General features: G+C 50.2%; 45 protein-coding genes, 1 tRNA gene and 1 pseudogene (1 of these 47 only partly in view). 16 read left to right on the top strand and 31 right to left on the bottom strand.

All coding sequences use genetic code 11. From position 1 onward, the window contains the following. Nucleotides 1-436: 436 nt before the first annotated feature. From A3844_RS27830 to A3844_RS27800, 7 genes are all read right to left on the bottom strand, one after another. Nucleotides 437-2,956, bottom strand: coding sequence for a glycoside hydrolase family 3 N-terminal domain-containing protein (locus A3844_RS27830; RefSeq protein WP_083607057.1), 2,520 nt, complete (start codon nt 2,954-2,956; stop codon nt 437-439). 358 nt (nt 2,957-3,314) lie between these two features. After that, entirely contained in the window at nt 3,315-4,205 is an 891-nt protein-coding gene (locus A3844_RS27825) for a carbohydrate ABC transporter permease (protein WP_074109140.1), read from the bottom strand. Between the two features lie 12 nt (nt 4,206-4,217). After that, nucleotides 4,218-5,147 (bottom strand): ABC transporter permease, encoded by a 930-nt coding sequence (locus A3844_RS27820; RefSeq protein WP_074109139.1) that lies wholly within the window; start codon nt 5,145-5,147, stop codon nt 4,218-4,220. Nucleotides 5,148-5,264: 117 nt separating this feature from the next. Then, nucleotides 5,265-6,800 (bottom strand): ABC transporter substrate-binding protein, encoded by a 1,536-nt coding sequence (locus A3844_RS27815; protein ID WP_074109138.1) that lies wholly within the window; start codon nt 6,798-6,800, stop codon nt 5,265-5,267. Nucleotides 6,801-7,015: 215 nt separating this feature from the next. Continuing rightward, nucleotides 7,016-8,629 (bottom strand): helix-turn-helix domain-containing protein, encoded by a 1,614-nt coding sequence (locus tag A3844_RS27810; RefSeq protein WP_244169873.1) that lies wholly within the window; start codon nt 8,627-8,629, stop codon nt 7,016-7,018. Then, nucleotides 8,595-10,376, bottom strand: coding sequence for a sensor histidine kinase (locus A3844_RS27805; protein ID WP_074109137.1), 1,782 nt, complete (start codon nt 10,374-10,376; stop codon nt 8,595-8,597). The genes A3844_RS27810 and A3844_RS27805 overlap by 35 nt, the downstream gene beginning before the upstream one ends. Nucleotides 10,377-10,946: 570 nt before the next feature. After that, on the bottom strand, nt 10,947-13,604 hold the full coding sequence (locus tag A3844_RS27800; RefSeq protein ID WP_074109136.1) for an adenosylcobalamin-dependent ribonucleoside-diphosphate reductase: 2,658 nt from the start codon (nt 13,602-13,604) through the stop codon (nt 10,947-10,949). Between the two features lie 535 nt (nt 13,605-14,139). Between A3844_RS27800 and A3844_RS27795 the strand changes: the two genes are divergently transcribed. From A3844_RS27795 to A3844_RS33625, 4 genes are read left to right on the top strand one after another with little or no spacing between them, the layout of a single operon-like run. Further along, entirely contained in the window at nt 14,140-15,885 is a 1,746-nt protein-coding gene (locus A3844_RS27795) for a DEAD/DEAH box helicase (RefSeq protein WP_074085120.1), read from the top strand. Next, entirely contained in the window at nt 15,882-16,961 is a 1,080-nt protein-coding gene (locus A3844_RS27790; protein WP_074085119.1) for a YqhG family protein, read from the top strand. The genes A3844_RS27795 and A3844_RS27790 overlap by 4 nt, the downstream gene beginning before the upstream one ends. A 1-nt stretch (nt 16,962) precedes the next feature. Then, nucleotides 16,963-17,136 (top strand): hypothetical protein, encoded by a 174-nt coding sequence (locus A3844_RS32515; protein ID WP_167374754.1) that lies wholly within the window; start codon nt 16,963-16,965, stop codon nt 17,134-17,136. 60 nt (nt 17,137-17,196) lie between these two features. Continuing rightward, entirely contained in the window at nt 17,197-18,276 is a 1,080-nt protein-coding gene (locus tag A3844_RS33625; protein ID WP_074109135.1) for a hypothetical protein, read from the top strand. Nucleotides 18,277-18,443: 167 nt separating this feature from the next. On the opposite strand, the gene A3844_RS27780 is transcribed toward A3844_RS33625, so the two are convergent. Continuing rightward, nucleotides 18,444-18,632: a YqzE family protein gene (locus A3844_RS27780; RefSeq protein ID WP_074102925.1), complete on the bottom strand. Its 189-nt coding sequence runs from the start codon at nt 18,630-18,632 to the stop codon at nt 18,444-18,446. A 205-nt stretch (nt 18,633-18,837) separates the two neighbouring features. Here A3844_RS27780 and A3844_RS27775 point away from each other — a divergent pair, with 205 nt between their 5' ends. Next, nucleotides 18,838-19,596, top strand: coding sequence for an N-acetylmuramoyl-L-alanine amidase (locus A3844_RS27775; RefSeq protein WP_074085116.1), 759 nt, complete (start codon nt 18,838-18,840; stop codon nt 19,594-19,596). Here the strand turns inward: A3844_RS27775 and A3844_RS27770 are convergent. The 3 genes from A3844_RS27770 to A3844_RS27760 all read right to left on the bottom strand — a co-directional run bounded on the left by A3844_RS27770 (nt 19,583) and on the right by A3844_RS27760 (nt 22,265). Next, nucleotides 19,583-20,509, bottom strand: coding sequence for a divergent polysaccharide deacetylase family protein (locus tag A3844_RS27770; RefSeq protein WP_244169872.1), 927 nt, complete (start codon nt 20,507-20,509; stop codon nt 19,583-19,585). The genes A3844_RS27775 and A3844_RS27770 overlap by 14 nt on opposite strands. 86 nt (nt 20,510-20,595) lie before the next feature. Next, on the bottom strand, nt 20,596-21,699 hold the full coding sequence (locus tag A3844_RS27765; protein ID WP_074109134.1) for a glycerol dehydrogenase: 1,104 nt from the start codon (nt 21,697-21,699) through the stop codon (nt 20,596-20,598). A gap of 110 nt (nt 21,700-21,809) precedes the next feature. Continuing rightward, nucleotides 21,810-22,265: a MerR family transcriptional regulator gene (locus A3844_RS27760; protein ID WP_244169871.1), complete on the bottom strand. Its 456-nt coding sequence runs from the start codon at nt 22,263-22,265 to the stop codon at nt 21,810-21,812. Between the two features lie 198 nt (nt 22,266-22,463). Between A3844_RS27760 and A3844_RS27755 the strand changes: the two genes are divergently transcribed. Continuing rightward, nucleotides 22,464-23,321: an SDR family NAD(P)-dependent oxidoreductase gene (locus A3844_RS27755; protein WP_074085113.1), complete on the top strand. Its 858-nt coding sequence runs from the start codon at nt 22,464-22,466 to the stop codon at nt 23,319-23,321. Here A3844_RS27755 and A3844_RS27750 read toward each other — a convergent pair. After that, entirely contained in the window at nt 23,288-24,238 is a 951-nt protein-coding gene (locus A3844_RS27750) for a hypothetical protein (protein WP_074085112.1), read from the bottom strand. The genes A3844_RS27755 and A3844_RS27750 overlap by 34 nt on opposite strands. Nucleotides 24,239-24,403: 165 nt before the next feature. Between A3844_RS27750 and A3844_RS27745 the strand changes: the two are divergent. Both A3844_RS27745 and A3844_RS27740 read left to right on the top strand, forming a co-directional pair. Further along, nucleotides 24,404-24,637: pseudogene (locus A3844_RS27745) on the top strand (HIT family protein); the annotation flags it as partial. Nucleotides 24,638-24,795: 158 nt separating this feature from the next. Then, nucleotides 24,796-25,641 (top strand): YihY/virulence factor BrkB family protein, encoded by an 846-nt coding sequence (locus A3844_RS27740; RefSeq protein WP_074085110.1) that lies wholly within the window; start codon nt 24,796-24,798, stop codon nt 25,639-25,641. A gap of 8 nt (nt 25,642-25,649) precedes the next feature. Here the strand turns inward: A3844_RS27740 and A3844_RS27735 are convergent, their stop codons facing one another. From A3844_RS27735 to A3844_RS27705, 7 genes are all read right to left on the bottom strand, one after another. Then, nucleotides 25,650-27,062 carry an FAD-dependent oxidoreductase gene (locus A3844_RS27735; RefSeq protein WP_083607055.1) on the bottom strand — a complete coding sequence of 471 codons (1,413 nt, stop codon included), beginning with the start codon at nt 27,060-27,062 and terminating at the stop codon, nt 25,650-25,652. A gap of 15 nt (nt 27,063-27,077) precedes the next feature. Beyond that, the gene (locus tag A3844_RS27730) at nt 27,078-28,619 is read right to left on the bottom strand and encodes an extracellular solute-binding protein (protein ID WP_074109133.1); all 1,542 of its coding nucleotides are present in this window, start codon (nt 28,617-28,619) and stop codon (nt 27,078-27,080) included. Between the two features lie 37 nt (nt 28,620-28,656). Continuing rightward, nucleotides 28,657-29,532, bottom strand: a complete 876-nt coding sequence (locus A3844_RS27725) for a carbohydrate ABC transporter permease (protein ID WP_074102930.1) — start codon at nt 29,530-29,532, stop codon at nt 28,657-28,659. 22 nt (nt 29,533-29,554) lie between these two features. Beyond that, the gene (locus A3844_RS27720; protein ID WP_083607059.1) at nt 29,555-30,415 is read right to left on the bottom strand and encodes an ABC transporter permease; all 861 of its coding nucleotides are present in this window, start codon (nt 30,413-30,415) and stop codon (nt 29,555-29,557) included. A 215-nt stretch (nt 30,416-30,630) separates the two neighbouring features. Continuing rightward, nucleotides 30,631-32,484: a cache domain-containing sensor histidine kinase gene (locus tag A3844_RS27715; RefSeq protein ID WP_074109132.1), complete on the bottom strand. Its 1,854-nt coding sequence runs from the start codon at nt 32,482-32,484 to the stop codon at nt 30,631-30,633. A gap of 55 nt (nt 32,485-32,539) precedes the next feature. Beyond that, entirely contained in the window at nt 32,540-34,186 is a 1,647-nt protein-coding gene (locus A3844_RS27710) for a response regulator transcription factor (protein WP_074109131.1), read from the bottom strand. A 168-nt stretch (nt 34,187-34,354) separates the two neighbouring features. Next, the gene (locus A3844_RS27705; protein ID WP_083607053.1) at nt 34,355-35,257 is read right to left on the bottom strand and encodes a GNAT family N-acetyltransferase; all 903 of its coding nucleotides are present in this window, start codon (nt 35,255-35,257) and stop codon (nt 34,355-34,357) included. Nucleotides 35,258-35,339: 82 nt separating this feature from the next. Here A3844_RS27705 and A3844_RS27700 point away from each other — a divergent pair, with 82 nt between their 5' ends. Continuing rightward, entirely contained in the window at nt 35,340-36,035 is a 696-nt protein-coding gene (locus A3844_RS27700; protein WP_074085103.1) for a DUF7002 family protein, read from the top strand. Between the two features lie 72 nt (nt 36,036-36,107). On the opposite strand, the gene A3844_RS27695 is transcribed toward A3844_RS27700, so the two are convergent. Then, a tRNA-Leu gene (locus A3844_RS27695) sits at nt 36,108-36,191 on the bottom strand. Between the two features lie 178 nt (nt 36,192-36,369). Here A3844_RS27695 and A3844_RS27690 point away from each other — a divergent pair. Beyond that, complete coding sequence (locus tag A3844_RS27690; RefSeq protein ID WP_074085102.1) at nt 36,370-36,825, top strand: YhjD family protein; 456 nt, start codon at nt 36,370-36,372, stop codon at nt 36,823-36,825. A 59-nt stretch (nt 36,826-36,884) separates the two neighbouring features. Here the strand turns inward: A3844_RS27690 and A3844_RS27685 are convergent, their stop codons facing one another. From A3844_RS27685 to A3844_RS27675, 3 genes are all read right to left on the bottom strand, one after another. Further along, nucleotides 36,885-37,103: a hypothetical protein gene (locus A3844_RS27685; RefSeq protein WP_074085101.1), complete on the bottom strand. Its 219-nt coding sequence runs from the start codon at nt 37,101-37,103 to the stop codon at nt 36,885-36,887. A 116-nt stretch (nt 37,104-37,219) separates the two neighbouring features. Continuing rightward, on the bottom strand, nt 37,220-37,537 hold the full coding sequence (locus tag A3844_RS27680; protein WP_039309077.1) for a hypothetical protein: 318 nt from the start codon (nt 37,535-37,537) through the stop codon (nt 37,220-37,222). 104 nt (nt 37,538-37,641) lie between these two features. Beyond that, on the bottom strand, nt 37,642-38,214 hold the full coding sequence (locus tag A3844_RS27675; protein WP_074085100.1) for a xanthine phosphoribosyltransferase: 573 nt from the start codon (nt 38,212-38,214) through the stop codon (nt 37,642-37,644). 180 nt (nt 38,215-38,394) lie between these two features. On the opposite strand from A3844_RS27675, the gene A3844_RS27670 reads away from it, so the two are divergent. Together A3844_RS27670 and A3844_RS33815 are read left to right on the top strand one after the other, a co-directional pair. Continuing rightward, the gene (locus A3844_RS27670) at nt 38,395-39,516 is read left to right on the top strand and encodes a YkvI family membrane protein (RefSeq protein ID WP_074085099.1); all 1,122 of its coding nucleotides are present in this window, start codon (nt 38,395-38,397) and stop codon (nt 39,514-39,516) included. A 37-nt stretch (nt 39,517-39,553) separates the two neighbouring features. Beyond that, complete coding sequence (locus tag A3844_RS33815) at nt 39,554-39,679, top strand: hypothetical protein (RefSeq protein WP_256702312.1); 126 nt, start codon at nt 39,554-39,556, stop codon at nt 39,677-39,679. A gap of 79 nt (nt 39,680-39,758) precedes the next feature. On the opposite strand, the gene A3844_RS27665 is transcribed toward A3844_RS33815, so the two are convergent. Genes A3844_RS27665 through A3844_RS27655 form a run of 3 tightly spaced genes read right to left on the bottom strand, consistent with a single transcriptional unit; the run spans nt 39,759 to nt 45,611 of the window. Next, the gene (locus A3844_RS27665; RefSeq protein WP_074109130.1) at nt 39,759-43,088 is read right to left on the bottom strand and encodes an AAA family ATPase; all 3,330 of its coding nucleotides are present in this window, start codon (nt 43,086-43,088) and stop codon (nt 39,759-39,761) included. Further along, nucleotides 43,085-44,470, bottom strand: coding sequence for a metallophosphoesterase family protein (locus A3844_RS27660; RefSeq protein WP_074109129.1), 1,386 nt, complete (start codon nt 44,468-44,470; stop codon nt 43,085-43,087). Before A3844_RS27660 ends, A3844_RS27665 begins: the two co-directional genes overlap by 4 nt. 4 nt (nt 44,471-44,474) lie before the next feature. Then, complete coding sequence (locus tag A3844_RS27655; protein ID WP_074085096.1) at nt 44,475-45,611, bottom strand: glycosyltransferase family 4 protein; 1,137 nt, start codon at nt 45,609-45,611, stop codon at nt 44,475-44,477. Between the two features lie 186 nt (nt 45,612-45,797). On the opposite strand from A3844_RS27655, the gene A3844_RS27650 reads away from it, so the two are divergent. Continuing rightward, a complete protein-coding gene (locus A3844_RS27650) occupies nt 45,798-47,192 on the top strand; it encodes an RsmB/NOP family class I SAM-dependent RNA methyltransferase (protein WP_074109128.1) in 1,395 nt (464 codons plus the stop codon). A 138-nt stretch (nt 47,193-47,330) separates the two neighbouring features. Here the strand turns inward: A3844_RS27650 and A3844_RS27645 are convergent, their stop codons facing one another. From A3844_RS27645 to A3844_RS33615, 3 genes are all read right to left on the bottom strand, one after another. After that, a complete protein-coding gene (locus A3844_RS27645; RefSeq protein ID WP_244169875.1) occupies nt 47,331-48,089 on the bottom strand; it encodes a carbohydrate-binding protein in 759 nt (252 codons plus the stop codon). Between the two features lie 303 nt (nt 48,090-48,392). Further along, nucleotides 48,393-48,920 (bottom strand): hypothetical protein, encoded by a 528-nt coding sequence (locus A3844_RS33620; RefSeq protein WP_074109125.1) that lies wholly within the window; start codon nt 48,918-48,920, stop codon nt 48,393-48,395. A 37-nt stretch (nt 48,921-48,957) separates the two neighbouring features. Then, complete coding sequence (locus tag A3844_RS33615; protein WP_074109124.1) at nt 48,958-49,356, bottom strand: hypothetical protein; 399 nt, start codon at nt 49,354-49,356, stop codon at nt 48,958-48,960. Between the two features lie 294 nt (nt 49,357-49,650). Here A3844_RS33615 and A3844_RS33610 point away from each other — a divergent pair, with 294 nt between their 5' ends. Genes A3844_RS33610 through A3844_RS33600 form a run of 3 tightly spaced genes read left to right on the top strand, consistent with a single transcriptional unit; the run spans nt 49,651 to nt 50,458 of the window. After that, complete coding sequence (locus A3844_RS33610) at nt 49,651-49,839, top strand: hypothetical protein (RefSeq protein ID WP_074109123.1); 189 nt, start codon at nt 49,651-49,653, stop codon at nt 49,837-49,839. 6 nt (nt 49,840-49,845) lie between these two features. After that, nucleotides 49,846-50,211, top strand: coding sequence for an RsmF rRNA methyltransferase first C-terminal domain-containing protein (locus A3844_RS33605; protein WP_074109122.1), 366 nt, complete (start codon nt 49,846-49,848; stop codon nt 50,209-50,211). 19 nt (nt 50,212-50,230) lie between these two features. Next, entirely contained in the window at nt 50,231-50,458 is a 228-nt protein-coding gene (locus A3844_RS33600; RefSeq protein ID WP_074109121.1) for a methyltransferase RsmF C-terminal domain-like protein, read from the top strand. A gap of 362 nt (nt 50,459-50,820) precedes the next feature. Here A3844_RS33600 and A3844_RS27610 read toward each other — a convergent pair whose 3' ends face one another. Next, nucleotides 50,821-51,684: a class II fructose-bisphosphate aldolase gene (locus tag A3844_RS27610; protein ID WP_074109120.1), complete on the bottom strand. Its 864-nt coding sequence runs from the start codon at nt 51,682-51,684 to the stop codon at nt 50,821-50,823. An 18-nt stretch (nt 51,685-51,702) separates the two neighbouring features. Further along, nucleotides 51,703-52,624: the 3' portion of an ABC transporter ATP-binding protein gene (locus tag A3844_RS27605; RefSeq protein WP_074086134.1), read on the bottom strand. 830 nt of this gene lie beyond the right edge of the window; the window shows 922 of its 1,752 coding nt (coding positions 831-1,752); its start codon lies beyond the right edge, outside the window; its stop codon occupies nt 51,703-51,705.

The raw sequence follows: 52,624 nt of genomic DNA, 5'->3' as shown, positions 1-52,624 counted from the left end.
CCGGAGGGTTCTTCACTGTTGTTCCAAGTTCTATACAGTTTCCTTGGCCTTCGTCTATAGTCGCGAGACTCGGCTCCCTCTTTTCCCCTTCGCAGGGCCTTTTTGACGACGCGGCAGGATTCACTTCATGTTGCGGCCTGGATTGTTGCTCGCCCGATCTCCGACCGGTACTTTTGTCGATGCGCTTTTACACACAGATTTCGCCATGTGCAAGCATCCTAGCTACAAAGGCGGCTTGGTCCCTCCTTGGGTTGGACTTTCACCAACTAGATAATGCGTGCCTCTGGGCACGCCAACACTAAAAAAAGAGAGGCCGCAACCTCTCTTAACCTAAATTTACCGCAGTCTGTATTCACCCTTTTCGTACTTAGCCTCTGGGAATATGTCTTCACTCCTAAGTCTCTCAGGCGAATCTATCCCACGGTATTGTGGTGGTTTATAGCACAAGTTCGAAAGATGTCTCTTTCACATCACGGGAACTCGATCCGATATATACCTTGAAATCCCCCGGTTCAGCTCCATACTTCAGCTCCGGATTCCAGTACACCAAATCCGCTGCAGTAATACTGAAACAGATTTCCTTCGCTTCACTTGCTGCTAACTGCACTTTATTGAATCCTTTTAGCTCTTTTACAGGACGGACCACACTGCCATAAAGATCCTGAATGTACATCTGAACGGTTTCTTCTCCCGGTACCTGTCCTGTATTGCTGACCGTGACGCTAGCGACTATCGTTTCTGAATCCGTCATCTGCGTTTGTGATAACCGTATGTCCGAAATCTCAAAAGATGTATAGCTTAGGCCGTAACCGAACGGGTATAGCGGGTCATTGGAGCCATCGATGTATCTGGAAAAGAACTTTTCCCCTTTATTGTTTTCCGTTACGGGTCTCCCTGTTTTATAGTGGCTATAGTATACCGGTACTTGTCCGATATGGGCGGGAAAACTCATTGTCAGTTTGCCGGTTGGATTATAGTGGCCTAAGAGCACATCGGCTATGGCATGCCCGGCTTGTGATCCCAGAAACCAGGTCTCTACAATGGCATCCACATGACGCTCGAACCAATCTAATACCAGGGGTCTTCCATTGGTCAGGACCAGTACAGTCGGCTTGCCTACACGAACAATGGCTTCCGCTAGCTCCTGCTGCACCTGCGGCAGCGTTATATCCATGCGGGACGCCGCCTCACCAGACATTTCGCTGCTCTCTCCAAGTGCCAGAATGACGATATCCGCTTGTTCCGCCGCTGCAACAGCCCGTTCGATTCCCCCATCCACTGCTTCTTCAACCTTACATCCCGCTTCCATCAGCAGATGTGTCTTCGGAAATCCTTTCGCCTCCAGACCCTCTCTCAGCGTAACCGTCTCCTTCGAATACCGGGACCACTGCCAGGGGCCGAGCATATCCTTGCTATCACCGAATGGACCAATGACCGCCAGCTTTTGTTTCTTGTCTGCAAGCGGGAGAGCGCCGTTATTCTTCAACAGGACAATAGACTTCTGAGCTAACTTTCGGCTTGCCTCCAAATGCATCGGATGGAAGTGGTATTCCTTCTCTTTCTCCGGACGAACATAGCGAAACGGATCATCCATAATGCCGATCTTGTACTTAAAGGTCAATATGCGCCGTACAGCTTCATTTAATTGTTCCTCCACAACGAAGCCCCGTTCTATTAATTCATGCAGATGGTCATATGAACGGGTCACCATTTCTATATCCATGGTTGCCTCAAGCGCCTTTTGAGCTGCTTCCTTGCTGTCTTTTGCATTTCCATGAGCGACAATTTCATCTATCGCACCATAATCCGAGATCAATATCCCGTCAAAGCCCAGCTCTTTTCGAAGCAATTCGTTAAGAATGTACCGGTTGCCTGCCACCGGCACGCCTTGGTACGTATTAAAGGAATTCATAACCGATCCTGCGCCGGCTTCAATCCCCGCCTGGAATGGCGGTAAGAATACATTGCGGAGCGTACCTTCCGAAATATCCACTGTATTGTAATCCCGGCCTGCTTCTGCAGCCCCGTATGCCACGAAATGCTTCAAACAAGCAATGATCGTCTCCGGATCAAACAGGCTCTCCCCCTGGAATCCTTCGACTTGAGCTTTGGCGATTAGGCTGCCCAGATAGGGATCTTCGCCAGCACCTTCCACGACACGGCCCCATCTCGGGTCTCTGGTTATATCAACCATGGGTCCGTGATTATACGTTATACCGGTAGCACTGGCTTCTTTCGAGGCAATCGCGTTAGCTTCTCTGATTGCTGCCATATCCCAGCTGCAGGACCAGGCAAGCGGAACCGGAAAAATCGTCTGAAAGCCGTGGATCACGTCAAAGTTAAATAATAATGGGATACCGTGGGGGGATCGTTCGACCGCGATTTTCTGCAATTCGAACACGCGGTTACTGTTTACGGCAGAGAGTATTGAGCCTACCCGGCCTTCCATTATCAGTTTTTCTGGCGTTTCAGACTCGATATCTGATCCTAGGGAGAGGTTCGTAGACATACACTGGCTCATCTGACCGATTTTATCGGTAATGGACATCTTGTTAAGCAGGATTTCTACTGCTTCACGGATCTCTTGATCGTTCCGTGGCTTCACATCACTTTTTCGGTAAGGAGAGAGCGTTGAAATCAGCAAATCTTCAAGGGATGGACCGGTCCCTTTCATACCCTTCACGAAGAAGGCCTCCTGGTATGGAAGTTTGATTCTGCCCTGGAATTCCTGATCTTCAAAGGCCAAATCAAATTCGAAGGATTCGCCGGGGACAAACTGGGAGATCCCTCTGGCTTGCAATAGATTCCCTTCAACTGTCACCGTGTGGATCTCCACTGGAAACGGAAAAGGCTCTAAGATAACGGATAATGTAATATCTTCTTTTTTATCAATGATGAACTGCATCTTTATCGTAGTATCCGGGGTTTGATGCAGAAAATGCCAAGTACCAATCATACGAATCAACTCACTTTCAAGGATGATTTTGAAGGGGAACAGGCTTTATTTCTTTTCTGCAGGAACTCTTCAGCTTGGAATTGCAACACATGTTCCGGATTACGGTTGCGGAAGCATATTACTATGCGCTGAGGCAAGGCTCCTCCAGATATGTTTTTCTCTCCGTTCTTATTGTAATAGGCCTGAATGTCTACCCCTACAGGGGAAAGCTTCGATACTCTTTAATATCTTTAGATAACGCTGTCTTCTCAGCAAATCATTAATGAGGTAGCGAAGCATTTCTCGGGATCAGAGGTTCGATGCGAGAAATTGCCAAGTACCGATCATACGATTCAACTCAATTTTCATGTTAAATGAATCAACCCTTGACCGCACCGAAGGCCAAACCTTTTACGAAATACTTCTGAAAGAAAGGATACGCAATCATGATTGGAGCGATGCTGATCACGGCAATCGCCATACGGAACGCTTCGCTCGGCAACTCTTGCATTGACCCGCTTGCCAATGAACTCACTTTACTATTGTTGGCCAGAAACTGAATGTTGCTCATCAGTTGGTTCATCACGGTTTGCAAGCTGTATAGTTTGGGATTTGTAAGGTAGATCAGGCCATTGAACCAGTCATTCCAATACATAAGTCCCTGCAACAGGCCGACCACCGCCAAAATGGGCAAGGAGAGCGGCAATACGATTTTGCGGTAAATTGTAAACTCTGTGGCACCGTCTATACTCGCCGATTCCAGAACCGAGGACGGTACGGTCGTCATGAAAAAGCCTCTCATCATCATCACGCTAAATCCATTCATTAATAGCCCAGGTACAATAAGCGCTGCCAGTGTATTTTTAATATGAAACAGCTGGGTATAGATGATATAAGTCGGTGCCAGTCCGCCGTTAAACAACAAGGTAAAGAACAGAAGAAAAGCAACGATATTGCCACCAGGTAAATCCCGGCGGGAAAGAGGATAAGCCAGCATTGACGTAATGAGCAAACTGGCTGCAGTTCCGAATACGGTGACAAAAATAGTGATTCCATAGGCATTAAAGATTAATGAGGATTGCTGCCATATATATTCATAAGCCGCAAAGCTTATCTCCTTCGGAAAGAAGGAGTATCCGTTCTGAATAATGGATTGCTCATCGGTTATAGATGAAATGAAAAGAAGTAAGAATGGACCTACGCAGGCAAGAGATAACAACAGCAAAACGATATGAGAACCCCATTGCCACAAACGATTTTCACGATACATAATGATTCCCTCCTAGAATAAAGCATTATCCTTGCTCAATTTTCGAACCGCATAATTCGAAAGGATGACAAGAATGAAGCCAACAACAGATTGATACAACCCTGCCGCTGCTGACATCCCGATATCTCCAAGCTGCATGAGTGCCCGGAACACGTACGTATCAATGACGTTAGTCGTACTGAATAGAGCCCCCGAGTTCATTGGCACTTGATAAAACAATCCGAAGTCTGAGTAGAAGATGCGTCCTATACTAAGCAGTGTCATCATGATAATGATGGGAGTTATTAACGGGACCGTGATCTTTCGTATTTGCTGCCACTTACTCGCCCCATCTAGCATAGCCGCTTCATAGTAATCCTTATCAATACCAATGATGGCGGCCAAATAAACTACACAGGAGAAGCCAATGCCTTTCCATAAGTTCACAATGACCAGGATAAATGGCCAAAACTTGGGCTCATTGTACCAAGAGACGGGGTCTATCCCCAGTGCCGGCAGTATCGTCTTATTCATTAGGCCCACATTGACGCTTAATAACGAATACACCAGGTAACTTACTAAAACCATAGAAATCAAATAAGGAAGCAGTAAAACACTTTGATAGAACTTGACTGCCAGTTTATTCTTGATTTCATTCAAGAGAATAGCAGTTCCAACACCAGCAATCAGACCCAGCACAATAAATGCTGTATTGTACAGAATCGTGTTACGAGTAATGAGATAAGCATCAGATGATGAAAATAAAAACTTAAAGTTCTGCATACCGTTCCAGTCGCTTCCCCAGATACCCTTCGCAAAATTAATATCTTTAAACGCAATGGTGATACCATACATGGGCAGATAGTTATTTATGAGCAGATATGCAACCCCCGGTAACATCATTAAATAAAGGGGACTGTATTTCCATATTTTCTTCCTCGCATTACCCAGTCTGCTATTCATCGATCAAAACGCACTCCCTTCGATCTCAACCTTGTAAACTAACCGTTTAAAAGCACTGGCAGGAAGTAGAAACGGTCATGCAGCCGCATGACCGTTTCTACCATTACAAATACCTCGTTATTGCTTTGCTTTTGCCCATTCATCGAGTTGTTTTTGCTTTTCCGTGATGACCTTGTCGATCCCGGCTGTTTTCAAGTTTTCTATAAACTTTGGCAGAATTTTATCCGGGTCAACGCTTCCCGTTTCAAGAGGGAGGGCATATTGGGTGATCACATTTCCGATGGCAGCAACCTCTGTCTTAACCGGCGTAGGGTCGAATGTGAAACCCAATGCTTTCGATTTGGTCGCCGACGCATTAAACTGTTTCACTTTCTCCCACAAGTCGGGGTCGGTCCCATTCCAGAGGTAGGAAAGAAATTGATTGCCGAACAGCCATCCCATATTCATGTAATATCCCGAAGTCTGAGCATCCACACCTTCGGGAAAATCAATGATATTCCCGGACTTGACTACATAATGTTTCCCCTCAATTCCCCAAATCAGCAAGTTCACTATATCTTTATCGGAGTACATCAGGTTAAGAAACTCCATTGCTTTGTCCGGAGCCTTTGAGTTTACAGTGATCCCCCACATCGTATTCGTTATTTGCGACGTCGTGGATACTGCGGGTTGCGAGAATGCTACGGTTTTCATAGGTACACCGCCAGCGGGAGTTTCAGCAAGTACTGCTGCAGGGTGCGCACTAAGTAAATATGCGAAGGCTTGATTTGATTTAATCAGATCGGACGGGTTCGTTTGATTGGTCGAGGCATCCTGAAGAATCAAACCTTCTTTATACCACTTTCTGAGCATTTGAAGCTGCTCGGCATATTCTTTTGTCTCATAAAGATTGACCACTTTTAAATCATTATCATAGTTAGGCAGAACGCCGAGTTGATTACTGAGATCGTCAAATGTTTTGTAGTTATTTAGTATTGATGCGCCTACAGTCGACGGGATTAAAGGAGCAATATTGGGTTCGCCGGCTTTAACTGTTTTAAATACATCTTCCAAATCTTCAAGTGTTTGAAATTTGCCGGTATCAATTTGGTACTTTTCCACAATATCCTTACGCATTGAAACACCATTAACAGTGGCCATTTCATGCAGAGTTGGTACGCCATAAATAGAGCCCTTCACTTTTGATGCTTCTAGATAAGCCGGATCCAATGCTGCGGTAATCCCTTGCCCATGTTTTTTCAGAAGTTCGTCAATAGGAATTAATTGACCTTGTGCGATCGCTGAGTTGTAATTATAAATAGTGGGCATCAGATCAAGTTTTTCACCGCTGGAAAACATCAAATTCGTCTGCTGCATCCAATTCGAAAAACTAATGGGCAGTAATTTCACCCTAACATTAATTTTCTCCTGAGCAATCTTGTTAACGGCATCCTCAATAAGAGACATATCTTTTGGTAGTGTACCAAAAATCGGAAACGCGACCGTTAATTCAGTCGGTTTTTCCGCAGGTGCTGCAGACTGACTCGAATCCGCCGTCGCTCCTTTACTATTATCATTTCCACTATTACTGCTGTTATTGTTACCACCGCAAGCGGACAATAGCAGCATGGAACTGGCGAGCATCACACTCAACAACTTCAGTCTTTTCTTCATAATTCTCCCCCATTAATCATAGATTCCCTACTTATGAAACCGTTAACAAAAAGGAGTTAAGTAGTGGATAGTTATATTTTACTTTGGGCCACGTTTCGAATCCGCTCCTCGAACGACTTTCCATTATTCATTTGACGACTAACATTCCACATATAAACAAACCAGTCAAGCTGAACTTGACTGGTTTCATTATTAGATAATTCATAAATTTTGATTCAACTATGCAGTGTTTTTTGATGTACCTGACGATATTCATTAGGATTCAAATTAGTATGCTTCTTGAAGGTTCGTGAGAAATGGGAAAAATTCGAATATCCAATTTGGGATGCTACTGCACTGATCGGCATATCAGTCTTCACAAGAAGTTCTTGCGCAATTCTTAGCCTTTCTTGTAATAAATAATCTGATATGGCCATTCCCGTTTCTTTTTTAAATATACGGGTCAAATAATCCGGATTAAGATACACATGATTGGCAATTTCTTCTCGCGAGAGATCCTTTGAAATATGAAGATTGATAAATTGGATCACTCTTTGTACCACGCTTTGGGACTGCTCAAGGGAAAGGATATACTCCTTCGCTTTAATGACAGTATACTTCACCCATACTTGCAAATGGGTCACGGAACGGGTTGCGTTTTCACTTACCTCCTGGGAGTTGAGATCGCTGAAAAGTTGGTGTGCCTGTATTCCTTTTGTCTGGAGGATATAATGCATCATTTGTTGGAAATTCTGATAGAATCGTTTCAAAAAATCCGCATTTAAAACGTCCTTATCCACCCCGTTTAAATATTGCATCGCTTCTGTTAATACTTTATCAAAGGCTCCCTCCTCTAACATAACAGACCATAACCTTATGTCAGCCGGCTTATAGTCGAAGGAGTGTACTTTAGGCTTTGATAGCAAAAGAACCTTATTACTGTATGCAACATTATTTCTTTCCATTTCTTTGAGCTTGCTCACCGTTTCTAACATTCCATGCCCATGAACTTTCTCCCCAATGTAACAGGAAATATCACAATAGAAATAGTGACTACATGCCTCAATATAACGTTGGCTTGATTCTTCCAACTCGGATATATCCTCTTGCTTTTCATCAATTGGAATGATAACCAGTATTCTTCTGTTGCCTAATGAAATAATCGTTCGATCTTTGCGGGATTCAAGGAGGATCTCCTCCGCTAAATTTTTGAGGGCATACTCCAGTATTTTTTCATCCCGGAGACTTAACGGTTTGTACCATCTCTGAATACTCAAGAGAACAGGTATAAAAACCATATCCTCAAAATAAGAAATATTCCTGTCTGCCGCGGCTTGACTAATGGCTTTCGGATTTGAAGGAACCGTTTGGTTCAATATATCCTGCCAGAAACGTTCAATTAACATCGGTTGATTTTGAAACCAGAATTGCCCGAATTGGCTGTATTGAACCATTTCTGATTCCTTATTAATCTTATCTATCGCCCTTTCAAGTACTTTTTCCAGCTCCGCAAAAGGTACCGGCTTCAGAATGTAATCAAGACCTCCTAACTGAAGGGCCTGCTTAGCGTATTTAAAATCCGCATGACAAGTTAAAAATATCGTTTCCGTTGATGGATAACATTCTCTAACCCATTCTGCCAACTCCAGACCAGTTGCCTGCGGCATTTCAATATCGCAAAGCATGATGTCAATATGTTCTTGAACGAATATTTCTTTGGCTTGTCTTACGGTATACGCTTTGAATACAGCAGTAATCCCCAGCTTGTTCCAATCGACGCCTGAGTAAATTCCTTCTACCGCATGGATTTCATCATCAACGATCAATATTTGATACATTCGCCGATCCATCTCCCGGATATGCCTCCTCCTGATAAGGAAGCTTGATTTCGATTACAGCCCCGTTCGGGTAGCCATTATAACATGATATGGAGGCATTCTCACCGTATAAAAACGATAACCTCTTCTTAACATTCCAAATCCCGATATGTTCACCTTGCTCATCTACAATCCGATTCCCCAAATTAATATCAGCCAAAACTTGATCCGAAAACCCCCTGCCTGTATCTCTAATAATAATTTCTACATAAGGGGTTAAACTTGTTTCCTTTAAATCGAGTGTTACAGAAAGATCCAAGGGTTCTTCCAATGTAATACCGTACTTGATCGAATTTTCCAGAAAAGTTTGAATCAACAATGGCGGAATCTGAATCTCTTCCAAAAAGTCCGGGTACTCAATTCTGCATTTCAACTGATCAGGAAATCGCATTTCTTGAATCCGAATGTAGTTACGCACATGCTGTAGCTCCTCCTTTAAGGAGACAAAGGACAGATTACTGCGAAACATAAAGCGAAAATATCCTACTAAACATAGAGTCATTTCTTGAATCAACTCATAATTCTTCACCTGAGCCAGGTTAAACAATATATTTAATGTATTCATAAAAAAATGAGGATTTATCTGTAGTTGGAGATGCTGTAGTTCAGCCTTTTGTTTACTCAATTGCTCTTCGTAGACGTTTATTTTTAATTCTTCTATTTGCGACATCATTCTATCAAAGGTTTGATTTACCAGAAGAAATTCATCTGAAGTATTATTATTCCCTATTCGAACATTAACAAAACCTTTGTTGATTCTATTCATGGCTTTGATCAGTCGTTTAAGCGGGACTAACAATATCCGATGCAGAAACATTAGACTGAGTGGCAATAAAGCAATGGCTGCGAAGGATAACCATCTTATCAATTGAGTCATCATCGGCAGATTCTGCAAAATCTGCTCGTTCATAATGGTAGCCGCCAGAGCAAAATCACCTCTTTGGGATGCTTCACCAACAACCAATATATTATTATTCCTTCCGGTAAAATAATACTGCTGGAATCCTTGTGAAAGATCCACCTGCTCATCTTGAAGCAAAGTGGTGTTAACCATAGGCTCCCCTTGAGCGGTAACGAGTAACGCACTGCCTTTTGTACCAAGATCAATCAAGCTCATCGGACCCAGGAGCGTCTTCGCTTTTACCCAAGCTCCAATGTAAAGATTACCCGATTTTATTGTACGAAGAATGTAGAATGTGTTTCCGATTTCTTTAACATACCATTTAGGATTTGTCGGCTTGGAAGAGTCTGCAAGCTGATTTAAATGCTGAATAAGAGAGTTATCTACTTCTACTTTTTCTGAATAGGTAATGGAAGACTGGCTAACACTTAGCAGGTCTTGACGATCCTTTTGAAAAATGAAAAAGGCGTCAATTGATTTATAAAAAAGAATATTATTCAATAAATTAAGCGATAAATTATGTTTCGCAAGCTGGTAATCATCTTCAGAGTTAGGACTATCCATAGACTGAATATCAAAATTCAATGTCGCCAAGCCTAATACATTTTTTTCCGCAGCCTCCAGCTGAGTATCGATCTGTCCCATATATAAAGAGATCAAGTTTTTATTGGAGATAGCTACTTGGTTATGTACGACATTAATGCTGTAATAGTTGTTATAAATGAGCAAGGTAAGAAGAGGAACGGTAACTAGGACTAACCCCGCGACCAGTTTTAAACGAATAGAGTTCCAGGAAATATGAGGGAATCGAATACCCATCAAACACCCTCCTTTTTATCTATGCCCCGCCAAGTCATGACAGGCAGATGTTCATATAGCTTTCTTAAAAAAGGATATCTCTTATAGTGTCAAACTTTTAAAGGTTTACGTCTACCGCTTTAACGACCTTTCTTTATACATTTTCCGATATTATTTTCTTATATCCTCCATTCCATTCTCTGTCCAACCCGTATATATTAGATTCATCTTTTGTTTCAAAAGAACTGGAGCATGTTTAGTAGCATAAATATTAAATTCGGACATGACCTTTTAAGAGCAATGGATCATGTCGCTGCTTCTACTGGCTCTGCGTGCCATTACACTCAATAGTATATATGCCGAAAAGCCCCGCTTCGCGTTAAGGGAAGGACAACGATTGAATTTATAGTCTCCGCACTAAAATAAGTGATCGCCCTGCACCTGCCGCTTTAAATTGTAATCAGTGTATACAAAAAACGGCAGCAATTAGGCTATGCTGCCGTGTAAAAGTTAATATAACAATGATCTTGATATGGAAAAATTAAATATATTATGAAAATTAATCTATGAAAATCTACCTAACAGCTATCCTTACCCGCACCGGCTATATCCGCAATTGCTGCAGGTCTTGCAGCCTTCGATGTTAATCAGCGAGGCGCTGCCGCAGGATGGGCAGAGGTCGCGGGAGGCGGTGGCGTGGCTATGTGTACCGTGACCGCCGTGACCGTCATCTGTGGAGGCTGCCGCTGGCACGCTTGAGTTCAATTCTGCATTCCAAGTTTCATTGAAATCAAGCTCCAGAGTAGCCGCGATTGGAGCAGGCACATCGTCTTCATGGGCGTTGTTCTGCACATGGGTTTCCAGGGCTTTGGCTACTGCGTCGGCGATGGACTCGACACGGTTCGCGCCGAAGCCGATGGCGCCGGAGCCGCCGATGCCTTTGAGATGCTTGATCAGCAGCTCAACCTTCTCGCCATGGTCGCCGTAGCGTAGGAACAGCGAGCAGACACGGCCCAGCGCTTCGGCCATGGCGAAGACGTCGGAGCCGGCCTTGCCGACATTCAGGAAGATTTCGGCCGGAATGCCATCCAGGTCGTTAATGGTGATATACGCCATACCAAATGGCGTGTTGATCTTATAGGTAGCGCCGCGCAGGACCTGCGGGCGTTTTTTGTATTGTTTGTCTCCGCTGCCTGTGGTGCTGGCTTGCGGTGCTGGAGCTGCCGCTACAACTGCGCTGGCTGTTACAGCCGGTGCAGCAGGTTCAGCGGCTGGAGCTGCGGCTTCCGCTGCCGGAGTTTCCTTCTTGTCTTCCTTCTTCGACGTTTCCAGAATCTGTACGTCACGGCTACCGTCACGGTAGATCGTTACGCCTTTACAGCCCAGATCAAAGGCCATTTCGTACAACTCTGCGGTTTCCTCAACGGTGAAATCGGACGGGCAGTTCGCCGTCTTGGAGATCGAGCTGTCCACCCAGCGCTGGATCGCCGCCTGTGCGCGGATATGATCCTTCGCGGACAGATCCATCGAAGTTACGAAGTAGTCAGGAAGCTCTTCCCCCGGATGGGCTTCCAGCCATTCCTGGGCAATCGGCACGAACTGCTCGTCGTAGCCGAGACGGCTCTGACGGAAATATTTGAAGGCGAAATACGGCTCAATGCCGGTCGATGTGCCTACCATGGTACCCGTGCTGCCTGTAGGTGCCTGGGTGATCACAGTAACATTGCGCATGCCGTGCTTGCGGATGGATTCGCCGACTTCAGGGTAGGTTTCGGTGATGTTTTTCATGAATCCGCTGAGCAGATATTTCTCTGTGTCAAAGGCCTGGAACGAACCCTTCTCGCCGGCAATTCCGGACGAGGCCAGGTAAGCTTCGCGTGCCATGAAACCGTAGAGCTTGTCCAGGAACTCCAGGGATTCCGGGCTGCCATAACGGATGTTCAGCTTGATCATCAGCTCGGCCAGACCCATGGTGCCCAGACCTACACGGCGTTCCAGCTTCTGGTTCGCTTCATTTTCCGGGAAGTGGTAAGGAGTCTTGTCGATAACATTGTCCAGAAAACGTACAGAATAGCGGGTGGTTGTCGCCAGATCGGCCCAATCTACATCATGATTCTCCGCGTCATAGAACTTGGAGAGGTTGATGGCGGACAGATTACATACGCCCCAGCCCGGAAGACCCTGCTCGCCGCATGGATTGGTGCAAATAATCGGGTTGAAATACCAGCTGTTGGACATCTGGTTGTAGTACTCCATGAATACAACACCCGGCTCCGCCGATTTCCATGCCGATTCAATAATGGTATGCCATACCTCACGCGCCTTGACTGTGCGGTAAGGAATCACGGCCCGGCCGTCGGCCTTCCATTTATCCAGATCGCCGTCCCAAATGGTATCGTAATCCGGATCTGTCGTATCCGGGAATACCAGCTCCCAGTCCAGATCTTCCTTCACTGCCTTCATAAAAGCGTTGCTCACGCATACCGACAGGTTGGCGTTCGTCACCTGACCCATCGTCTGCTTCACGGTAATGAAATCAACCACATCGGGGTGCCAGTCATTGATCATCAGCATCAGCGCGCCGCGTCGGCTTCCGCCTTGTTCAATTAGTCCAGTGGTGTAGCTGAACAATCCGCCCCAGGATACGGATCCGCTGGACGAACCATTGACACCTCTTACGATAGCGCGGCGCGGGCGAAGCGAGGACAGGTTAATGCCTACGCCGCCGCCGCGGGCCATGATCTCAGTCATTTCAGACAGCGTCTGCATAATGCCCCCACGGCTGTCTTTTGGCGAAGGAACGACATAACAGTTGAACAGGGTCAGTTCTTCACTTGCCCCGGCACCTGCTGCAATGCGTCCGCCCGGAACAAGCTTCCAGTCATCCAGAATAGACCGGAATTTGCCTGTCCATTCTTCCTGAAGCTCAGGGGTTTTCTCTACTGAAGCCATGGCGGATGCGAGCCGGTCCCACATTTCCTCCGGGGTCTTTTCTATGTTAAGTGTAAGCTTCTCCACATCTGACTGTACAAGCTCGCCACTGCGCGTTTTTACAGTTACCGTACGGCCGTTCCGTTCAACAATTTCCCCGACTTCCTTGGTAGGGAACTTCGGATCGTCTTTCGTCAGCACGAGCACAACATCGCCTACCTTGGCATTGTTGTTGTCTGCATCCTTCCAGGCATAACGGTCCAAAAATATTTTTTCGCTCAGACCTTCAAGACGCTGTTTGCGTTCCACTGTACTCAATAGAAAAACCTCCCGGATATTGTGATATGTAAAACTCTCCAAGTGGAAACGGCTTCGCCGTCCTTTTAAGGGACAGAATCCGTTTCAGCGTGAAATATAAGGATGATTTATAGCGTGAAACATATAAATCCTTATATTTCAAGAAATATAAGGATCGGCCGGCCTCACGGAGCGGTATAACCCTCATATTCCAACCGGAACTCGGCGGATTGTGACTGCACCCGGCTTGGACGCAGAAAGATCCTCTTGTCAATAAAAAATAACCGAAAATTGCCCGGTGTAATCAAAATTTCAAGCATTTGTAACAATATATTGTGTCAGTCAGCTTTTAAACTATACCACATATTGTGTGGAAGGTCTTTTTCGAAAATAGGAGCCTCTCAGCGAAATTTCGGCAAAAGATGGCACATTTACTCCCTCTTGCTCGCTATTTTACAACATCGGACCGAAAATAGCAGGTTATGAAACCTTTCTTTTAAGAGCATACTACTGCTACACATTCCGATATGAACCAAGCGCCGGAGGAGGCTGCAACATGACGCAATTATTCCGTAATCCATTACCGGAAGAGGACCCGACCAACGATAGCGTGCTGCCTGTACCTCTGTCATTCGAGCGAAAATGGCTGGATGAATTAGAGTCAAGTCTGGAGAAGGGCGGCCCTTGGGGCAATTGGAGACTATCCCGGTTGGCCATTCAAGGTGAGAAATCCGGGCTCGTAACCAGCTTTGATGAGCTGCAGTGTATGAAGCATCTGTCCGGACTCTCCCCGCTCCCCCACCAGCTCGATACCGCTCACAAGGTACTATTCCAAATGTCCGGGCGCGCCATCCTCGCCGATGAGGTAGGGCTTGGCAAGACGATTGAAGCCGGACTCGTGCTGAAGGAATATCTGGTACGGGGGCTTGTGACAAGGGTCCTCATTCTCGTTCCTGCATCACTGGTGCTTCAATGGGTACGCGAGCTGAACACCAAATTCGGCATTTCTGCAGTAGCCCAGAAGAAAGCCTACTCCTGGGATAACTCTATTGTAGTCGCCTCCATGGATACCGCTAAGCGGGATCCGCATAAGGAAATACTGCTGAATCATGAATACGACATGCTGATTATTGACGAAGCCCATAAACTCAAGAACAAGAAATCAACTAATTATCTGTTCGTCCAGCAGCTACGCAAAAAATATTGTCTCCTGCTCACCGCCACGCCGGTTCAGAATGATCTGGGTGAGCTGTTCAATCTAATCACGCTGCTGAAGCCGGGTCAGCTCGGAAATCAGGGGGACTTCGCCACTAATTTCGTGGTAGACAAGCGCCAGCCGAAGAATGAGGTTCAGCTGCGGGGCGAGCTATCCAAGGTCATGATCCGCAACCGCCGCGGCGAAGGTCCGGTCAACTTCACAAAGCGCAAAGTGCGCAATATTCCGCTCACGCTCTCACCGGAGGAGAAAGTATTATATGACGGGGTTACCGCCTTTGTCAAAGACCAGTATCAGGAAGCGGGCGGCAATCTCAGCAGCATGCTCTCCCTGGTCACGCTTCAGCGCGAGGTGTGCAGTAGCCGTGATGCCGTATTTATCACCCTGGTCAACCTGATCAAAAAGCTTCCGGCCGACTCGCCAAAACGCGAGCGGATGATGGAGCTGCTCCAGACCCTCCGGACGGTCAAGACGAACACAAAAGCTGAGAAAACCATGGAGCTGATCCGGGGGATGAACGAAAAGGTAATTGTCTTCACCGAATATCGGGCTACTCAGGAGTACCTGCTCCAGTACTTCCGCGATCACGGTCTCCAGTGCGTAACCTACTCCGGCGGCATGAACCGGGGCAAAAAAGACTGGATGATGGATCTCTTCCGCGGCCGCGCCCAGGTGATGATTGCCACCGAAGCCGGAGGCGAAGGCATCAACCTGCAATTCTGCCACCATATGATCAATTTTGATCTGCCCTGGAATCCGATGCGGGTGGAGCAGCGGATTGGCCGTGTACACCGGCTGGGACAGGAGAATGATGTGGTGATCTACAATCTTTCGACGGAAGGCACCATTGAGGAGCATATCCTTCATCTGCTGCATGAGAAGATCAATATGTTTGAGATGGTCATCGGCGGACTGGATGTTATTCTGGAACGTTTTGAGAAGAAGGAATCTTTGGAGAAAAGCCTGTACAAGATCATGCTCGAAGCCCGCAGCGACGAGGAGCTGCGCAGCGGACTGGACCATATCGGCGAATCGCTGAGCGAGCTGACACACGGAGTACGGGACGAAAGCGAGGCTGGAGCATGACACTTACGCCACAGGAAGTGCGAAAGCAAGTCATGGATTATCTGGAGGCCACAGAGTGCTCGATTATCGAAGTGTCGCCACTGCATGTGACGGTGAAGCTCTCGCCGCGCGCGGACCGGATGCTCACAGACCGGCCTTATTATTGGGGGTTTGTCGAGCGGACGGGCACCCCGCCGGAAACGCTGTCGTTCACCTTCGTCTTCGATCCGGAGAAATACGATCATTTGGCGGCAGCCGCTCAGGCGGCCCCGACCTCCAGACAGCCGCGCGGAGCGGGGGACCGCACAGCCGCGGCTGGACTGCCGGCCGGAGCTGGCGCGGCCGGGATGGAAGCCGGGGCGGACACCGGCGGCACCACTACCGGCGGGCCTCTAGCCGGGACGGCACCACCGGAGGGCTCGGCTGATCCGCAGGACAGCATCCTTGCCCGCTTCTTCGGGTTCGTTCCGCCACTCCCCCGGATCGGTCCCGGCATGATCAGACGCGAGGACGTCACCTACGGCAGCAAGCGGCTGGGGCAGATCTGGTCAGCCGCCCGGGAGGAAGGCAAATGCCTGCAGCTCTTCGAGGATCCGGGAAGCAGACAGCGGATGACCTTATTCTCGGCAGCCTATGAGCCTTGGCTCGCCGTCTGCTACAAAGTGGAAATGAGCTGTGACCTGAAGCGGGAGGAGCTGCATTTCATCGGCGTCTCGCTCACCTCTGGCCTGATTGTCCCGGACTTCGAAGCGAAGCTGGGGTCACGTGAATTGACGCCGCGCTTGCCCGAAAATATTCACATAGAGCCCTCCGGGCTGAGCCTTGCTGCCGGAGCCGACAAGCTGGAGGGCTATCTTACTTCCAAGCTGGCTCTGCTGGACTACACCTGGGCCGAGGAAGCGCGTGAACGGCTGCGGCTGGAGCTGAGCATTGTAGATATCTATTATGAGGAGCTGCTTAAGGAGCAGGATGAGGAGAAACGGCTGGCGATCCTTGAGCAGTACAACCGCCGCCGCAAGGAGACAGCCTGGCAGTATGAGCCGCAGATTGCAGTTTCTGCCGTCACCTACGGCTTGTTCCATCTGCGGAGCACATAAGATGCGACCCGGCTCGCTAAAAGCAGGCAAAAAAACAGCGGAATTCCTGCACCGCCGCGGACAGCAAGCAACAGCCTTTTCAGAGCTTGTCCTCTACAATACAATCAGTACTTCCGACAAGTGGAAACGGCTTCGCCATCTTTTTATGGATGGTATTCGATTCAGCGAGAAATAGAAGGATGATTTATAGCGTGAAACATATTAATCCTTATATTTTAAGAAAGGTGAACGCCAAATGAAGATAAAAACTAGGCAGAAGGACGCTCTCGGATACCGTGCACGCCTCCTTCTCTGCCTGTGTCTGGGTCTGATGCTGTTCTCAGCCTCTGCATTCCCTGCGGAGCTGTCAGCCACAGGGACCCGGGTGACCGTCACACAAGCGGTCTCCAAAGCCTATCTGCCTTTACTTGAGATGACACCCGTTGCCTCACCGGAATCCTTGCAGGATTTCGCCAGTCAAACGATTAGCAAGCTGTCGGCCAATCCTCCCTTCACGGGCTGGAAACATGCCAGCACCGAGTATTTCCCCCTCGGTCCTGGAACCCATAGCTGGCTGGTTAATGTGATGAACGGAGAGCAACGGATCGGCTATTTGATTATCACCGCTGCAGAACAAGGCGGTTATGTGCTTAGTGAGTATGGAGCCGGCAGCTACGGCCTCCCCTACAGCATGCAGGATCTGCGCCAGTTTCTGGTGCAGCAGGAACTTATCCCCTCCCATTTTTCCGGAAAGGTTGAACTTGACGCGCTCTATGCTCCAATGCTGCCCGTATGGAAATTAACGATCGACAGCAAGACATTCTATATTAATGCATCCCTATTACAGGTTCTGCCTTGGAGTCCCAGCCAAGCGGATGATGTTCTGCATGGCAAATCTGCCGGAAGCGGCACCCTATCCAGCCTGGATACAGCTTTTTCTCCCCTTCCCATCTACCTGACGGAGGGGCAGGATGATCCCTATGCCGATTTGATCTGGCTGTCGGCACCGCCACTGGCTAATCTCAGCACCGACAAACTCACCCTGACGCTAGCCTCAGGCGGCAGTTTGGCCTTCCAATCCCGAGGCCGAAATGATGCATTGGGGGCTCCCTTTATGATTACCGGTTTTCAGAGCTGGCGGACAGCTGACTCCGGCATCGGCACGGCTAGCGCTAGCACCAGCATCCTGTACGCCGCTTCCGGACCGGAAGGCAGACGGTATCTTCCCTTCGGGGCGCTTCAGCATAGCGGTACCTTGCACAAGCTTCCTCCTTCTGGCAATGCCGCACTAGGCTTCACTTCTGGAGCAGTATCAGCAGGTTCTGGCCCTAAATGAGGTAGTGCTAACATGTCCATATGTACACACAAAGAACCTTCCCGATGCCTGAAGTAGAGGCATGGGAAGGTTCTTTACTTAAGATGTGTTGTATAAGGCTGAACCGTGTATGCCTACGGTGAACCTTCTAGGCTTGACGCGTTACAGTGAAGCGAGTCAGTACTACTCTATTTCTTACTGTTTCGCGCCCAATTGCTGCGCCATATGGACCAGCCTAGCGGGAGCATGCCGAACCATTTTTCCGACCAGGGCTGCTTTTCAGCCTTTCTCCGTTCCCTGCTGGCCTTCGGGTCTTCCATATAGACGACTACCTTCTCCGTGATGTACTTCACCAGATCATCTCCCCCGGAAGCCATACGGATCACCTCCTGTTTCCCTGATTCAGAAGTCCCATTACGCTTGCTTCAAGCATCATCTTTCTAGTCTGCTCCAAAATCCCTTATGCTAAACCTTTGCACTTTGTTCCGTATAGCTTGGACAGCTATGGCACAATCTAACAAAGAATCCATCCAATTGACCCGCCCAGACAAGGAGGTTATTCACTTGAGGAGCTCGTATCACTTGAAAATACTGCTGAGAGCAAGCCCCTGCCTGAGACTGACAAGGCCTTTATGGTTGCTACTCGCAGTTGCAGGACTGCTGCTCTCGTTATTGTCAGGAACGGCTGCGGGAGCACAACCGCTTCCTGTATCTCCAAAAGCAGACGGGAAGCCGGAACGCCAACAAATACTCGGCCATGATCAGCGGATCATTCTGATTGATGCGGGACATGGGGGCATTGACGGCGGCACCTCGCATGGCAGCATTCTGGAAAAAGATATTACGCTGGCGATATCCCGCCGCCTGTTTCTGCTGCTGCGCAGTGACGGTTTTGACGTCATTCTGAACCGGACCGGGGATTACGCTCCCAGTGATGATAACCGCTGGCTGCGCAGCTCCTCCCGTCATTTGCGTGATCTGGCACAGCGCAAGGAGCTGGCCGAGACCCTGCCTGCGAACCTGGTGGTCAGCATTCATATCAACTGGGCGCCTTCTCCGGCGAAACATGGGCCATTGGTGCTGTACCGCCAGGAGGGCCGCAGCTTCCTGCTCGCCAGGTCTATTCAAGATCAGCTGAACCAGCTCTACGATGTAAATGAATCACCCAGACCCGGCAAACCCTTTTATCTGCTCAACAAAATAACCGCCACAACGGTTATCGTTGAGGCGGGATTCATTAGCAGTGCAGCAGACCGGGACAAACTGTGTACCCCGAAAGGCCAGGAGGAAATTGCCGAAGCCATCGCGGGCGGCATCGCTGCCTACCTTATGGAAGTGTGAGTCTGGAATTCCATTTCCACTGGTCCTTGACCAGATCCGAAATGCCTACAAATTCAACACTGTCTTTCAATTCTGCAATACCGCTGCGGATGCCTGCGGCGGTCTCTTTTCCCTGAACGCCGACATGTCCGATCGTCACACAATATGTTTGACTCTTCGCCCTTTCCTGCACTAGCCGCATTTGCTTCACCACATGGCCTGAGGTATGGACATCATCCAGAAAAATGTGATTCTCCACCGGAGGAAGTCCCATCTCCCTAGCCATCCTTCCGGCAATCGAGCGGTAGTTGGTATGACTATCGACAAAGAACAAGCCACGCTCCTTGCATACGCTCAGAATAATGCCCATGACCCGCTCATCCCCGGTCACTTTGGAACCCATGTGATTGTTGATCCCGATGGCGAACGGAATATTATCCAGTGCAGCCTCCACCCGCTGGCGTACCTCTGTATCGCTCATCCGTGTCAGGACGGCTCCAGGCCCCAGCCATTCCGGTCTGCCTTTATTCGGCTCCATGGGCAAATGCACCAGCACATCCAGGCCCTGCTCATGTGCACGCCTTGCATCCTTCTCCGAAGTCGGGAGGAATGGCATGACCGCCACCGTGAATTTCACAGGCAACGCGAACATCTCATCCGTCCCCCGCATCCCGTTGCCAAAATCATCAATGATCATGGCTACACGGCTGTGATCCGAAATGTTCTCCGCTGGCTGTACACGTGTGCTTCGGCCGCCACTGGGCGGAACGGGCTCCGCCAGCAGTACGCCAGGATGTTTCTGCATTCCGCCAGGGTCTTGTGCAATCTCCTTCCCTTGAGCGGGTGGTACAGCAATGCACAGTGTGGTTAGTATAACTACTAACGCAATAAGACACATCATGGTACGTTTAACCAAACGATAGCCCTTATTCATAAGGAATCCTCCTTCGAGTTCTACAACCATAGTTCTCATTGTTTGGAACCCAAAGGATAAATATGTACAGGACGGCTACGTAATTATTAACAATCGCCCTCCAAGACCTGCTGTCCCCGCCGATCTGCGGCAAGAATAGCATCCAGCACCTGCTGTGGAGTCACAGTAAAAGGCATATTCCCCATCGGATTGTCTTCTGCACAGCTCGCTTCAGCAGCGGTCATAAGGCGCTCCTCCGGAGTGCCGGACAACCCCAGTTGACTTAAGGTGAACGGCAGGCCAGCCATCCGGCAAAATGAGATTACCTCTACGATCTCCTCTTGCGGTGCCTGCTCAAGCATCAGCTGCACAAGTGTCGTGAACGCGACCTTCTCCCCATGAAGCACATGCCGGCATTCCTCCAGCACCGTAAGCCCATTATGGATGGCGTGAGCTGCAGCTAATCCGCCACTCTCAAAACCAATGCCGCTGAGATAAATGTTGGCTTCGACAATGCGCCCAACCGCATCTGAGCCGATACCTTCCCGGCAATCCCGCAGCGCCTCGGCTCCATAGGCAAGCAGAGTGTCACGGCAAGCACCGGCCAGAGCGAAGGCGGCAATGGAGCCGGTTCCTCCGGCCTCAGTAACCGCACCCGAGCGGCGGCAGGCTCTAGCCTCATAATAGGTTGACAAGGCATCGCCCATTCCGGCAGCGAGCAGTCTGGCCGGCGCCTTGGCGATGATATCCACATCGGCAACCACCACATCCGGACTGCGCCGCAAGTGCAGGTAACGGTCCAATTGGCCATCCTCCGTGTATAGCACGGACAGGGCACTGCAGGGTGCGTCGGTGGAAGCCACCGTTGGTACGAGGACCACAGGCAACTCCGCGAAGTGGCTGACCGCTTTTGCCGTATCCAGAGTTTTCCCGCCACCGATACCGACAATCACACCAATGCCCGCATCAAGTCCGCCAATAAGTTGTTCTACTTGCTCCATCGAACACTCCCCCCGGAATTCATGCTGAACCACAGGGAGAGCCGCACGCTCAAAGCTATCAGCAACCTCTTGCCCATATACAGAGAGGATATAGGGATCTACGATCGCATAGGCTCCTTTCGCTCCGAGCTGTGCGCAATAGCGTCCAAGCTGCGAGAGCTCGCCTTTCCCCTGAATATATTTTGACGGAGAGCAAATCATTTGTGTCATCTGTAACTCCTCCCAAATGCATAGTCTTACGAATTCCTTTCATTCTAAGCAGACTGTCCGGATCCGGCAATGAAAAAAGCCCCAACCTATGGGCTGGAGCCTACTGCCTATTATCGGATTGTCCGGCGCACAGGCATTTTCTTCCGATCTCCGGTCAGCTCACATTCCTGCGGCCCAAGAAAGTTCTGGTCTATTTTGCTGTCAATCAGATCTACAATTTGTTGTAAGGATGCGATCTGATCCAGTATTTTTTGCTTATGGTTTAATATCATCTCATGCAGTTCCGGATATTCAGACAAATTGGAATCCAGTGACAAGTCCAGGTAAGGGCGCATATCATCCAGTGACATCCCTGTTTTTTTGAGGCAGGTGATCAGTTTCATGGTCTCAATATCGTGATCGCTGTAGATACGGTGGCTGTTTTCCTTACGCTGCGCCCGGGGCAGCAACCCAATCTTCTCATAATACCGTATCGTATCCTCTGTAATCCCCGTAATCTCCGAGGTTTGTTTAATGGAATAACCATGCAGCATATCAACACCGGTGTTCACACCAGCTTCGCTCATAGGATCACCTTCCGCGATTATTTTGAACTGTGTCTATTCATTGTATAACCTGGAGTCAGCTCCAAGTCAATCTTGAGTTTGTTTAAAAATCCTCTGCTTGACTTGGAGTCGGCTCCAAGTTATACACTGAGCGCATTAACCGCCAGGCCTTCAGCTTATTTCAGCAGCCTGCGACTCACTCCAAAGGAGAAATGACAAATGACTACAGGACAACAGTACCGCGGAACAGCGCTGATTACAGGTGCGAACAACGGCATAGGACTTGAATTGACCCGCAAAATGCTGGCAGAAGGCTGGCAGATTATTGCCTTGATCCGTTCTGGCTTTCCTATTGAAGATCCATTCTTCACCGGGGCCGCGAAAAGCGGGCAGCTACGGATCTACAAAGCCGACCTTAGTGACTTCACCACACTGAGACGTGCCTTGAATGAGATTAAAAGTAAAGAACAGAGGATCGATCTGCTGTTCAACAATGCGGGCGGCAGCTTCCATGAACTGAGCAACTCTAAGCAAGGACGTGAAATGCATTTCGATCTCCAGACCGTCGCGCCGTATTTGATTACCATGGAGCTCAAAGCGCTTCTCCAGAAAGGACAATTAAAAACCGTAGTCAACACCTCGTCCAATGCATTTATGACCATGAAGCGATTTAACCCGGACTCGCTGGAGCATCCCACTGAATTTAAAAAGCTTTTCGGTCCGTATGCAGCCTCCAAGCTGGCCCTCTCGCTCTGGACCCATGAGCTTGCCCCTCAGCTGGCTGCGGAAGGCATCCTGATCCGCAGCGCCGATCCGGGAGGTAATAATACCATCAGAAGCGGCAAAAACTCAGGATTGCCCTTCTGGCTGAAGCCGATCATCAAGCTCTTCTTCCCTCACCCGAGCCATGGTGCCGGACTACTGTACAATGCAGCCTTAGGCCAGCACAGCAAGCAGCCCGGTGTTTTTCTGATGAAGGATCGGATCACCGAGCTGAAGTTCCCTGACCACAGCGCTGCTGTCCTTGCGAAGGTGCGGGCCATTTATGAGCAGGAATTCCTAAAAGACGGCGAATAACGGCCAAACGCGCGCAGCAGCAGCACATTCTCAATCACGATATGCGTTTTCCACCAGTTTTCGCTGATGGCGAACTCCCGCTCAAAGGCGTCCCAGTTCCAGGTCAAATTCCAGACGCCTTCCTCATTTCTTGTCTGAAGAAGATAGTCCAGCTCCTTATGAAGAAGAGCAGCATTGTCTGCATAACCCGGGCTTTCCGGTGATTGGATAAATACCGAGGGTCTGCAGCTGTAGCCGCTCCACTCCCCGGCTTCCCGCTTAATTAATGCTGTAATTTGCTCCACAGCAGCTGCCTGAAGCCGGGCATAGGGCAATTGTTCCTGCAACCCCGCCTCCGAGATGCACTCGATGAGAGTAACGATACATTTAAGCGGATGCATCTCAATCCCAGGGTCTGTGAGGAAAAACACACTCAATTCTCTGGCAATCTCCATCCCTCGTGGATAGAGTCTGCTGCTTCTATCCGCATACTTCAGGATAAATCCGGCCAGAATGGCTGTAGGATTGAACATACTGTGGGCTGTGCTGTTCGAGTTTGTGTTCCACCATGGCGCATGCGGATAAATGTTATTTGATTCAACAACATTCTTCCACGCCTTCCCCTCCACCTCAGCTCCACTGTCAAGATACTTCAGAATCCCTTGAATCACTGGATGTGATCCATCCTCCCAATGTATCTCCAGCAGTTTCTCTACTGCGTTAGCAGTCTGAATCGGAGCCGAACAAGGGTTCCACGAATCCGCCTCGAGGGCATGAGCGAACCCGCCATCCTCATTCTGATAGGCCGATAGGGCAGAAAGTACAGCATCTGCTGGTCCCTTCTCGAAGTGAAACTTCCATCGCGCCAGATCAACCGGCCGGGCATTGCGGTACACCCAATTTCGGATTCTTTTCAAATCCTGTTCCGATAAATCCATCTGCATTCTCCTTTGGGCACAAGCTATAGACATGAACATTCTCTGCACCTGCCTGTATTTAACCCGACTCTCCCCTCAAATACTATGATATCCTTCATTACAGGGATCATAAATTAAAAATAGAATATAAAGGAAAACAGAGAATGGCAAGGAGGATTCATTTTGAAACCCTTTTATCCCGTTCATATTGTCGCCGTTCCCAAAAAACATATTTCTTCTTTGCTCACGCTGCAGGAAAGCGACAATGAGACATTGCTTGAGATGATACGAGTGATCCAACAAGTGGCCGCACGTGTGACCGAACAATACGGAGCTTGCAAAGTCACTACCAATCTGGGAAAGTATCAGGATTCCAAACATCTGCACTGGCATATTTGTTTTGGCGAACCCCTGCGATAGATCCCGAGTCTGGCACTTTACTTTCATCTGCCCGGCCTAGAATAGCGGTTTTTATTTCCTCCGAACGCGCTTTCCCGCTCCACCCACTGATTCCAACCTGGGAAGTTGAGTTAAATATATGCGATAAGCATATTATAGGATAAGCAGAGGAGGGACTTATGAAGAAGACTGCCGCCAGACGAGCCATTTCCTTTTCCAAAGAGCTGTATCAAAAGATTAAACTTGATGATGTTCAAGGGATCAGCGCACAGCTTACTTACTACTTAATCCTGTCTTTATTCCCTTTTCTGATCTTCATTATGACGCTGATTGGTTATGCCCATATTTCGGTGGAGGATAAGATCCGTGATCTGGAGCAGATCATGCCTGCCGAGGCGATCTCGATTATCCAGGAAATTCTGAAGGATGTTGCGGAGGGCCGTAGCCAGGCCTTGCTGTCCTTCGGGATGCTGGCAACCTTATGGGCCGCCTCCAAAGGAATCAATGCGATCATCAAAGGCCTCAACCGTGCCTACGATATTGAGGAGAGCAGGGTTTTCTGGAAAATACGCGGTATTGCCTTTTTGGCCACTCTCTTCATCGGATTAGTGGTGCTGCTCAGTATTTTACTGCTGGTGCTTGGCTCCTGGCTGAAAACACAGGTCTTCCTGCTGGTCGATCTGCCTTATGGCTTCCAGAAAATTTGGGACTTGCTGCAATATGCTGTTCCGCTGTTCATCATGTTCATCGTCTTCACTCTGCTGTACTGGATTGCCCCCAGCCGCAGGCTAAGACTGAAAGAGGTTATGCCCGGCGCGATGTTTGCAACCCTCGGCTGGATCATAACCTCTACCCTGTTCTCCATCTATGTCAATCAGTTCAGCAGTTTCACTGAGACCTACGGCAGCCTCGGCGGGGTCACGGTGCTGCTGATCTGGCTGTACATCAGCTCCATCATCATCCTGGCCGGCGGTGAGATCAACGCCATCCTTAGGAACCGGACGCTCAAGCGATCCATCAAGTGAATGTAAGCTTAATGGTAAAGGTTCCCTCCGCTGCTTTCCCCACCCTTGGTCGATGCAGCAGCTGATGCCTCTGCCTCGGCTTCCGTAAGCGGCAGATACGCGCCTTCCTCCCGCAGCCGTCTGCGGAGGGAAATTGTGTCTACCGCATGGACGTCAGGCAGGGACTGTACAGCAGCCATGGCAGCGGCAATCCCGGCAGCCTCACCCATTGCCAGACAGACAGGCATAACTCTGACGCTGCCCTGCACTTCACGTACACAGGAAATGGAGCGCCCGGCAACCAGCACATTTTTGAGCGAACGGGGGGTCAGGCAACGGTAGGGAATCCCATGGGATTCTCCCGGACCATAGCGCTTAATCACTTCCTGCTTGCCTCCAGCCTGCTTCTCCTCCTTCTCAGTTCCATGAATATCAATGAAATAGCTGTTACGGCAAATTTCATCGGCGAAGCTGCGGCGGCTGACGTAATCATTCACACTGAGCACATAATCTCCAGTAATTCTCCGTGTCTCCCGCACGCCCATTAATGATCCCGTATTGGCTACGAACGAGTTCCCGAAGGAGGCAGGCTGATATTCAGCAAGAGCATCCCTGTAGGCCGCGGCCAGCTTGCGTCCCTGTATCAGCGCCTCCGATATGGATAGAACATCCGTATTATCCACTTCCCACAAATGTCCTGCATTGAAGCCAACCGTTCGGGGAGCAATAATATTGTTGCAGATATGCGCATCCGGGATCAGGGGATAGCGGCCGGAACCGAGAATATCATAAATCGGGCTGGTCTTGTTGTTGTTATGGAGCATCGGGCCATGGAGGTACGCATACTCATCCACATTGCCCAGCGTGAAGCAGTGTGTGGCTGGCATTAGCTCACCGGTATCCGCATCTCCTTTCAGATATTCCGCTCCCGCCCAAGCAGCAACGTCCGCATCACCCGTACAGTCAATATACACCTTGGCCTTCAGGGCTTGAAGACCGCTTTTACTGGCTGTAATCAGTGCTGTCACATTACCATCCTCATCCGTATCTACCGCACCCAGCTGTGTCATGAACTGAACCTTGGCCCCCGCTCCTTGGACCAGCTCATCATAGACCACCTTCAGCTTCTCAGGCTCAATGGGCACCCAGTCCATAGCGTCCTTGCTTACATGCGGCATCTTCGCCTTCAGAGTTTCAAATACCTTCATCGCCAGCCCTCTGTAGATCATCGTCTCCATGTCAGAGAAGGGACACCACGCCGGCACCAGTCCCGAGGTTCCCATTCCGCCAAGGCTGCTTGTGGCTTCAATCAGCAGCGTTTTTGCCCCTTCCCGAGCTGCCGCGGCCGCCGCAGTACACCCGGACGGACCTCCGCCCACTACAATAACATCCCAGGAATCCTGAAGCGGAATTTCGTTATTCCGCATTCTGTAGCTGTTCATGCGTTTCCCTCCCGACTATTTCTTCACTGACGCATACCACTCATTGACTTCCTTGGCGCTGGCTTCACCACCGGCGGCATTGTATTTCTCAACGAATGCGGCCATTGCATCGGTAGATTCCTCGCCAACAATCACTTTTACAGCAAAATCATTGATCATCTGATTCAGCGAAGCGTTGTACTTGGAATACTCCGGTAAAGATGGAGCCAATGCCAGCGGATCAGAGATTCGGAATTCCGCCGGAATTTCCTTGTTCAGGAAGGTGAAGCCTGCGAACAAACGCGGGTCTTTCTGCACACGGGCCTGCCAGTAGACGGGATACAGCTTCTCATCAATTCCGGTCAAATAGTTGCTCGCCAGTCCGCGCTCATCGGTAAACAGGGGCAAAATCGGACTGTACACACCGTCTTTGTAAGTGAAATGCTTGCCTTCCTCGCCAATGGCGATCAGCTTGAAGGTCTCTTTGTCCAGCTTGGCATTGATCCACTTGATCGCATCCTCCGGGTGCTTCGAGGACTTTGGAATAAAGGTCAGCCGGTCAAAGCCGCCGCTCATTCCTATACCCGCCTGCCCATCCTTACCCTTCAACGCTGGAACATAAGCATATTTGGCATCCGGGAAGTTCTTGGTCAGGGCATCTGCAATGCCCGGGATATCATACCAGGCAAGCGGGATCACGCCGACCCGGCCGCTCGTGAACTTTTCCTTTAGTGTAGCATCTTTATTCACTGCAAATTCTTTGTCCAGCAGCCCCTGCTTATACAGGTCAGCCATATAGCTCAGATATTCCTTGAACCCCGGATGCACCGGTGCCGCAACCAGCTTCCCGTCCACAATATTCCAGCTAGTGGCAATGCCGAAAGCGCCGGTCACATTAACCATCGTGGCCATTGCGCCGTCTATGGAGAGCGGTGCGCCTTTATCACCATTACCGCCCGGATCTTTTTCCTTAAAAGCCTTCAGGACTGCAGTGAATTCATCCAGTGTTGTGGGCATCTTAAGGCCAAGCTTATCCAGCCAATCCGTGCGGATCATCAGACTGCTGCCCGCAAACTCGGACGCCCGGTTCGGAATAGCGTAGATCTTGCCGTCCACCTTCATCGCCTCGAAGGATTCGGGAGAGATAGAGGCTTTGATATTCTCTCCATACTTGTCAATCAGCGGGGTCAGATCCACAAGTGCACCCATCTTGGCATAATCGGTATAGACCGCTTTCTCTCCATTAATGGTAATGACATCGTAAGGCTCCGCGGAGGAAATCAGCAGATTCAGCTTATCCATGGCCTTATCAGCAGGCAGCATCTCATATTTGACCTTATAGCCGGTTTTCTCCTCCACCACTTTGGCCAGTGTGTACGTGTTGTAATCATCCTTCGACCATAAATTAAGCGTCTTCAGCTCCGGTTTGGAGCCGCTTTCCGTTTGCGTGCCAGTCGTTTGCTCCGCTGAACTTCCCGCTGCCCTCTCCTCGTTCGTATTGCGGGATGAACCACAGCCGGCTAACGATGCCACAAGCCCTGCAGACAGCATAAGTGTCAGCCATTTTCTATTTATCATATGAATTAAACCTCCCCTTAAGTTCTGAAATCTTAGGTCAGCCCTTAACCGAGCCAATCAGCACCCCTTTGATAAAATACTTCTGCATAAACGGATATACGAGCAGTATCGGCACTGTAGACGCGACGACTGTAGCTGCGCGGATGCCTTCGGGGGACATATTCATGAGATCGTCTACACTTTTATTCGTCAGATTTGCACTGTTTGCATCCATCACCACATCCTGCAGATACAATTGCAGTGTCTTCAGTGCGGTTTCATTGATGTAAATCATCGGGCCAAAATAATCATTCCAATAGCCCACAGCATAGAACAGCGCAATCGTGGCGATCACCGGCATACTAAGCGGGAGGATGATCCGGAATAAAATAGTGTAAGTCTTCGCTCCGTCGATCCGTGCAGATTCCTCCAGTGCTTCAGGGAGGCTTTCGTAATAGCTTTTGATCACCAGCATGTTGAACACGCTAATCATTCCCGGGAGAATCAGCACCCATAGATTATTGATCAGATGCAGCTGGCGCATCAGCAGGTAATTGGGAATCAGCCCGCCGCTGAACAGCATCGTAAAAATGAACAGCACCATAATGAAGGAAATGCCGGGCAGTTTGCGTTTGGATAGCGGATAGGCTGTAAGCGCCGTCATAAGAATGGAGATTAGCGTACCGATAGCGGTAACACCGACGGAGATACAGAAGGCCCGAATGAACAGGGATGAGGAAATGACCTGCATCAGCGTATCGAGCTGGAACCCTACAGGCAGAATGCCGACTTTGCCGGAGGTGATCGCCCACTCTTCGCTGACCGATTTGGAGAAGACACTTGCCAGGGGCAGCAGCATCATTAGTCCGAGAGCAATCAGGAAAAGATACACACCGGTATCCAGTAAAAGATCCCCTTTCGTCCGTTTTGTCATGGTTGTCCTGCTCCTTTCCTCCTCACCAGATTCCGCGCTTCAGCAGCTTGCGGCTGAGATAATTGCCGGAGACAATGAGAATAAAACCTACGACTGAGTTGAATAATCCGACTGCCGTACTGAAGCTGTAGTCCATTTTGCCAAGACCGATCCGGTATACAAAAGTTCCGATGACATCAGCCGTCTCGTAGACCACCGGATTGTACATCGTGAGAATCTGTTCGGTCCCGGCATCCAGCACGGAGCCCAGGCGGAGAATGAACATCAGCACTACAGTAGGCAGAATCCCCGGGAGCGAGATATGCAGCATTCTGCGGATTCGGCCCGCCCCGTCGATGGAAGCGGCTTCATATTGTTCCTGATCAATCCCGGCGATAGCAGCAATGAAGACGATGGCATTCCAGCCTACCTCCTTCCACCCGGCAGTGAAGACCACCAGACTGCGGAAATACTGGTTACTGACAAAAAAACTGACCGGCTCTCCGCCGAACCACTGAATAATATTGTTGACGAGCCCCCCGGAAGTAGAGAGTATCGTTACGAACAATCCGGATATAATGACCCAGGACAGAAAGTGCGGAAGATAGATAATCGTCTGAATGGTTCGTTTGAAAAACATCAGCCGGACCTCGTTCAGCACCAGCGCTATGATAATCGGAACGGGGAACAGCAGCACGATCTTATATACGCTGATCAGCAGCGTGTTCATGAATACCTGTCCGAACTCCTCGGACTGGACCAGCTTGTGGAACTGCTCCAGCCCCACCCATTCACTGCCTCTGATGCCGTCAAAAATATTAAAGTCCTGAAAGGCGATCAGCACGCCATACAAAGGCGTATATTTGAAGAGCAGCAGAAACAAAAGTCCGGGGATCAGCAGCATATAATAGTCCCTGTTCCTCCAGGCTAGTCTCCACTTGCCGGCAGCCCTGCTTCTGGCTGCGGCTGCTCTGCTCTTCGGGTTCAACTCCGTGGCACCTGCGCCCAACTTCAATCACCTCCGTATGTTTGTGAGTTGATTATACTGAGGAACGGGGCACAGCTAGTAGAGGGTAATCTGATTATTTCTGGTCTCTGGCGACTGTAAATGCGGATGGGTTATTCCGCCAGGGTCGCTTTCACGGTAACTCTTACGGCAGTGCCCTTTCCGGGCTGCGTATCAATGGACAGACCGTAACGGTTCCCGGCAAAATAACGGATTCTTTCATTTACATTGTATAATCCGAACGAACCGTCCAATCCATCCGCATGCTGCCCGGCGGCAGGTTCGAGCAGCAGCCGGTTAGCCTGCTCCGGTTCCATACCGATTCCATCATCCGCAACTGTCAGCACAACATCACCATTCTCCAGACGCGCCGAGATCTCAATCGTTCCCTGCTTGTTTTTCGTCTTGCGGATACCATGCAGCAGCGCATTCTCTACCAGCGGCTGCAATGTCAGCTTGGGAATGATATATGCCGAGAGCCCAGGCTCCGCCTGAATGGAGAACGTGAATGTAGACGGAAAACGGTTCTGCTGAATCTCCAGAAATACCCGCGCCAGCTCTAATTCATCGGCAATGCTGACATTATCGCGGCCCTTGTTCAGACTTAAGCGGAAATATTGTGCCAGCGCCTCGATCATTTCACTGGTGTCCTCCGCATCATGGGAGATGGCCGACCAGTTGATCATATCCAGGGCATTATAGAGAAAATGCGGATTGATCTGTGCCTGCAGCGTCCTCAGCTGGGCTTCCCGTTCCTGTATCTTCGCCTGATAAGACTCTTCCATCAGGGTATTGACCTTATGAATCAGGTGGTCAACACTGCGTTCCAGCAGCCGGAAATCCCCGTCCGGCATCGACCGGCGATCCTCCAGCCACCCGATGCCTTCTTTGCGGATCATCCGAAGGATCATCTGCACCCGGCGCTGCATGCCTTGGATCATGAACATTAGGAGCACAAATACCAGAACAAGAAACATTACCGTTATTCCTGCCAGGGTAGCAATACTGGTGAACTGGCCCTGCGCCGTGGCGCGGTGCGAGATCTCCGATTCAGATACCTGTGCCACCAGCTTCCAGCCTGTTGTCCCAATAGTGGTGTATACTACATTCACATGATCACGGCCAATGATTCTTTTTACAATGCCTTCTTCCGTATGGCTGATCTCGTTAAGCAGTTCTTCAGGAAGGTGGTTCACAGTCTGTCCCGAACCTGCCTCTGCCTTTGTATTAGGAACCGCACCTTGATCCGGTCCATCTGTTCCATAGATCAGCTTCCCCCCTCCGTCAAGGAGGAACGGTGCATATTTATCCGAGAAATGAAGCTCTGACACAATCTCCTGAACCATAGTTTCGGATATATCCATCACCAGAATGCCAACAATTTCCTCGTAGTCCTGCGGGTTACGCAGCAGACGGGCGGCAGAGAAAATATTTTTTTCTCCATAATCGTTATAAATTTCAGGATAAACCCCCGTCCAGACGATCCCACCGCCAGCTTCCTTTACAGCTTCATACCAGGGGTATTGATCCATATCCGCTAAGGGATACAGATTAATCCGGTCACCGCCATATATCCGGGAAGCATCGGCAAAAAAACGCAGACGGAAGATATCCTGATTCTCCTGGGCGGTTTCGGCCAAGTTCCGCAGCTCCTTGATCTGCCCCAGCTGGTCGGTAATTTTGTCTTTTTGCAGCAAATTGTCGTACAGAATCTGGTTCATGAAGACGGAATTGCTGCTGTCGCGGATATGGTTCAGCTTATAGGACAGATTCATGCCCGCCTGCTTCAGAGTGAGCTGCATCGTGCGGGTCACTTCCTTCTCCAGAATGTCATTGGAACGCTGGTAAAAGGAGCCCAGCATAATAGAAACCGGCAGGAGAATGAGCAGTACATAGGCAAACAGCCATTTTCTTGCAGCAAGTATCCCCTGACCCAAACCGGTCAGATAGGCCCAGGCTTTTTTCATCGTACAGCCCTCCCGGTCTTCCTGGATCGCACCCGTAAGACTTCAGACGCCTTACTCATTTATGCAGCTCTCTGAATGCGCTTGGTGTACTTCCGGTTATTTTCTTGAACAGCTTGCTGAAGTGGCTGGGATCGGTATAGCCCACCGCATAACAGACCTCATATAATTTATTCTGCGGATTTCTGAGCATGTGTTTGGCCTGCTCAATGCGCACCTTGGTCAGATATTCAAATAGGGTTTCTCCGGTTTCCTGCTTGAACAACAGCCGGACGTAGGTAGGGCTGAGATATACACCTTCGGCGATGTCGGATGCGCTCAAATTCTCCGCATATCTCTGCCCGATCAGCAGGCGGACCCGTTCAATAACCTCACTGGACTTTCCACTGCGTTTCAAAAGAGAGTACTCACATACCTCCTGCAGATATTCAGCGGTATAATGCAGCAAATCCCGCATTGTTTCCTGGCGCATGACCTGTTTCCAGGCTTCCATCTCCTTCTGCTCCCACTCTTCTGTCATACCGTTCAGTTCAAGCATGACCTGCCCGGACTGTAAGATCAGGTGCAGACTTACGTTCTGTGCATAACGTGAGCCATGCCGCCGGTTCTGCTCCAGCCGTGCAAAAATCTGCTCCAGCTCGTTCAACGTTCGCTCCCAGTCCCCGGATCTCAATGCCGAGAGCACCCGTTCACCCCACTCTGCTTCGTACCGGTACTGCAGATAATCTCCAGACTCCAGCTTATCCATTGTCAGGATACGATTTTTGCCCAGATACCATTTCTGGTCAGCTGCACCTCTCGCCTGCTTATAGGACGACGGCAGCTCCGACAGACTGTTCACCCCTTCACCTACTCCGATGGTTACACTGAGCTTCAGCCATTGCCGCAGATTGCCGCGGATGGATTCCGCCAGTAACAGCAGCTCCTGCTCCGGAGATTGAACCTCCTCAGCTTCTTCTGTAGCTCCATCCTCCAGCTGCGGGGTCAGCAGAATACCCACATATTCTCCAGGCTGCTTCTCAAAGGTAACGCCCCGCATCTGCTTGTCGATTAACTCCTGTATAATATTCAGCACAGTATAAGACAGCAGCTGCTTGTCCTGTTCACTCCGGCTATCCAGCACCTGTGGCACATCATCAATCATAATAACCACAACCATGTAATCGCTTGCAGATAATAGCGGCAAATCCAGGAACTCCAGCTTCTCCCGGATATGTGCCGAATGGATGCTGTCATTGATGACGGACAGGAGAAACCTCTCGCGCAGCAGCGGCAGGCTCTGGGCCAGTTTCACCTGCATCTCCTTCACCCGGCTTCGTTCCCGGTCCTCCGCATCAAGCGACTCTGTAACCTTGCTCAGGACAGAGACCAGCTCTTTGCGGCGGATAGGCTTCAGAAGGTAATCTACCGCATGGATCTGAAGAGCAGACCGCAAATAATCGGCATCGTTATGTCCGCTGATGAACACAATTTTGGCAAAAGGCAGCACCTCACGCACTTCCGCCGCCATCCGGATTCCGTCCATCGCTGGCATCTGCACATCCGTCAGCACGATATCCGGCTTCAGCTCCTTGATCAGCTCGAGTCCCGTATCCCCATCATCCGCTGTTCCAATCAACTCGATCCCCTGCTCTGTCCAGTTCACATAGTTCCGCAGTCCGTTCAGCACCGCCGGCTCATCATCCACTATGATTAGTGTTTTCATGGGCATGTTCCTTTCTGAACCCGTTAGTTATCCTGTCGTCTTCTACACACAAAGTGGTTCTCCTTCCTCAAAGGTAAATGTTGAAATGAAGAATTTTATAGGTTCAGCTTATAAAAAAGGAAAAGAAAAAAGAAAACGCCCGGTTTCCCAGGCGCTTCATCTTTTCTGCTATTTAGCTGTCAAATCGTAGGCGAAGCAAGCCGCAGCCTCCACCTGCTTGAAGCCCTCTCCAATATACAGGGCCTTGGCACGTTCATTTTCCGCGTTTACACACAGCACTGTTTGCGTATAGGCCTGTTCCTTGGCGAACCGCAATGCCGCTCTCAGCAGAATTCTCCCCAGCCCTTTACCTTGATACTCCGGAAGTATAGCCAGTGGTCCAATGTTCATGATCGGAGATCCTTCATATTCATCGTCTGCTCCACGGACAACGCCGACCGCTTGACCATTATGGCGAAGAATCATGAGACCGCCTTCAATGTAGTCCTTGCGGGAAATCATATTCGTCACCATTTCCGGAGTGGCCGGTGTTTCGCTCCCTTTCAGTTTGGCAAAGCCGGCATTTCTCACCCCGCACCAGTCAGGCTCATCGGTTCCAGGCCGAAAAGGCTTAATTTCGTATCCGGTGGGCAAGCTGAGGTCAGGAACAAATGCTTCATTACGGACAAGCAAATAGGAATAGCGCTCCACAGCAAAGCCGGCAGCAAGCATATTGTGCGTCTCTCTTGCATTCACCGTTGGTACAAATATATCCAGCTTATCCAAACCTGCCGTATGCCGTAGTATGGCTTGCAGCAGCTCCCGGTAAATGTCAGGTTCAGCGGTATCCGCCTGAAAAATCCGAAAACGGCCTTTTCGTCCTCTGCGGTTATAGTCATTCAAAATCAGCGAAGCGGCCGCAACCAGTGCACCCTGCTCATTTATCGCCACATAGGTGGGATTCTCTTCCGACAGTTCAAACTCAGCAAGCTGCTCTTCATATAAAAAGGAATCGTCAATATCCGGCCGGTGCTTCCGGCAAAAATCCAAAAACTCGTCTCTCCTATGCTGACTTAACGCTTCAATCTTCATTTGCTTATCATCCTTCCAGCCTGTTATACTGCTGTTCTAAAAGTATCAGAAGTTCAATCAACCGAAAAGGGTAAAAACAACTATGAACCATTGTATCATTGCTGCCATTACTAAAAGTCCGCTGAGAGCCTCCCTGTATCATTTTACCAGAGCAAGCAACCTGCAGGGTATGGCTGCCTTGGATGGGATCTTCGCATCGGCCTTGCTGTACCCCGAATATGCCAACGGCATACGCCGGAATGAAGCCCGGAAGGCAGTCTATAACGGCCAGCATGCAGTGCTGAACTCCCATCTTCGAATCACCCCCGAGGCTATGGAAGCAGGAACAACGGCTGAACAGTTCCGCGCCTGTCTGGACAGCCATGTCTTCCTGTGGCCAACTGAACGCGACTGTATGTCCATGGCAGCTATGTACTCTCGCAGAGAACCAGGAGAGACCTTTGCCATTCTGAAATTTGATGCCCTTAAGCTCTTAACGGATCACTTCGATCATATCCGGTTGTCCAAATATGACTCCGGGAGCTCTCCCCGATACCCGCACCGGATGTCCTACCGCAAGAGCTGTGAGATGCTGCTGCCCATCGGACAGTTCATGACAGAGAATAGGCCGTCGATTCCGGCAAAGCCCTCCGAGATCAAAGAGGTGCTTGTTGAGTATTCGCTCACTCCGTTAAGCCGCTATCTTCAGACAATCTACTGTTCCGGTCAGGAGCTGGTGCCAGCAGCTTGGAGGGCCATCCATGAACCGCTGGTTTTGCCTTCGACTCCGCATTCCTAAATAATGTGAGAGCATTCGAGCATAAAAAAACAAGCATCTCTTCAAAAGAAGGGATGCTTGTGTAAACCGTAGTGCGGTCAAGAGGACTCGAACCTCCACGATATTGCTATCACTGGCACCTGAAGCCAGCGCGTCTGCCAATTCCGCCATGACCGCATATTCAATGACTTAATTTCGCAGTCACAAGATAGATCATACCATTCGAAGATGTCTGAGTCAATATTTTTATGCAATTATTTTTAATACATTAATTTCTGTATAAATATTGCTTTTATTTGCGAATACGGGGTATAATGAGAACAAAGGTTCGCATACTATAAATGAGGTGATTTATATGGCGACTACCAAGAGAAATCCACTAACTACACCAACAATCCCCGAAGATATAACCAAAGACGAAAAGTCCCTTGTCAGAAGCTATTTGCTGCTTACGTTCATTCATAAAGTATTTGAACGCGATTGCCGGGTCATCGGCAAGAGCGGATTATTCAAGACACCACAGCTCTACATGGAGCTGGTATCCGGTGCAACGAAGAAGACCTCGCTGATGCTCCAGGAGGTCACTCGTGAGCTTACCTCGCATCATCTGAAGATCACAACCATCCGTCAAGATCAACGGGGTGTAGAGGCCCAATATTCCTGCCGGGGATACACCGGCGAGATGAATATCCCTTGGCCTGGATTCCGTAATGAAATGATGCTGCGGATGCGTGCTTACCTCGGCCTGACACCTGAGCTAACCGTTCTCCCCCGGGAAGAAGCTGTGGAGCAGATGGCTTTATCCATTTAAGATCTACACCGCCAATAGCAACAGCCCCGTCCATAACCGGACGGGGCTGTTGCTGCGTCTTATATATTCTCCGGCTCTTGTCTGGGTTCGGCAAAGGGCTGGTACACATAGTTGCGGTCAAGCTTCACTATCCGCTTATTGGGACGGCGTATCATCACCTGAGACTCGTCCCAGGCAAGAACAATACCCTTTACATCATTGCTCTCCAGTGCATCGCGTACAACACGGATCTTCTCACCGGAAATCCGGTAGGCATCCAGCTGTTCGTCACTAATCATGAAGTTCAAGTCTCCTTTCAACACATTGCTAGCCTTATCCACCCGTGAAAAAGACCCCAATGAGTAGTCATTCGGGTCTAGTTACTTGCAGTTCTAACCTTATATCTTATGAAGTTCTATATCAGCGCTTCATTCTTCTCAAACCAGAAGTCAAGAACTTTAGCGGACATCACACGTTGTTCCAGATATTCCACTTGATGATCAGTGAATTTCTGTCTCCAATTGAAGGACAATTCTTCACACAAGCTTGTGATCGTCAAAAGTTCAGACCAAGCGACGTAACGTTTGTACCAGAAAAACTGAGGATGTTCAATCATATAGGGATACAGGTCGTCGAATTCCGTATGTTTGCAATCCAGCGCACGCTCGAAATGATCCTTGGCCTCGGTTAGTTTATCAATAAAAAATTGCTCTGTCACCGGTTCTTTCCCCATTGTGACGCCTCCTCTCTCATGTCTAATTGTTATTATAAAGGAAAACTTATAGAGTGAAAAGCAGTTGTTAAAAAAATAGGCTATGTTCCTCTAATTGTCATCCTTTATTCGTCAAAGACAATCGTTCCTTCACTAAGAGACATAATCCGGACAAGCGACTCCAGACGGATACCCTGTTCTCTAATGGTTCTGGCTCCGGCCTGGAAGCTTTTCTCCACAACTACACCGAGTCCGACCAGTTCTGCGCCGGAGCGCTGAATGATTTTGATGAGACCGCGTGCGGCGTCGCCATTTGCGATAATATCGTCAATGAACAGCACCTTGTCATCCGCAGAGATAAATTGACGGGAGAGCATGATGTCTGTAACAATGCCTTTGGTGAATGAAGGCACTCTCTCGCACAGCGCATCCGGATCAGCTAACAGTGTTTTTTTGCGGCGGGCAAACACCAGTGGTACCTTCATTTCGTAAGCGGTGGCAAATGCCACGGCAATACCCGAGGATTCCACGGTAACCACCCGTGTAACTCCAGCATCAGCAAATCTCCCGGCAAACTCCCGTCCCATTTCCATCGTCAGCATAGGATCAACCTGGTGGTTGAGCAGCGCATCCAGCTTCAGCACCTGATCGGAAAGGACGACCCCTTCCTGCAAAATCCGTTGTTTCAATAATTCCATGATTTTGAACCTCCATTACCCTTTATAATTCCAGACGTCCACCGTAATAACCTTATTTAAGCATTAGGCGGAAGTCATGTCCTTCTGCTCATCATCATAACCTGTACTATATGGACTGCACAAGGCTATCCTTTGGCACAGCCATTTTTTATCTTTGCAGTACAATTAAGGAGGGGAGCCATGAAATCCCATGTCCGTACTCTGCAAATCGCTTTCACCTATATTGGCACCATTGTAGGTGCCGGATTCGCCACCGGCCAGGAGATCCTTCGGTTCTTTACAAGATATGGGCACTGGGCCGTGCTGACCATCCTGCTCTCCACGGCCTTGTTCATCTGGCTCGGCACCAAAATGATGATTATCGGCCAGCGCATCGGAGCAGACTCTTATGAAGATTTCAACCGCCATCTCTTCGGTGAGCGTGTCGGCAAAAGCATCAGCCTGTTCACGATGATCATCCTGATCGGTGTCAACAGCATTATGTTGGCCGGGGCAGGAGCTATTTTTCAGGAGCATCTCGGAATGCCCTATCAGGCAGGCCTCCTGCTGACAATTCTCGGGTCCTATCTGCTGCTGAAGCGCGGGATTTCAGGCATCCTGCAAATCAATAGTCTGGTTGTGCCGTTAATGCTTACTCTGTCGCTAATTATAATTTTTAATACGCTGAACGTCCCTGGTGCAGATCGGTTCTTGTTTCTACCGACGGATCACAGCCCCTTTAGCGCCTGGATGTCGCCGCTTCTCTACACTGCCTTTAATCTGGGCATGGCACAAGCCGTACTGGTACCTCTGGCCCGGCATACGAATGATGAGAGAGCACTGCGGAGAGGCGGGATTCTCGGGGGGGTAGGCATCGGCTTCATGCTACTTGCTGCACATTTTGCCATGAGCTCACAGATGCCGGGCATTCTTCAGTTCGAGATTCCGATGGGCAGCATCGCGGTCCGCCTTGGTCCAGTGGTGCAGGGGATCTATCTGATGCTAATATTCATGGAGATCTTCAGTACCTTTGTGGCTGATATTTATGGCGTCGGTACACAGCTTGAGCAGCGTCTGCCCATCGCCCCCGCCCTGGTGACCCCGATCCTCATGCTAATCTGCTATGTGTTCAGCCAGTTTGGTTTCAGCTCGCTGCTTTCTATTTTCTATCCCATCTTCGGCGCCGTCTCGCTGGTGTGGGTCGTAATGTTGCTCCGCGCTCCGATGTCACCGCCTCCACAAAAAGGTGATCCCCCTGCCACTAACGTCAAAGGGATCACGATTGTTGCGGTAAAACCAGTGATCCGGATTACACGGAAATAGCTGCTGCCTGTGGATAACGGCAGGTGGTACATTGGGAATGAGCGGTAATATTGTAATGCTGAACCTTTGGATCAATGAACCGGACGGGCCGCCCAATACGGCAGGTAATGCGGATTGGGGATGCCCGCGGGTGGAGCTCATTCAAAGGTATTTTTACTTTTGATTGCTCCGAGCGTCGCCACCGCAAGACCCTCACAGGCATATTTTCGCTTGCCTGACGGTAAAATCCGCATTGCTGTGCTCTAGACCGAAATTACCGAGGCGGCGGGAATGATCCGGGATGCCGCTTCAGTCACATGTCTATGACAGGTCATCATGATGATCTGCCGGGTTGCTGACAGTTCTCCAAGCAGGCTAAGCGCCGCATGCAGCCGGCGTTCATCGAAATTAACAAACAAGTCATCGAACAGCAGTGGAAGATTTGCCTGATGTGTCATCGTCTCCGCAAGAGCAAGCCGGATGGCCAGATACAGCTGCTCCGCCGTACCACGGCTAAGCAAGCCGCTGTCCAGCAGTCCAAGGTTCTTATGCTCCGCCTTTAGCTCTTTGTTGCCGAGCGTCATTACTACCCGATGGTACTCCCCTTCGGTAAGTTTGGCAAAATATTCAGAGGCCAGCCGCAGCACCTGCGGCTGCTTTTCCTGTTCATAGATACGGCGCGTTCTCCCCATCAACTCGGCAGTAAGTGCAGTCACCGCATATTGGCCTGCTATTCCTCTCAGCGCCGCCCGTTGTTCTTCCAGCTGCTGGGGGACTGAATCCTCCATCCCCCGCTCCTTCAAGTATTCCCGCTCTTGCAGGAGCTTCCCGCGATGCTGAAGCAAGGCATTACGATCTTCCTCAATGCGTACCGCAGCCTCTTCCGCAGCATTCCTTTCCTGTTCCAGAGTGTACGAATCGTAATGCTCCAGGAGGGCCAACAGCTCAGCCTTGGATCGATTCTCCCAGCCTCCGAACATGGCCAGCTCCCATTGACGGATCAATTTCGTCAGCTCGATGCGCCGCTGTACAGCAGATGACCGCCGCAGAAAATCCTCTGCGTCCGAAGCACCGCCCTCGCCCAGGAGCCCGCCGGAGCGCCGTGACAAATCCTCCAGGCCCCTGGTGCTCAGCGCCAGCTCTTCCTGCAGCTCGAGCAGCCGTGCATTCATCCCTTCCCGGCGAAGGACTTCCTTCTGCAGCAGATCCCAATCCCGCTTTCTCAGTTCCAGCCAGCTGAGGAGGGATAATCCGCCTGCTTCAAACGGTTGTGATAGCGAAAGAGCAGGAATGTCGCGAGCTGCACTATCCATATCTGAATGCGTAAATTCAACCGATACAGGCGTAAGGGCCATATGTGGCCGGTTCGAGCCAGCCCAATCCACTCCAGCCCCTTTCGTCAGCATAGCTCCGGCCTCAGTCATCAGCGCCAGCACGTCCTGCTCAAAGGCCGAGCACTCCGATTCCAATGTCCTGAAGCGCATTGAAAGTTTGTGCTCCTGACGCAGCAGCTCATTGCCCTGATCCACCATCGCAAAGATATCCGGCAGTCCTTCGGGCGACAGCCCTTCAGGCAGCTTGCGTTCTTGCAGCCACTCTTCATAACGTCCGGCCAGCTTGGTGAAATCAGCCTCGGCCTGTTCCAATTCGGCAGCAAGTGCACGCTCCTGACCCGACAGCGAATCCACCTCTATCCGGCAGGCCTCCCGTTCGGAAGCCAACCGTTCGATACGCTGCCGCCAGGTGTTCCAGGCCTCCATGAGTCTGCGAAGCTCCTTCATTCCAGCCTCCAGCCCGCTTGCATCAGGGCTGGCGCTTTCCGCCGGCCGCCGTCCCGGCCGGCCAAGCACGCTCTCCGGCTCCGCGCCGGAGAGCAACAGCCCGCGCAGCCGCCGCATCTCGGCTGCGGCGGCACTGCCCGCCCCGCCGCCGTGCTCCGGCGGGGCAACGTCCGCCCTGCGCTCCGCGCGCAGGGCAGCCCACAGGGCCAGGTCCGCTGCGGCCAGCAGGCCGAGCGCGGCCCAGGCACTGACCGGCGAGGCGCCGGTCAGCCACAGCGCTGGCGGCAGCAGCAGCGTAAGCGCTGTGCCCGCCAGCAGAAAGCGCCGGTAGCGCTGCGCCCGGCGCCCGTCTGCGCCGCTGCCTGCGGTGCCGCGGCCGCGCAGCGGTTCCCCGCCGAGCTGCGCTTCGCGCCAGCGCTCGGCAGCCAGCTGCAGCTCGTCCCAGAGCTGCAGCAGTTCACGCGGGCTGCGCGCAGCAAGGCCCGCAAAATCGGCGGCACCGGCGGCGTGCTCGCGCGCCAGGGCCCGTTCTGCCGCCTGCAGCGAAGCAGCGGCAGCAGCCAGGCGGGAGCGCAGCGTCTGCCGCTCCGCTTCCCGGGCTTCCATGCGGCGGTCATACGCGCTGAATCCCGCCGCGAAGCGCCGTGCGGCTTCACGATCAGCCGCCGTTCCGGAGAACCCGGCCAGTTCGGCTGTGCCCCAGCCTGCACCGATCCCGCGCAGAACCCGTTCCAGATGGTCCTCCAGTGCTTCCATTTCAGCTGCAAGACGTTCCGCTTCTGCTTTCTTGTCCTCATAACTGCTGCGCCGGCGGTCCAGCGCTTCAAGACGCGGTCCCTGCGACTGAAGAAGTGTATCTGGAAGATTCTTCGTCAGTTCTGCGGCAAGCTCGCTGTACTGCCGCTGAAGACGGAATACCGTAGCTTCAGCACCGCGCAATTCCAGTTGCAGCGACTGCCAGCGGGAAGCGCCATTCTCTGGAAAAGAAGGGATTACCGGAAGCTCCGCAAGCTCGAGCCGGGCTTCGCTCCATTTCAGCCACAGCTCACGAATCTCCTGGGCTTTGCGTGTCAGGGTCAGTCTGCCCGCTGCCGACCGGCGGTGCTCTTCCAGCTGCGCCAGTTGCAGCTCCGCGGCTTCCAGCGCCGCTGTGTTCTGATTATAGCGCGGCAGATAGGAACGGCTTTCAGCCGCTTCCCTCTCCAGCTTCTCAATCGACTGCAGAATTTTGGCTGCCTCCTGCACCTTGCCTCGCGGCTTGTACAGCTTATCGGCATCCTGCTGCAGGCGCCGCTCAGCCCGCATAATTTCTCCGCCGCCTCCCATCCCGGCATGGAAAAGATAGCTGCTCATTTCCTCAGATTGCAATGCACCTAGCTCTTGCAGCTCATCTAGTGAGACAGCAAACAGCTGACGGAACATGCTCCGGGAGATGCCCCCGAGAAGTCGCCGCTCCATTTCTGCCTGGCTCCGTTCTTCGGTTGTTCCGTCCAGGTGGCTGACGGTGATGTGCAGCTTTTCACTTCTGCCTTGTATCTCTCCACCTGCCATATATCGGCGAATTCTCCAAAGTGAGCCTTCCTGGTCACGTGCAGCCAGCATTCCGCCATGCTGTCCCCCTTGCGCAGGCTCATAACGTTCATGTAGATTGGCTCTCCCCGGAATGCCGAAGAGCATGGCACGGATGAACTGCAGGGTAGTACTTTTACCAGCTTCATTGCGCCCGTAGAGCAAGCTTATACCGCTATCCAGCTTCAACTCCCGGTTATGCAGACGGCCGTAACCGCTAATCTGCAGCTCCTCAATCCTCATCCGGCATTCCCCCGATCTCCCTGATAAGGCCTCTCCGCTCCAGCCCCTTCTTCCCGAATCTCGATTTCGCTGAGAATCCCAGCTTCTGCATGATCATCCATTCCGGCAAGCAGGGTAATTCCGAGCTCCGCCGCACTTCTCAGCCAGCCCAGCTTCTCTTCTCGAGAGGCGGAAGCGAGCATCCGGCGCAGTTCCCGGTTCTCCATTAGCGGCTTAAGCGCACGGTCCATCAGTTCATCCAGCATGCTTGAGGACTGTTCGCTCTGCCTTGCCAGCCGCAGCATTTCGCCAAGGAAGCTGTCCTCCTGAGCCAGACACTCCCTGTCGATAGCAAGGCCTGTTTCCAGCGCAAACCCTTCCGTCCACACCAGACCAGCGTACTCATTGCGTTCTGCACGCACAACCTCCCGCCGCTGCAGCTCAGCAAGCAGATCCTCCGCAGCGCCTTTCTCCGCCAGCACTCTGTGTACAGCACCTCTTCCTGTCAGCCGGAAGCGCACCACTGACATCCGTTCCGGAAGCTCCTCCCTGATCTCCTCAACCATCTTTTCCACGGCCGCAGCCCACTGCGCTTCATCTGCCAGTCCTTCAATGGAGAGCTCACGGACATGCCAGCGGACAGCATCCAATTCGTGAAACTGGAGAGACGCCTGACCCTCCTGATTCACATCTACGACATAACATCCTTTAGGTCCAGTCTCTTTGACACTGCGTCCCTGGATATTTCCGGGATATACGATCGGCGGCTGCTCATGCAGAATACTGCGTTTATGTATATGTCCCAGTGCCCAATAATCGTAACCCCGGCCAATCAAATCTTTACGGCTGCAGGGAGAATAGGTCTCATGCTGTAAATCCCCATCAACATTTCCGTGTAAAAGAGCAATGTGGAACAACTCGCTTCCCGGCAGGCGTTGAAACTGCAGGGACGTATTCTCCGTCACTTTGGCCGTAGGGTACGATATTCCACTGACTACAGCCACCTCTTGGCCGTCACTGCGTCTTAAGGCTATCGCTTGTCCCGGTTCCCCGCTGCCAAATACGGTCACATGCGCCGGAGGCTCCGACGAGAGACGCGGCCCATCGAGCGGATCATGATTGCCATGAATCAGGAATACAGCGATACCGTGTCTGCCCAGCTCCTGAAGCGCCTCCTGAAAGCGCAGCTGGCCCTGCAGTGAAGCGTCTGAGATATCGTAGACATCTCCGCTGATGACCACGAAATCAACTTTTTCCTGAACGGCTACGCCAACAAGCCGCCCGAGGGCGGCGAAGGTGGACTCCCTTAAGTAGGAGCGGATCGTCTGCGGAAGCTGTGACAGACCGGCAAAACGGCTGTCCAGATGCAGGTCTGCAGCATGCAGGAAACGAAAAGGAATCATAACCTCACCCTTTCAATCCCGGCTGATACTGCAGATACGTTTTTTTGAGCTCATTGGCTACACGTGTCAAGGAATACAAGCTTTTGGCTTTATCCCAGGCCGAACGCGACAGCTCGTAACGATAGCCGGGATCGGTGATCACCTTTTCCAGCGCATCTGCCAGGGCCAGCTCATCATCGGGATCAACCAGCAGTCCGTTTACCCCGTCTTCAATCTGTTCCGGAATTCCGCCTACATTGGTACCTACCAGTGCCAGACAGCTAAGTGCTGCCTCTGCAAACACCGAGCCGAATGCTTCTGCCCGTGACGGCAGTACAAAAATATCAAAAAACGGCATGAATTCTTCGGGGTGCAGGGTATATCCGTAAAAAATAGTTTCATTATATATACCGAGATTCTGTGCCAGCAGCTCTAGTTCTGCGCGGCAAGGGCCGTCTCCGATAATATGCAGCACATATTCATGATTGCGTTTTTTCAGCTCAGCACAAGCCTTGAATAACGTGTCGATCCCTTTGGCCGGTACAAGACGGGTTACGGTCACCAACTGCGGAATGTCGTTGTCATGCGGCACCGGCTTGAATCTTTTCTCATCAAAACCGTTCGGAATGACTCCGATGCCGTCCGGCCGGTCAATATAGGGAGCCAAGTAGTCGGCAAATGAGCGTGACACAGTCATCAACCGTTCGCTGACATGCTCCAGCTCACGGTAAATCGAGACGAGAAATTGATGCTCCAAGCCACCTTCAATAATCGCTCCATTCAAGATCAGCTCGCGTTCGTAGCTGGAATGCAAAGTTTGAATAAGCGGAACCTCAGGATAAATCTTTTTCATTGCCAACCCTGCAATCGGATGATGGGCATGAATCAGGTCGTACTTTTTGGTCATACGCAGCTTGGTCCACCATAAATAATCCCTGTAGGTTTGAATATATTTTTGCACAACCGGGCTTTCGCCATAGAGAGTCCAGTCAAAAGTTTCAAAACTAATATCTTCGCGGCCTTTGCCCCGGATACGCTTAGGCAGCCAGAACAAATCCATTTCCCATCGGCTGGAACGAAACCGTTCCTGTAAATAAGGGATCATGGAAGATACACCACCGGGTTGCTCCGGAGGGAAGAATAGCGCTTGCAGCAAGTTCATAAGGCACATCCCCTTTACAATTGCCCTGTATACGGTGAGACCCGGCAATTATGATATAGTTATATATGTAGATTTACAGGTACGCTTAAGGTCCCATACCTTGATTTTATCGGTATCCACCTGAAACAGCAACTAAGAAGAACCCGAAACTATTCTTATATTTTTTAACAAGAGGAGAAATGATGTATGAATGAAGAACGGCTGCCCGCTGCTTTTACTGCCGGCATTAGAGAGATGCTGGGACAGGAAGCGGACGCTTTTCTGGAGAGCTACACTGCGCGGCGGACCCAGGGTCTGCGGTTTAACACGCTAAAAAGCACCTCAGGCACAGGCCACGCAGCTGCGGAGCTCGCACGGATCCAATTTGGCCTGACCCCCGTACCCTGGTGCGCTTCGGGATATTATTACGAGGAGCCGTCCCGGCCGGGCCGGCATGCTTATCATGCCGCCGGATTATATTATATTCAGGAGCCCTCCGCAATGTCCGCAGCCGAGCTGCTGGCACCTCGGCCCGGTGAAATTGTACTTGACCTAGCCGCTGCGCCAGGAGGAAAAACCACCCATATCGCTGCTCTCATGAAGGGACAAGGCCTGCTCATCTCCAATGAGATTCACCCGGAGCGGGCCAAAATACTTGCAGAAAATGTGGAACGCCTCGGCATTCCCCACGCTGTTGTAACTAGCGCTGCCCCGGGAGAACTCTCCCGCCGATTCCCGGAGGCTTTTGACCGGATTATGCTGGATGCTCCCTGCTCAGGAGAAGGCATGTTCCGTAAAGATCCTGCCGCGATCGGCGAATGGTCCCCGAAGCATGTAGAGATGTGCGCGGCCAGACAATGGGATATCCTGCAGGATGCCTACATTATGCTGAAGCCGGGGGGGAGTCTGGCTTACTCTACCTGCACCTTCAACCACAAGGAGAATGAGGATACCATATCACGGTTTCTGGATCACTATCCTGATATGGAACTCATCGAAATGAAACGTCTTTGGCCTCATCTGGAAAAAGGCGAAGGCCATTTCGTCGCCTTGCTCCGTAAGGCAGCCTCCGAAGAAGCTGCGCCAATCCGCAATAAACGCGGTAGTGGCCGAAGCAACACCGGACCCAAGCTGCCTTCCTCCGTCCGCGATGCCTATCAGCAGTTTATGAACTGGGCGGCTGGTGATCTGCCGGGGTTTACCGGGCAGGGTGTACCTCTGCTCTTCGGAGAATCGCTGTATCTGCTCCCGGAAGCGTTCAATACCAGCTTGCATACAGGTCTCTTGGACGGCCTGAAGGTGCCGCGTGCAGGACTGCACATTGCACATCTGAAAAAAAACCGCATTGAACCGGCACATGCCCTGGCCATGGCTCTTCAGCCCCAACAGGCAGCACGCAGCTACGATCTGGCAGCCGATAGTCTGGATCTTCAGGCCTGGCTGCGCGGCGAAAGTCTTCCTGTTCCTCCTGAGCTGCACGGATGGACGTTGGTAACCGTGGACGGATTGCCTGTTAGTTGGGGCAAAGCCAGCTCCGGGCAGTTGAAGAACCATCTACCCAAGGGGCTGCGTATACTAAAATCCCAGAACGACGAGCAGTAGTCAGCTGACCCAATCACCGTACCTTACTTCGCATAAGCAGTTACTAATCGTATGAAAAAAGCCGCCACATAGAAAAGGATCTCAGAGCGGAATATTAGGCCGCCTGAGATCCTGCTATTAAATGTATATTAATATGAATTAGAATACCTCGTAATTATGACCATAGTTATTATCCCAATACGTTTGTCCGCCAGTTGTATACGAAATCGAATATTTAATATTTGTAGCACCCGGAACATTGAAACTGTAGCTCCAGTTTTCAACACTATTGAAATTATTCAAGGAGCCAGAATAAGTGGCAATGCCCTCACGAGTCGTTGCCCAATTGTCCGTTGTGTACAGTATTTTTACTATTTTCGTCGGATTCAGGTTTTTCACATAAATATTTCCGGTAAATTCACCATTACTCAGAGTACTATTAGCGTTAAGCACGTTTGGTGCTCCCAAAATTACAGATCTCAGGGGAACTGTATGATTCACTTCATTGTAATAGTTCGCTCCCTCGTTGTTATCCCAATAGGTCTGGTTATTCACTTCGTATTTAATCGCAAATTTGATGAAGCTCAGATTCTTTAACTCTAAATGATCTGTTGAAGCATCCGTTCTGGAAATAGCAAAATGCCATTTCTCACGATTTACATCCCCCGGCCCTGCATAAGATGCAGTCGTATCATACCAATTTGTGTTATCTGTCGTGTAATGGACACTCACATTCTTCACGGGTCCCAGATTAGCAACTTCAATATTGCCGCTGAACCCGACATATCCAGGCTTATACATAACGCCTACATCCGAGTCAATAAGCTTGACCTCATTACCGCTGGCAAATGCCGACCCGGCAAAAGATACACCAAAAATCAGAGTAAGCATCATCAATCCAGCAAAAAGTTTTTTCATTGCTTTCACAGTTCTCTCTCCTCGAATTTTAAATTTTTACACCTGAGTCTGAGCCGACAAGGAAGACATACATTTGTATGCGTTATTGTTCTTTCATCCCTCCTTTAACGCTTTTTGAAAATGAATTGTAAATCCTGAAATACATTCATTTCCTTTTAATACAATAACTTTTATTGAGATTGCTGTAAATAGTAAATAAGTAACATATTTTATATATAAAGTAATGATGCATTTTGTCATAAAAAGTCTAAATAACAGGAATGAAGCATAAAAAAATCCCTTGAAGGACAATTGACATTCTCCTCAAGGGATTTTATGTAAAAGCAATATAAATGGGCCCACATAAAGCTTAATCTTGTAGAATTTTTCAAAGAAAACGTTGTTGACCACATCGGCAGTGGCCGGTTCCCGGCTGCCTGACAGCTGCTTGCTCTCGCCGTCCTTGAGGTTCGCTTCCTGCAACAGTGCCGGATCCATCTCACCCGCTTCGACCGACTCCATTTCGATGTCGTCTGCGGTGAGCTTCTCGTCCGCTTGAGGCTGACCGGTGTCCTGCGTATGCTCCGCCGCTCCTGCCCCCATAGGCTTGGAGATGTCTACTCCCAGCAGATACTCCCACATCTTGCCTTCCAAGTGGCTGAGCGAACGCTTTGCCGCCTTGCCGAGCGCCCCAATCCGGGCCAGTACATCCAAAAACGTAGCAATGAGCAGGTTGCCCAGGGTTGAGATTAACTTGGTATAGAAGTTCTGCACCGCAGCCAGCGCCTGATCCACCTTCGCGGCCAGGAAGTCCATGACCTGTGTGACTTTGGTTTTGAGCTTCTGCGCCAACTGGTTGACCGCCTTAACGGCCTTGTTGACGACTCCGTCAATTTTGCTGCATATTTTGGCAGACCAGCCTTTTGAGCAGCGTGCCCAGCCCCTTGATGAGGGTGGTGATCAGCTTGTGGCCCAGTTCAATAATGCCCAGCACGGCTTGTTTGGCTTTTTCAAAAATAAACTTCACTGCTTTGCCGAGACCCTCAAAAATGAAGTTGGCGGCCTTTTTGACGACCTCGACCACGGCTTCGAGCTTGTCCTTCACCCAGCCGAGGAAGCCGCCTTTCTTTTCTTCCTTTGCCTTTTCCTCTGCATGCTTCCCGTCCGCATCCTTCTTGGCTTTGCTATACGCCTGGGTGGCTTCCCGCTCCGCTTCGGACTGCTTTTTCTGTGCTTCGCGTTCTTTTACGGTCCGGATGCTGCTGATCTCGCCCTTTTTCTGCTGCACAGCCGCTCCTGCCTGTCCGGCATAGTCGGCTTCGGCTGCATCCAGCTCGTTTTTCCATTCGCCGAGCAGGTTACATGCTAATGCCTGGCGGCTGAGCCGCAGCGGAACGGATTTCGCCCATAATGGCTTCTGGATTACCTTCCGACCCGGAAGATCCGATGTTCATTCGCTCCAGGTTCCCTGTAGCTGCGGTCCCGCCGGCGCTCTTATACCCCTCCGGCGCGGAGTGTTTTAGTTGCGCTGGCTTCTTCCGGGCTTGAAAGACTTTGCCCTTCAGCCCTGTCGGTGCCGGAATTGCCGGAAGCCCCTGACGGGATCGGCGAATGGTCCCCGGAGCATGTAGAAATGTGCGCGGCCAGACAATGGGATATCCTGCAGGATGCCTACATTATGCTTAAGCCGGGAGGCAGTCTGGCTTACTCCACCTGCACTTTCAACCATAAGGAGAATGAGGATACGATATCACGGTTTCTAGACAGCTAACCTGATATGGAACTCTTCGAAACGAAACGTCTTTGGCCTCATCTGGAAAAAGGCGAAGGCCATTTCGTCGCCTTGCTCCATAAGGCGTCCTCCGAAGAAGCTGCGCCAATCCGCAATAAACGCGGTAGTGGCCGAAGCAAAACCGGACCCAAGCTGCCTTCCTCCGTCCGCGATGCCTATCAGCAGTTTATGAACTGGGCGGCTGACGAGCTTCCGGGGTTTACCGGACAGGGTATACCTCTGCTCTTCGGAGAATCGCTATATCTGCTCCCAGAAGCGTTCAACACCAGCTTGCATACAGGTCTCTTGGATGGCCTGAAGGTGCCGCGTGCAGGACTGCACATTGCGCATCTGAAAAAAAAACCGCATTGAACCGGCACATGCCCTAGCCATGGCTCTTCAGCCCCAACAGGCGACACGCAGCTACGATCTGGCAGCCGACAGTCTGGATCTTCAGGCCTGGCTGCGCGGCGAAGGTCTTCCTGTTCCTCCTGAACTGCACGGATGGACGTTGGTAACCGTGGATGGATTGCCTGTTAGTTGGGGCAAAGCCAGCTCCGGGCAGTTGAAGAACCATTTACACAAGGGGCTTCGTATACTAAAATCCCAGAACGACTAGCATTAGTCGGCTGAATAGCGATAGGGACCTCCCTGCGCATGTGCTGTTCATTATCCCGATAATGCCACACCTACAAGCGCGGCAGCGGGTACCAGACATGATCCAGGGGAGAATCAGGAATGGGTGCAGTTCCATATTCACTTTGACCAGCACAGCGCGATTTTGATGCTCTTCAGCTTGCTCGTCATCAATTCCCGCTTGTTGTTTGTCTAATTCCTGTAGTCTGCTACACGTATAAAAACGAAGCGACCCTACAGACCCCATTAGGGGCTGTAGGGTCTTTTTATTTCTGCTCTCACAATTAGAAATACGATTTATGGCGCGAAGCGAAGCATATACCCTTATATTTTATAGATATCTGCTCAAATATCTCCCGCTTTGCCGATACACCCGCAAATCTCCATTTTTTCGATGGCCAGCCGCTTCACAGCCTCTTTGGCGGCGTTCATGTAACGGCGTGGGTCATTCTCCTCTGGTCGGCTGGAGAAGACTTGTCTAATTGCTTCCGAGAAAGCAACACGTAATTCTGTTGCTACGTTCACTTTGGCAATACCCAGTTCTACCGCTTTTCTCAAATGTGCGGCATGTATGCTGGAACCTCCGTGAAGCACAAGTGGGGCGTCAACATTTTCGGCGATCTGTCCAATTCTTGCAAAATCAATCTCAGGATGCTGTCTCGTAATCCCATGGACTGTACCAATTGCCGGGGCCAATGTTGCCACCCTTGTACTTTCAACAAACAATTTGCATGCTTCAGGATCTGCCAGTTCCAAACCCTCCACTCCCGGCAGTGAGTCTTCCGATGCATTGCCAACATTACCTAGTTCCGCCTCTACATTTACCCCTCCCGCAGAGGCGATTTCCACAATTTTTCTCGTCTGTCTGACATTTTCTTCAAACGGATGCATGGAAGCATCAATCATGACTGACGTATACCCCGCTCTGATGCATCTGACAATCATATCGAAATCAGTGCAATGATCCAGATGCAACGTGATCGGAATTCCAGTATTTTCGGATGCCGCCGCTGCGGCTGCGACAAGATAGTTTAGGCCCAAATACTTCACAGTGTTGATAGAAGTCTGAATGATAATCGGTGAGCTCGTTTCAGCCGCTGCTTCTGCAACAGCTTGAAGCATTTCAAAGCTATGAATATTGAAAGCACAAACCGCGTAATGATTTGTCTTAGCTATCTGCAGCATTTCGGTAGATGAAATAAGCGGCATAGCTTGATCCCTCCTTGATTATTGCCCCGTATCATTGGCTGATTTCCATTTTATATAATCAGACTTATTTTTTTCACCTGACAATAAGCTTTGATATAATGGATTGTCTTGAAGCAATTCAGCATGTGTACCCGTTCCAGAAACGCTACCCTGATTGATCACGAAGATGATATCCGCATTACGGATGGTAGAGAGACGGTGAGCAATGATTATTGTCATCCTTTGATATCGCAATCTATCCAGATTACTCTGAACATGACGCTCCGTTTCCAGATCAAGCGCCGATGTCGCCTCGTCTAGGATAAGCACTTCCGAATCACGGAGCAATGCACGAGCAAGAGCAAGTCTCTGCCTTTGCCCCCCTGATAAAGCAACTCCCCGTTCCCCAATCTTTGTATCATAGCCATCGGGCAAATCCTTGATGAAATCATGAATCCTCATTGCCTTGCACATCTCAATCATCCTGAACTCGCTAATATGGGTTATCCCCAGCAAAAGATTCATCCGAATGGTATCCGGAAAGAAATAGGGTTCCTGGGAGACCAGCGTGACTTTTCTCATCCAATCTTCTCTCCGAATATTCCTAAACTGCTGGCGGTTCACCAGAATTGTCCCGGCATGTGGATCATAAAAACGAATGAGAAGACTTGCTATGGTGGATTTTCCACAGCCACTTGACCCGACTAGAGCAATTTTCTTTGCGGAGTCAAAATTCAGATCAAGATTCCGGAGAACCTCTTGTGTCTGATACTTGAAAGATATATCCCTGAAGCAAATGGATTGAATTGGACCCTTTAACGTTTCGTTACCTTCCGGACTTGTCTCAACCGCCAATAACCTGCATATTCGTTCCACAGAAGCAAACTTTCCTGACAAACCCATAATGGCCTGATATAAAGAATTACAGGAATCCATAAGTTTTGTAGTGAACTGAAAAGAA

The sequence above is a fragment of the Paenibacillus helianthi genome, from assembly GCF_001909055.1.
Taxonomy (GTDB): Bacteria; Bacillota; Bacilli; order Paenibacillales; family Paenibacillaceae; genus Paenibacillus_AQ; species Paenibacillus_AQ helianthi.
Note: the sequence above shows the minus strand (reverse complement) of the source record. Positions and strands in the feature narration are given on the sequence as shown.

Coding starts and splice junctions, on each gene's coding strand:
- A3844_RS27810 (WP_244169873.1), bottom strand. CDS start 8,629: ATGGATCGGCGAATGTATCAAATATTGATCGTTGATGATGAAATCCAT.
- A3844_RS27670 (WP_074085099.1), top strand. CDS start 38,395: ATGAAATCCCATGTCCGTACTCTGCAAATCGCTTTCACCTATATTGGC.
- A3844_RS27680 (WP_039309077.1), bottom strand. CDS start 37,537: ATGGGGAAAGAACCGGTGACAGAGCAATTTTTTATTGATAAACTAACC.
- A3844_RS27765 (WP_074109134.1), bottom strand. CDS start 21,699: ATGACACAAATGATTTGCTCTCCGTCAAAATATATTCAGGGGAAAGGC.
- A3844_RS27815 (WP_074109138.1), bottom strand. CDS start 6,800: ATGAAGAAAAGACTGAAGTTGTTGAGTGTGATGCTCGCCAGTTCCATG.
- A3844_RS27770 (WP_244169872.1), bottom strand. CDS start 20,509: ATGAATAAGGGCTATCGTTTGGTTAAACGTACCATGATGTGTCTTATT.
- A3844_RS27820 (WP_074109139.1), bottom strand. CDS start 5,147: ATGAATAGCAGACTGGGTAATGCGAGGAAGAAAATATGGAAATACAGT.
- A3844_RS27700 (WP_074085103.1), top strand. CDS start 35,340: ATGAACCATTGTATCATTGCTGCCATTACTAAAAGTCCGCTGAGAGCC.
- A3844_RS27715 (WP_074109132.1), bottom strand. CDS start 32,484: ATGAAAAAAGCCTGGGCCTATCTGACCGGTTTGGGTCAGGGGATACTT.
- A3844_RS27705 (WP_083607053.1), bottom strand. CDS start 35,257: ATGAAGATTGAAGCGTTAAGTCAGCATAGGAGAGACGAGTTTTTGGAT.
- A3844_RS27805 (WP_074109137.1), bottom strand. CDS start 10,376: ATGGGTATTCGATTCCCTCATATTTCCTGGAACTCTATTCGTTTAAAA.
- A3844_RS27720 (WP_083607059.1), bottom strand. CDS start 30,415: ATGCTGCTGATCCCCGGACTTTTGTTTCTGCTGCTCTTCAAATATACG.
- A3844_RS27675 (WP_074085100.1), bottom strand. CDS start 38,214: ATGGAATTATTGAAACAACGGATTTTGCAGGAAGGGGTCGTCCTTTCC.
- A3844_RS27750 (WP_074085112.1), bottom strand. CDS start 24,238: ATGGATTTATCGGAACAGGATTTGAAAAGAATCCGAAATTGGGTGTAC.
- A3844_RS27650 (WP_074109128.1), top strand. CDS start 45,798: ATGAATGAAGAACGGCTGCCCGCTGCTTTTACTGCCGGCATTAGAGAG.
- A3844_RS33625 (WP_074109135.1), top strand. CDS start 17,197: ATGAAGATAAAAACTAGGCAGAAGGACGCTCTCGGATACCGTGCACGC.
- A3844_RS27645 (WP_244169875.1), bottom strand. CDS start 48,089: ATGAAAAAACTTTTTGCTGGATTGATGATGCTTACTCTGATTTTTGGT.
- A3844_RS27665 (WP_074109130.1), bottom strand. CDS start 43,088: ATGAGGATTGAGGAGCTGCAGATTAGCGGTTACGGCCGTCTGCATAAC.
- A3844_RS27685 (WP_074085101.1), bottom strand. CDS start 37,103: ATGATTAGTGACGAACAGCTGGATGCCTACCGGATTTCCGGTGAGAAG.
- A3844_RS27710 (WP_074109131.1), bottom strand. CDS start 34,186: ATGAAAACACTAATCATAGTGGATGATGAGCCGGCGGTGCTGAACGGA.
- A3844_RS27730 (WP_074109133.1), bottom strand. CDS start 28,619: ATGATAAATAGAAAATGGCTGACACTTATGCTGTCTGCAGGGCTTGTG.
- A3844_RS27660 (WP_074109129.1), bottom strand. CDS start 44,470: ATGATTCCTTTTCGTTTCCTGCATGCTGCAGACCTGCATCTGGACAGC.
- A3844_RS27830 (WP_083607057.1), bottom strand. CDS start 2,956: ATGATTGGTACTTGGCATTTTCTGCATCAAACCCCGGATACTACGATA.
- A3844_RS32515 (WP_167374754.1), top strand. CDS start 16,963: ATGCGACCCGGCTCGCTAAAAGCAGGCAAAAAAACAGCGGAATTCCTG.
- A3844_RS27825 (WP_074109140.1), bottom strand. CDS start 4,205: ATGTATCGTGAAAATCGTTTGTGGCAATGGGGTTCTCATATCGTTTTG.
- A3844_RS27755 (WP_074085113.1), top strand. CDS start 22,464: ATGACTACAGGACAACAGTACCGCGGAACAGCGCTGATTACAGGTGCG.
- A3844_RS33605 (WP_074109122.1), top strand. CDS start 49,846: ATGGAACTCTTCGAAACGAAACGTCTTTGGCCTCATCTGGAAAAAGGC.
- A3844_RS27610 (WP_074109120.1), bottom strand. CDS start 51,684: ATGCCGCTTATTTCATCTACCGAAATGCTGCAGATAGCTAAGACAAAT.
- A3844_RS27725 (WP_074102930.1), bottom strand. CDS start 29,532: ATGACAAAACGGACGAAAGGGGATCTTTTACTGGATACCGGTGTGTAT.
- A3844_RS33815 (WP_256702312.1), top strand. CDS start 39,554: ATGAGCGGTAATATTGTAATGCTGAACCTTTGGATCAATGAACCGGAC.
- A3844_RS27655 (WP_074085096.1), bottom strand. CDS start 45,611: ATGAACTTGCTGCAAGCGCTATTCTTCCCTCCGGAGCAACCCGGTGGT.
- A3844_RS33600 (WP_074109121.1), top strand. CDS start 50,231: ATGGCTCTTCAGCCCCAACAGGCGACACGCAGCTACGATCTGGCAGCC.
- A3844_RS27690 (WP_074085102.1), top strand. CDS start 36,370: ATGGCGACTACCAAGAGAAATCCACTAACTACACCAACAATCCCCGAA.
- A3844_RS27735 (WP_083607055.1), bottom strand. CDS start 27,062: ATGAACAGCTACAGAATGCGGAATAACGAAATTCCGCTTCAGGATTCC.
- A3844_RS27760 (WP_244169871.1), bottom strand. CDS start 22,265: ATGAGCGAAGCTGGTGTGAACACCGGTGTTGATATGCTGCATGGTTAT.
- A3844_RS27780 (WP_074102925.1), bottom strand. CDS start 18,632: ATGGCTTCCGGGGGAGATGATCTGGTGAAGTACATCACGGAGAAGGTA.
- A3844_RS27740 (WP_074085110.1), top strand. CDS start 24,796: ATGAAGAAGACTGCCGCCAGACGAGCCATTTCCTTTTCCAAAGAGCTG.
- A3844_RS27790 (WP_074085119.1), top strand. CDS start 15,882: ATGACACTTACGCCACAGGAAGTGCGAAAGCAAGTCATGGATTATCTG.
- A3844_RS27795 (WP_074085120.1), top strand. CDS start 14,140: ATGACGCAATTATTCCGTAATCCATTACCGGAAGAGGACCCGACCAAC.